The organism is Pseudoflavonifractor gallinarum (genome assembly GCF_014982855.1).
GTDB lineage: Bacteria > Bacillota > Clostridia > Oscillospirales > Oscillospiraceae > Pseudoflavonifractor_A > Pseudoflavonifractor_A gallinarum.
This window is the reverse complement of sequence record NZ_JADCKF010000009.1, coordinates 113,185-168,792: the sequence shown is the minus strand read 5'-3', so window position 1 is coordinate 168,792 and position 55,608 is coordinate 113,185. Positions and strand designations below refer to the sequence as shown.

General features: G+C 61.3%; 49 protein-coding genes and 1 pseudogene. 16 read left to right on the top strand and 34 right to left on the bottom strand.

Going from position 1 to position 55,608, the window contains the following annotated elements; all coding sequences use genetic code 11:
• Together INF37_RS11095 and INF37_RS11090 are read left to right on the top strand one after the other, a co-directional pair.
• A pseudogene (locus INF37_RS11095) lies at nt 1-581 on the top strand (UxaA family hydrolase); the annotation flags it as partial.
• Between the two features lie 38 nt (nt 582-619).
• Nucleotides 620-1,492, top strand: coding sequence for a fumarylacetoacetate hydrolase family protein (locus INF37_RS11090; protein ID WP_193538324.1), 873 nt, complete (start codon nt 620-622; stop codon nt 1,490-1,492).
• A 56-nt stretch (nt 1,493-1,548) separates the two neighbouring features.
• Here INF37_RS11090 and INF37_RS11085 read toward each other — a convergent pair whose 3' ends face one another.
• The 17 genes from INF37_RS11085 to INF37_RS11005 form a co-directional block, all read right to left on the bottom strand.
• Nucleotides 1,549-2,256: a class I SAM-dependent methyltransferase gene (locus INF37_RS11085; protein ID WP_193538322.1), complete on the bottom strand. Its 708-nt coding sequence runs from the start codon at nt 2,254-2,256 to the stop codon at nt 1,549-1,551.
• Between the two features lie 84 nt (nt 2,257-2,340).
• Nucleotides 2,341-3,750 carry a serine dehydratase alpha family protein gene (locus INF37_RS11080; RefSeq protein ID WP_193538320.1) on the bottom strand — a complete coding sequence of 470 codons (1,410 nt, stop codon included), beginning with the start codon at nt 3,748-3,750 and terminating at the stop codon, nt 2,341-2,343.
• 40 nt (nt 3,751-3,790) lie between these two features.
• The gene (locus INF37_RS11075; protein ID WP_101691443.1) at nt 3,791-4,672 is read right to left on the bottom strand and encodes an isocitrate lyase/PEP mutase family protein; all 882 of its coding nucleotides are present in this window, start codon (nt 4,670-4,672) and stop codon (nt 3,791-3,793) included.
• A 34-nt stretch (nt 4,673-4,706) separates the two neighbouring features.
• On the bottom strand, nt 4,707-6,143 hold the full coding sequence (locus INF37_RS11070; protein WP_193538318.1) for a glutamate mutase L: 1,437 nt from the start codon (nt 6,141-6,143) through the stop codon (nt 4,707-4,709).
• A gap of 21 nt (nt 6,144-6,164) precedes the next feature.
• Nucleotides 6,165-7,301: a 2-methylaconitate cis-trans isomerase PrpF family protein gene (locus tag INF37_RS11065; protein WP_193538316.1), complete on the bottom strand. Its 1,137-nt coding sequence runs from the start codon at nt 7,299-7,301 to the stop codon at nt 6,165-6,167.
• Between the two features lie 36 nt (nt 7,302-7,337).
• On the bottom strand, nt 7,338-9,200 hold the full coding sequence (locus INF37_RS11060) for a cobalamin-dependent protein (RefSeq protein WP_235964307.1): 1,863 nt from the start codon (nt 9,198-9,200) through the stop codon (nt 7,338-7,340).
• Nucleotides 9,201-9,206: 6 nt separating this feature from the next.
• Nucleotides 9,207-9,698 (bottom strand): LeuD/DmdB family oxidoreductase small subunit, encoded by a 492-nt coding sequence (locus INF37_RS11055; RefSeq protein ID WP_101691447.1) that lies wholly within the window; start codon nt 9,696-9,698, stop codon nt 9,207-9,209.
• Nucleotide 9,699: 1 nt separating this feature from the next.
• Nucleotides 9,700-10,890, bottom strand: coding sequence for a 3-isopropylmalate dehydratase large subunit (locus tag INF37_RS11050; RefSeq protein WP_101691448.1), 1,191 nt, complete (start codon nt 10,888-10,890; stop codon nt 9,700-9,702).
• A 78-nt stretch (nt 10,891-10,968) separates the two neighbouring features.
• The gene (locus tag INF37_RS11045; RefSeq protein ID WP_193538314.1) at nt 10,969-13,284 is read right to left on the bottom strand and encodes a xanthine dehydrogenase family protein molybdopterin-binding subunit; all 2,316 of its coding nucleotides are present in this window, start codon (nt 13,282-13,284) and stop codon (nt 10,969-10,971) included.
• Nucleotides 13,281-13,766: a (2Fe-2S)-binding protein gene (locus tag INF37_RS11040; protein ID WP_101691450.1), complete on the bottom strand. Its 486-nt coding sequence runs from the start codon at nt 13,764-13,766 to the stop codon at nt 13,281-13,283. The genes INF37_RS11045 and INF37_RS11040 overlap by 4 nt, the downstream gene beginning before the upstream one ends.
• 18 nt (nt 13,767-13,784) lie before the next feature.
• Nucleotides 13,785-14,654: an FAD binding domain-containing protein gene (locus INF37_RS11035; protein WP_193538312.1), complete on the bottom strand. Its 870-nt coding sequence runs from the start codon at nt 14,652-14,654 to the stop codon at nt 13,785-13,787.
• A 33-nt stretch (nt 14,655-14,687) separates the two neighbouring features.
• The gene (locus INF37_RS11030; RefSeq protein WP_186963996.1) at nt 14,688-15,584 is read right to left on the bottom strand and encodes an NAD(P)-dependent oxidoreductase; all 897 of its coding nucleotides are present in this window, start codon (nt 15,582-15,584) and stop codon (nt 14,688-14,690) included.
• A gap of 216 nt (nt 15,585-15,800) precedes the next feature.
• Nucleotides 15,801-16,418 (bottom strand): amino acid synthesis family protein, encoded by a 618-nt coding sequence (locus INF37_RS11025; protein ID WP_101691453.1) that lies wholly within the window; start codon nt 16,416-16,418, stop codon nt 15,801-15,803.
• Nucleotides 16,419-16,443: 25 nt separating this feature from the next.
• Complete coding sequence (locus INF37_RS11020; protein WP_193538310.1) at nt 16,444-17,298, bottom strand: hypothetical protein; 855 nt, start codon at nt 17,296-17,298, stop codon at nt 16,444-16,446.
• Nucleotides 17,299-17,302: 4 nt separating this feature from the next.
• Entirely contained in the window at nt 17,303-18,814 is a 1,512-nt protein-coding gene (locus INF37_RS11015; RefSeq protein WP_101691454.1) for a DUF362 domain-containing protein, read from the bottom strand.
• Between the two features lie 75 nt (nt 18,815-18,889).
• Nucleotides 18,890-20,050 carry an amidohydrolase family protein gene (locus tag INF37_RS11010; protein WP_101691455.1) on the bottom strand — a complete coding sequence of 387 codons (1,161 nt, stop codon included), beginning with the start codon at nt 20,048-20,050 and terminating at the stop codon, nt 18,890-18,892.
• A gap of 206 nt (nt 20,051-20,256) precedes the next feature.
• On the bottom strand, nt 20,257-21,366 hold the full coding sequence (locus INF37_RS11005) for a PTS transporter subunit IIC (protein ID WP_193538308.1): 1,110 nt from the start codon (nt 21,364-21,366) through the stop codon (nt 20,257-20,259).
• A 441-nt stretch (nt 21,367-21,807) separates the two neighbouring features.
• Here INF37_RS11005 and INF37_RS11000 point away from each other — a divergent pair, with 441 nt between their 5' ends.
• Both INF37_RS11000 and gdhA read left to right on the top strand, forming a co-directional pair.
• On the top strand, nt 21,808-22,704 hold the full coding sequence (locus tag INF37_RS11000; protein ID WP_101691457.1) for a LysR family transcriptional regulator: 897 nt from the start codon (nt 21,808-21,810) through the stop codon (nt 22,702-22,704).
• A 294-nt stretch (nt 22,705-22,998) separates the two neighbouring features.
• Nucleotides 22,999-24,336 (top strand): NADP-specific glutamate dehydrogenase, encoded by a 1,338-nt coding sequence (gene gdhA, locus INF37_RS10995; protein ID WP_193538306.1) that lies wholly within the window; start codon nt 22,999-23,001, stop codon nt 24,334-24,336.
• 514 nt (nt 24,337-24,850) lie between these two features.
• Here the strand turns inward: gdhA and INF37_RS15750 are convergent.
• The 6 genes from INF37_RS15750 to INF37_RS10970 all read right to left on the bottom strand — a co-directional run bounded on the left by INF37_RS15750 (nt 24,851) and on the right by INF37_RS10970 (nt 31,487).
• Complete coding sequence (locus INF37_RS15750) at nt 24,851-25,552, bottom strand: MSCRAMM family protein (protein ID WP_193538304.1); 702 nt, start codon at nt 25,550-25,552, stop codon at nt 24,851-24,853.
• An 11-nt stretch (nt 25,553-25,563) separates the two neighbouring features.
• Nucleotides 25,564-25,698 carry a hypothetical protein gene (locus INF37_RS15885; RefSeq protein ID WP_268960709.1) on the bottom strand — a complete coding sequence of 45 codons (135 nt, stop codon included), beginning with the start codon at nt 25,696-25,698 and terminating at the stop codon, nt 25,564-25,566.
• Nucleotides 25,699-25,924: 226 nt separating this feature from the next.
• Nucleotides 25,925-27,622 (bottom strand): [FeFe] hydrogenase, group A, encoded by a 1,698-nt coding sequence (locus tag INF37_RS10985; RefSeq protein ID WP_193538302.1) that lies wholly within the window; start codon nt 27,620-27,622, stop codon nt 25,925-25,927.
• 11 nt (nt 27,623-27,633) lie between these two features.
• Complete coding sequence (locus INF37_RS10980) at nt 27,634-29,526, bottom strand: NADH-quinone oxidoreductase subunit NuoF (RefSeq protein ID WP_193538300.1); 1,893 nt, start codon at nt 29,524-29,526, stop codon at nt 27,634-27,636.
• Entirely contained in the window at nt 29,510-30,004 is a 495-nt protein-coding gene (locus INF37_RS10975) for an NADH-quinone oxidoreductase subunit NuoE family protein (RefSeq protein WP_193538335.1), read from the bottom strand. The genes INF37_RS10980 and INF37_RS10975 overlap by 17 nt, the downstream gene beginning before the upstream one ends.
• Before the next feature lie 322 nt (nt 30,005-30,326).
• On the bottom strand, nt 30,327-31,487 hold the full coding sequence (locus INF37_RS10970) for a MalY/PatB family protein (protein WP_193538298.1): 1,161 nt from the start codon (nt 31,485-31,487) through the stop codon (nt 30,327-30,329).
• A gap of 325 nt (nt 31,488-31,812) precedes the next feature.
• On the opposite strand from INF37_RS10970, the gene INF37_RS10965 reads away from it, so the two are divergent.
• The 5 genes from INF37_RS10965 to INF37_RS10945 are packed head-to-tail and all read left to right on the top strand — an operon-like array spanning nt 31,813 to nt 38,055.
• On the top strand, nt 31,813-32,436 hold the full coding sequence (locus INF37_RS10965) for a TetR/AcrR family transcriptional regulator (RefSeq protein WP_101691463.1): 624 nt from the start codon (nt 31,813-31,815) through the stop codon (nt 32,434-32,436).
• Nucleotides 32,437-32,460: 24 nt separating this feature from the next.
• Nucleotides 32,461-34,140, top strand: a complete 1,680-nt coding sequence (locus INF37_RS10960) for an HlyD family efflux transporter periplasmic adaptor subunit (protein WP_193538296.1) — start codon at nt 32,461-32,463, stop codon at nt 34,138-34,140.
• Between the two features lie 3 nt (nt 34,141-34,143).
• Nucleotides 34,144-34,920 (top strand): ABC transporter ATP-binding protein, encoded by a 777-nt coding sequence (locus INF37_RS10955; protein ID WP_101691465.1) that lies wholly within the window; start codon nt 34,144-34,146, stop codon nt 34,918-34,920.
• Nucleotides 34,917-36,140: an ABC transporter permease gene (locus tag INF37_RS10950; protein WP_193538294.1), complete on the top strand. Its 1,224-nt coding sequence runs from the start codon at nt 34,917-34,919 to the stop codon at nt 36,138-36,140. Before INF37_RS10955 ends, INF37_RS10950 begins: the two co-directional genes overlap by 4 nt.
• A gap of 37 nt (nt 36,141-36,177) precedes the next feature.
• Nucleotides 36,178-38,055, top strand: coding sequence for an S-layer homology domain-containing protein (locus INF37_RS10945; protein ID WP_193538292.1), 1,878 nt, complete (start codon nt 36,178-36,180; stop codon nt 38,053-38,055).
• Nucleotides 38,056-38,130: 75 nt separating this feature from the next.
• On the opposite strand, the gene INF37_RS10940 is transcribed toward INF37_RS10945, so the two are convergent.
• The 8 genes from INF37_RS10940 to thyA form a co-directional block, all read right to left on the bottom strand.
• Nucleotides 38,131-39,240, bottom strand: coding sequence for a PepSY domain-containing protein (locus INF37_RS10940; RefSeq protein WP_193538291.1), 1,110 nt, complete (start codon nt 39,238-39,240; stop codon nt 38,131-38,133).
• Between the two features lie 2 nt (nt 39,241-39,242).
• Nucleotides 39,243-39,809: an RNA polymerase sigma factor gene (locus INF37_RS10935; protein WP_101691591.1), complete on the bottom strand. Its 567-nt coding sequence runs from the start codon at nt 39,807-39,809 to the stop codon at nt 39,243-39,245.
• Nucleotides 39,810-39,927: 118 nt separating this feature from the next.
• Nucleotides 39,928-40,920 (bottom strand): PepSY domain-containing protein, encoded by a 993-nt coding sequence (locus tag INF37_RS10930; RefSeq protein WP_193538290.1) that lies wholly within the window; start codon nt 40,918-40,920, stop codon nt 39,928-39,930.
• A gap of 192 nt (nt 40,921-41,112) precedes the next feature.
• Nucleotides 41,113-41,526 carry a hypothetical protein gene (locus INF37_RS10925; protein ID WP_101691470.1) on the bottom strand — a complete coding sequence of 138 codons (414 nt, stop codon included), beginning with the start codon at nt 41,524-41,526 and terminating at the stop codon, nt 41,113-41,115.
• Between the two features lie 172 nt (nt 41,527-41,698).
• Complete coding sequence (locus tag INF37_RS10920; protein ID WP_193538289.1) at nt 41,699-43,033, bottom strand: glucose-6-phosphate isomerase; 1,335 nt, start codon at nt 43,031-43,033, stop codon at nt 41,699-41,701.
• A 106-nt stretch (nt 43,034-43,139) separates the two neighbouring features.
• A complete protein-coding gene (locus INF37_RS10915; RefSeq protein ID WP_193538288.1) occupies nt 43,140-43,706 on the bottom strand; it encodes an NUDIX hydrolase in 567 nt (188 codons plus the stop codon).
• 2 nt (nt 43,707-43,708) lie between these two features.
• Nucleotides 43,709-44,185, bottom strand: a complete 477-nt coding sequence (locus tag INF37_RS10910; RefSeq protein ID WP_193538287.1) for a dihydrofolate reductase — start codon at nt 44,183-44,185, stop codon at nt 43,709-43,711.
• Nucleotides 44,186-44,215: 30 nt separating this feature from the next.
• Complete coding sequence (thyA, locus tag INF37_RS10905) at nt 44,216-45,046, bottom strand: thymidylate synthase (RefSeq protein WP_186963985.1); 831 nt, start codon at nt 45,044-45,046, stop codon at nt 44,216-44,218.
• A gap of 195 nt (nt 45,047-45,241) precedes the next feature.
• On the opposite strand from thyA, the gene INF37_RS10900 reads away from it, so the two are divergent.
• Nucleotides 45,242-45,787, top strand: a complete 546-nt coding sequence (locus tag INF37_RS10900; RefSeq protein ID WP_193538286.1) for an FUSC family protein — start codon at nt 45,242-45,244, stop codon at nt 45,785-45,787.
• Between the two features lie 47 nt (nt 45,788-45,834).
• Here the strand turns inward: INF37_RS10900 and INF37_RS10895 are convergent, their stop codons facing one another.
• The gene (locus INF37_RS10895) at nt 45,835-47,259 is read right to left on the bottom strand and encodes a S41 family peptidase (RefSeq protein WP_193538285.1); all 1,425 of its coding nucleotides are present in this window, start codon (nt 47,257-47,259) and stop codon (nt 45,835-45,837) included.
• Nucleotides 47,260-48,570: a tRNA (N(6)-L-threonylcarbamoyladenosine(37)-C(2))-methylthiotransferase MtaB gene (gene mtaB / locus INF37_RS10890; protein ID WP_193538284.1), complete on the bottom strand. Its 1,311-nt coding sequence runs from the start codon at nt 48,568-48,570 to the stop codon at nt 47,260-47,262.
• Nucleotides 48,571-48,771: 201 nt separating this feature from the next.
• On the opposite strand from mtaB, the gene INF37_RS10885 reads away from it, so the two are divergent.
• The 3 genes from INF37_RS10885 (at nt 48,772) to INF37_RS10875 (ending at nt 50,959) form a co-directional block, all read left to right on the top strand.
• Complete coding sequence (locus INF37_RS10885; protein WP_101691478.1) at nt 48,772-49,014, top strand: HPr family phosphocarrier protein; 243 nt, start codon at nt 48,772-48,774, stop codon at nt 49,012-49,014.
• 300 nt (nt 49,015-49,314) lie between these two features.
• Nucleotides 49,315-49,584 (top strand): ACT domain-containing protein, encoded by a 270-nt coding sequence (locus tag INF37_RS10880; protein WP_101691479.1) that lies wholly within the window; start codon nt 49,315-49,317, stop codon nt 49,582-49,584.
• A gap of 16 nt (nt 49,585-49,600) precedes the next feature.
• A complete protein-coding gene (locus tag INF37_RS10875; RefSeq protein ID WP_193538283.1) occupies nt 49,601-50,959 on the top strand; it encodes a PFL family protein in 1,359 nt (452 codons plus the stop codon).
• A 60-nt stretch (nt 50,960-51,019) separates the two neighbouring features.
• Here INF37_RS10875 and INF37_RS10870 read toward each other — a convergent pair whose 3' ends face one another.
• Nucleotides 51,020-52,282 (bottom strand): hemolysin family protein, encoded by a 1,263-nt coding sequence (locus INF37_RS10870; protein ID WP_193538282.1) that lies wholly within the window; start codon nt 52,280-52,282, stop codon nt 51,020-51,022.
• A gap of 383 nt (nt 52,283-52,665) precedes the next feature.
• On the opposite strand from INF37_RS10870, the gene INF37_RS10865 reads away from it, so the two are divergent.
• The 3 genes from INF37_RS10865 (at nt 52,666) to sdaAA (ending at nt 55,567) form a co-directional block, all read left to right on the top strand.
• A complete protein-coding gene (locus INF37_RS10865; protein WP_193538280.1) occupies nt 52,666-53,961 on the top strand; it encodes a chloride channel protein in 1,296 nt (431 codons plus the stop codon).
• A 62-nt stretch (nt 53,962-54,023) separates the two neighbouring features.
• On the top strand, nt 54,024-54,695 hold the full coding sequence (gene sdaAB / locus INF37_RS10860; RefSeq protein ID WP_101691483.1) for an L-serine ammonia-lyase, iron-sulfur-dependent subunit beta: 672 nt from the start codon (nt 54,024-54,026) through the stop codon (nt 54,693-54,695).
• Nucleotides 54,696-54,697: 2 nt separating this feature from the next.
• Nucleotides 54,698-55,567: an L-serine ammonia-lyase, iron-sulfur-dependent, subunit alpha gene (gene sdaAA / locus INF37_RS10855; RefSeq protein WP_101691484.1), complete on the top strand. Its 870-nt coding sequence runs from the start codon at nt 54,698-54,700 to the stop codon at nt 55,565-55,567.
• Nucleotides 55,568-55,608: the final 41 nt, after the last annotated feature.

Below are 55,608 nucleotides of genomic sequence, written 5' to 3'. Positions count from 1 at the left end.
ACATCCTGGCCCGCCGCGCCGCCACTCCCGAGGTCCGGGACCGCATCTTTGAGATCGTCCACCGCTATGAGGAGGCCCTGCGCCTGGTGGGCGAGGAGGTCCGTGAGGGCAACCCCTCCCCCGGCAATAAGACCGGCGGTATCACCACCCTGGAGGAGAAGTCCCTGGGCTGCATCCACAAGGGCGGCCACTCCCCCGTCAACGCCGTGTACGACTACGCCAAGCAGGTTGCCCCCAAAAGCGGCCTCGTGATCATGGACACCCCGGGCAACGACCCCTCCTCCGTGGCTGCCATGGTGGCCGGCGGCGCCCAGGTGGTGGTCTTCTCCACCGGCCGCGGCACCCCCACCGGCAACCCCATCGCCCCCGTCATCAAGATCACCGGCAACCGCATCACCTTCGCCAACATGGAGGATAACATCGATGTGGATGCCTCCCCCATCATCTACGGCGGAGATCTCACCCAGATGGGCGACGAGCTCCTGCAGCTGGTGGCCGACGTGGCCAGCGGCAAGCAGACCAAGGCTGAGTCTCTCGGCTACATGGAAATGGCCATTGCCCGCGTGTGCAACTACGTGTAATTTATTTACTCTCATCTGAATAAGAGGTGTACCATCCCATGGAATTCGTGACCTTTCTGCGGGACGGCATCCAGCTGCCCGGTCTGCTCACCGCGGACCGGCAGTGGGTGCTCTCCCTGGAGGAAGCGGGTCTGGGCGCGTGGTCCACTCTGACCGCCTTCATCGCCGACGCCGGTCCGGACCTGCTGGCCCGGGCTGCGTCGGCGTCGGCGCAGTCGGAGGGAACGCCCCTCTCCTCCGTGCAGCTGCTCGCGCCCATCCCAAAGCCCTGCCATGACATTCTGTGCGTGGGCGTCAACTACCGGGACCACCTGGAGGAGAGTGAGGCCGCAATGGGCAAGATCGCCCATCAGGACAGCGTCTATTTCTCCAAGCGCGCCCACATCATGACGCCCCATGACGCCACGATTGACGGTCATCTGGATCTGGACCCCTGTCTGGACTACGAGGTGGAGCTGGCCGTTGTCATCGGCCGGGAATGCCGCAATGTGGCTCCGGAGGAAGCGGAGGACTATATCTTTGGCTACTCCGTTTTCAATGACATGTCGGCCCGGGGCATCCAGATGCGGCACAACCAGTGGTACCGGGGCAAGAGCCTGGACGGCTTTGCCATCATGGGTCCCACACTGGTCCACAAGAGCGCCCTTCCCTTCCCCATCGAGGTGGACGTGTGCAGCCGAGTCAACGGCGAACTGCGTCAGAGCAGCAATACCCGGCTGTTTCTCGCGGACATCCCCCATCTCATCTCTGAGCTCTCCCATGGCATCACACTGGAGCCCGGCGACATCATTGCCACCGGCACCCCCGCCGGGGTGGGCATGGGCTTTGACCCGCCCCGCTGGCTCAAGAGCGGCGACACCGTGGAGTGCGAGATCCAGGGCGTGGGTCTCCTGCGGACCCACATCCGATAACATCTCCCCACCAAACATGCAGGCGGGAGGATCTGACCGATCCTCCCGCCTGTTTTTTATTTCTTTTTTCCCAGATAGAGCAGCTGGGTACAGCGCTGGATGCCGTATGCGGCGCAGTCCTTCTGGATCTGCCGCGCCTCTTCCAGAAGCGCCTCATACTCCGGCTTCCCGGCCGCTTTCTTTTCCACCAGCTCTACCAGCTTGGCATTTTTGGTCTCCAGCTTCCGGTCCATCTCGGGCTCTTCCAGAAGCTCTGCCGTGCGCACCTCCTGGAGCGGAAGGCGGCTCAGGATGGCAAGGATCTCCTCCTTCTTCCAGGTGGGACGCTGAAAGCCCCCCGAGAGCATATCCAGCTTAGCCTCCAGCGTATGCTGGGCAAAGTGGACCTGCTGAGGGCGGTTCTGACCGTCGGAGAACATCTCATTGATGACCAGCCACCCGCCCGGCCGCAGCACCCGGAGCATCTCATGGAGCACTGCGTCATAGTCCTCGATGTGGTGCAGGGTGTTGGAGAGGGCCACCACCTCAAAGGTACCGTCGGCAAACTCCATATGGGCCCCCTCTCCCACCTGGAACTCGATCCCCTTGTCCCCGTTTTTCTCCCGGGCCTGCTCCACGGTCCGGGTATCGCTGTCCAGGCCGATGATCCGGGAGCCCTCCGGCATGACCTCCGCCAGGCTGAAGGCAAATTCTCCAAACCGGGTCCCCACATCCAGGGCCAGGCCCTGGTTCAGTTCGGGCAGATATTCCTTTAAATGCAGCATATGCCGCGCCTCCTATTCTGATTTGGCAAACTGCGCCCCCGGTCCTCTTCCCAGGTCCGGGGGCGCAGTGCATATCGCCGTGTCTTACGGCTGTACCAGGACGATCCCCAGCCGCTTTGCCGCTTCCTCCGCCTGTGCCAGGGACGGGGAGGCATCCCGCAGCACCAGGCGGCCGCCGCCGCGGTTGAGGGTATCCACCATACAGGTCATCTCATCGGTGGTAATGGTGATCTTCTGGAGGGAGGGCTCATGCCCCTCTACGATCTCCACTTCAATCCCGTCGTCCTTCACCATCTGCACGGCCTTGTTGTACATGGCATAGTCCGAGGTGGATGCCCCGTACACCGCGCCCATCAGAACGCCCGGGATGTTGATGGAACGGCGGGCAAACAGCTCGGGATAGAGCTCCACCCGTACCTTGCGGATGGTCCCCTTGACCAGCTCATGGCAGATGCGGGCCGCGTTGGTGGGGCTGCCCACCGCCTGGCTGCTTCCGCCCACCACAGCGTCTCCCAGGGTGTGGAGAATGCTCTCGGTCCCCTGGGCCAGCTGCTTGGCCTTGGCCTTGGCCTTTTCCAGCGTCTCGGCCATCTTCTTGGCCTCGGCATCCCGGACGGCCTGGCTCACCAGGGATTCCACCGCGGGCTTGCGCTTGAAGAAGGGCTCCATATACTCCACCACGGTGGGCACCAGGTGGCGGCCCGACTCCACATGGACCTCTGCGGCCATGGCCAGCATTACGTCAAATGGGACGTTGACCGTCATATCCACCTTCATGCACAGCCGACCGGCATACATACCCATCAGGATGGCGCCGCCCACGTGGGTGGTGCACAGGGCGGGCACCAGCACCCGGGGGGTGCAGGGCACGCCGATGGTGGGCGAGAGGGCCAGCACCATGGCCTTCTCCATCTGCTCGGGGGTGCCGCCCCCGATGGAGACGGTGGCCGCCGCAATGCAGGCGGAACCGGCGCCGAAGCCCTCCATATTACACCCGGTGGTCACCTTGCCCACCCGGAACAGGCTTCCGATCTTGATGACCAGCGCGGCGGTCTCGGCCACCGTCTTGTCATCATAGCCGTGAACCATCATGGCCTTGATGAATCCAGAGTAGGGACAGGAATCGCCCGTTCCGGCGCAGGGGCGCAGACCCACGCAGTGGTTGCCCACCTGGGCGCCCAGGGTGTAGAGCAGGGCGTCGTCCAGGAAGGAGTCCTCAAAGCATTTGCTTCCCTCCTGCGCGGCCAGCTGGGAGGCTACCGTGCCCAACAGGATGCTCTCGCCGTCCTTGACACCGATCTCCACCGCCTTGAGGTTGTGGGCATATTCTTCCATGATCCCCGTGAGGATCTCCTCCCGGGACTTGCCGGTGCGCAGCTCGGTCTCCACCAGGACCACGTCCACCACTCGCACGCCGTATTCCTGAGCGACGGCCACCATCTCACTGACGGTCAGGGGCAGTTTTTCCTGGATCGCAGCTCTCATGTCAGGCATTGGTTCTCCTCCTTTTTCCGTATATGACGAATGGGTCGTCTTACTTTACCACGCGGCCGGTGGCGTAGTTGGCCTCGATGGCCCGGATCTCCGGCAGTCCCATGATCTCATTGAACTGGGCGAAGGGGATCATGGTGTCGATGAGGGTCTCGGTGGTGTCGTCCCGGCGCATGCCCTCCCACAGGTCCACCATGGCCTTGGTAGTCACATAGACCGACGCGGTGGGGTAGATGATGAGGTTGTAGCCAAACTCGGAGAGCTGAGCGTTCTTGAACATGGGGGTACGGCCGCCCTCCACCATGTTGGCGAGGGTCAGGCAGCCGGGCAGCTCCTCATTGATGCGGCGCATCTCCTCCTCGGACTCGGGAGACTCCACAAAGAGGATGTCGGCGCCGGCCTCCTTGTAGGCATGGGCGCGCTCCAGCGCGGCGTCGATGCCGTGGACCGTGCGGGCGTCAGTGCGGGCCATGATCATGAAGTTGGGATCCACGCGGGCGTCCACCGCGGCCTTGATCTTGCCCACCATCTCCTCCATGGGGATGACCTCACGGCCCACCATGTGGCCGCACTTCTTGGGCATGACCTGGTCCTCCAGCTGAATGACGGCCACGCCGGCCTTCTCATACTCCCGAACGGTGCGCATCACATTGACGGCGTTGCCGAAACCGGTGTCCGCATCGGCGATCACGGGGACGCCGGCGCACTCCACCATGTTGGCAGCCCGGGCCACCATCTCGCTCATGGTCATGAGGCCCACGTCGGGCTTGCCCAGATGACTGGCGGACTGGCCATAGCCGGTCATGTACACCGCGTCAAAGCCCAGGCGGCCGATGATCTTAGCGGTAAGCATATCATGGGCTCCGGGTGCCACAATGGTCTTCTTGGAAGCAAAGAGCTCCCGGATCTTCTTCGGTCCGTTCATGAAAATCACTCCTAAATTTGATGTTTTAGATCATTTATTCTTCCGTTGCGGCTCCCACATACTCCTTGAGGAAGGAGCAGGCCGCGTCGGGATAGTGTTTGCCCAGAACGCCCATGGCGTAGAGGAGATAATTCCGGTCCAGGATCACATCGGGCTCCTCCAGCGGGAGGAGGGAGATCCCCGGCTCTTCAAAGCTCCGCAGGACCATGGTCCGTCCCGCCGCCTCCTCGGTGTGGACGAAGATGCCGCCCACACAGAGCACCCGGTGCACATGGCGCAGATCGCGTCCCATGGCGGTTCCCGCCATGATGCCCATGACCGGGTCCTCCACCTCGGCGTAGTGGCCCGCATGGCGGCGCAGAGCCGTGCGGATGGCGCAGGTGGCCATGGCTCGCTCCAGCATCCGCTCCTCCTCGGTCTGGGGGATGTAGTCGGGCTGGTCCTCCAGCTTCTGTGCAAAGGCCAGCACCCCCTCCGGGGTCGTCCCGTCCGGGTCGTCCATGGCCCGGAGGATGGCGTTGGGTCCCACTGCCTCGGGGATGCCGGTGGCACTCACCCGCAGGCCCAGGTTGCCCTCCACCGTGCGGTAGGCAAACTGCTTTTCGTTGTTGATGACCAGGCCCCGCTCCTCAATGGTGAGCTTTTCCAGCTCCGGCAGGATGGAGTGGATGTCGGTGGTGGCGCCGCCGATATCCACCAGGATGAGGGAGCCCGCCCCCTCCTGCTCATAGGTGCCCCGGGCCAGCAGCTCGCTGGCCAGCAGCACTGCGCCGGGGGTGGGGACCACTGTATGGTCGGCCAGACTGTCCCGGAACTCCATCAGGCCCTTGGCCCGGGTGATCTGTTTGATGAACTGCTCGTGGATGGCCTCCCGGGCGGGCTTTACGTTGAGCTCGTGGATGGTGGGCATGATGTTGGGCACCCGTACATAGGACACCCCCGCCCGGGCCAGCTTTTCGGCCACCTCCCGCTGGGCATATTTGTTGCAGGCGATGATGACGGTGGCCCGGCTGTGGAGCTCGCAGATCATCTCCGCGTTTTCCAGGGCACAGCTCTCGTCCCCCCCGTCCGTCCCGCCCGAGAGCAGGATGATGTCGGGGTTGATCTCCAGGAGCACCTCTTTCCGGTAGGCGAGTGGCTCCTCGGCCGAGACCACCTGCATGACCCGGGCTCCGGCAGTCATGGAGACCTCTTTGGCCGCCTTGGCGGTGACCCGGGGCATATACCCCAGGGCCACCATCCGCAGGCCGCCGGCGGCGCTGCAGGAGCTGTACCGCTGTACCGCCTCGTCAAAGTCCACGCCCTGCTCCCGGATGCTCTGTTCGGCCCGGGCCGCCCCGTCCATAATGTTGTCCAGTGTGGTCAGGGACTGACCCCGGCCCAGAAAGGTGAATTTACCCCGCTCCAGCCGGAAGGCAGCCGCTTTCGTATAGGTACTGCCTACGTCGTAGACCAGCGTATTGGCACGCATGTGGCACTCCTCCCGTTTTGCTCAGTCCTCGTCGGGCACCAGGGCATAGCCCTCCATGAGACGGCGGGCGGTGCGCACCAGCGCCGACTTCTTCACCTCGTTGCCCTCCACGGCGGCCACCACGGGGATGACGCCGGCGGGATGGCCGATCCGGATGGTGTCGATCGCATCGATGTGGGGGATGACCTGATTGACGATGGTGCCCTTGATCTTGGCCGCCGCGCCGGTGCAGGCGGTGGCGGTGCCGGCATAGGTCTTGTGGAGCACCTGCATGAACATCAGGCGGGAGACAAAGTCCACATCCTCCTTATGGATGGTCTTGCCGCTGGTGAAGTCCACATAGTCGGCCGCCTCGGTGACAAAGGCCACCATGGGGAAGGCGGGAGAATGCTTGGTGGCGTCGGCGGGGTCCTTGGCCATGCCGATCATGGCGCAGCACTTGGAGCGGATCTCTTCCAGATAGGCCAGCAGCTCCTTGTTGCCGTCGATGACGTCGGGGGTCTCGGTCCCCTTCATGCCCACATCCTTCGCGCGGACAAAGACGCAGGGATTGGCCACGTCCACAATGGAGACCTCAATGGGACCACGGCTGGTCTCCAGGGTGTCCACCGGGTGGCCGGTGGGCAGGACATTGCCGGTGGCCGCGCCCGCGGTGGAGGCAAAGTCCAGCAGGATGGGGGCGCTGGTACCGGGCACGCCAGCGATGGCGCAGTCTCCCTTGACCCGGGCCTTGCCGTCCTTCACCTGGACCTCGGCATAGAGCATCTTGCCCGTGTTGGTATTGTGGATGCGCACCCGGGTCACCGGCTCCACCGCCTTGACCAGGGACTCGTCGATGGCAAAGGGACCCACGCCGGAGGAGATGTTGCCGCAGTTGCCCTTGTAGTCCACCACCCGGTCGGTGATGGAGACCTGAGCGAAGGTGTAGTCCACATCGGCGTCCGGCCGGGAGGGAGGCCCGATGATGGCCAGCTTGCTGGTCAGGGGGTCCGCCCCCGCCAGGCCGTCGATCTGGCGCACATCGGGGCTGCCGAACAGCCGCAGGATCAGCTCATCCCGCTCCTTGGGATCGGTGGGCAGGTCGTTTTCCTTGATATAGATACCCTTGCTGGTGCCGCCGCGCATGATGACAAGGGGAATTCGTTTTTGCTCGCTCATGGCTCTCACAGCCTCCTGTCTGAAAAATGGAGTCTCTTATTTCTTAGCTTTCTTCTCCTGGATGAGCCGGGTGATGGTCTCCAGGCACTGCTCGGGGGTGGAGTCCGGTCCAAAGAAGGCGTCTACGCCCAGGAAGCTCACGCCCTCCTTCTTGATCTTCTCCTCGTAATACTGGTGCTCCTCTTCCTTCTCGGCGATGCGTCCGCCGGCCCAGACCACCATCTTGTCCCGCAGGCCCAGCTCCTTGAGCCGCTGCTCCACACGGGGGAAGAGGGTGCCGCCCAGGCCCAGCAGGTTGCTCACGCCCACGGCGTCGGCGTTGGCCTCGGCCGCCACCTCGGCCACAGTCTCGGGCAGGTTCATGCCCCGGAGGAAGACCACCTCATAGCCCGCGTGCTGGAAGGTCTCCCGGATGAGATTGATGCCGTTGACGTGGGCGTCGGCGCCCACCGTGGCCAGTACGATCTTCTCAGGACGGGTGGGCTCCTTCTCGGGCTCCACCTGGATGTCCTCCTTGGTGACGGCCACCCGGCTGGGATCGATCCCCAGAGGTGTGTAGCCGGGCACGTAGCGCTTGATCCCGTCGGGGTCCCGGTTGACCTTGACGAACCGCTTCAGGTCCCAGCCGCCGGCACGGGGGCAGTCCATCCGGCCGCTCTTGCCGCCCTCCACGATGAGGTCGATGAGCTCGGTGTCCTTCCACTGCATCCAGAAGGCGGGAGTGATGTCCTTGGGCTTCAGGCTGCGCTCGGGCAGGTGGAGCACCGCCTCCAGCACCGCCATGGCCTCCTCCAGGATCTCCGCCTTGCGCTCGGTGATGCGGCTGTCCTCGATGTCCACGGCATAGGTGTTGGTGAATACGTTCTCAGTGCCCCAAATGGCACGGCCCATGGAGTCGCCGGTGGGGATGCCCACGCTCTCGGCCGCCTTGGGCCGGTAGAAGTCGGCGCCGCCCAGCTTGGCGTTGACCGCCATGCGGGCGAAGTGGGCCGCCTCGGCGATCAGGTCGCCCGGAGGGCTCTGGAAGGTCTCAGGCACCACGATGAGTCCGTCGCTCCACAGGGTCTCCCGGAAGGCCCGCATCAGGGCCAGGTCGGCAAAGATATTGATGCCAGCAATGTTCATCTGAATGGCGGAGAGCTCCCGGGGCAGTCCGGCGTGGATGGCCAGACCCTCGGCCAGCAGGCACATGGCCAGGGCCATGCCGTCGGTACCGCCGATGTTGTTCAGGTGCTTGTGGGAATCCAGCTGCACATAGATCTTGTTCTCGGCGCAGATCTGGAGGGCCTTATAGCCGTTGACCACCTTGGTGCGGTAGTCGTGGATGCCGCGTCCGCCGAAGTGGACGTGGATGACGGGGCCGATGTCGGTGCCGTCAAAGCCCGCGATGAGAGCGTTCAGAATGGAGAGATGGGGGGTATCGCCCGTGGCGTTGATGCGCACCGGATGGCGGGAACCGCCGCCCATCTGAATGAACTCCCGCTCACCCTTGGGGGTGATGCCGCCCTTGCCCCGGGACTGCTCAATGAGCTCCCGGCCCTTCAGAGGGTCGATGTGGCGGGTAGCCTCCGAGTGGACAAAGTGGAAGATGGTCTCGTCCAACTTCTCGGCAAAGGCGTACATCTCCTTGGACTCCTTGAGGGTCTCCTCGGCGGTGTTGCGTCCCAGGATGGGGTTCTGGACCGGCCAGCCCCGCTCTCTGGCCTTCAGGGCCAGCTCATGGATGCGGTAGCCGCTGCGGACCACGCCCGCCACCTCTCTGGGATAGGGGGCGGGAAGGCCCACCACTTCTCCGTTCTCGTCCAGATCGGGCATCTCCACGCCGAAGCAGTCGGCATAGGCGCGGACCGCCTCAATATCTTCCCGGATGATCCGTTTGGTTTTTTCCTGCATATCCATATTCACTCACTCCATTCCCAGCTCGGCGCGGACCCGGGGGATCAGGCCGCCATAGGCCAGTGTCTTCAATACATTTTCCGCCAGAGGCGGGAAGGTGTACTCCACTCCGTTCACCGTCACTTTGCCCTGCTCCAGGTCCACCTCGGCCAGGTCGCCGGTCTTGACCTGTCCGGCCAGATCGGCCGCCCACACCGGAAGTCCGATGTTGATGGAGTTGCGGCGGAAGATCCGAGCAAAGCCCTTGGCCATGATGAGGGACACGCCCCGCTGCTTGAGGGCGATGGGGGCCTGCTCCCGGGAGGAGCCGCAGCCGAAGTTGCGCCCAGCCACCAGGATGCTGCCCGGCTCATAGACGGCGTTGAAATCCAGTCCGGCCAGTCCCGCCATGGCAAAGCCGCCCAGCTTGTCATAGGGCTCGGCCATCGCATAGCCGGGGAGGATCTGGTCGGTGTCCACATCGTCCCCCAGGACGATGATCTTTCCCTTGATGATTTCCATGTCAGTCCTCCTTCTCCGGCACGGTGATGACCCCCGCCAGAGCGGTGGCCGCGGCGGTGGCCGGCGAGGCCAGATAGATATTGGCCTTCATGCTGCCCATGCGCCCGGGGAAATTGCGGTTGGTGGTGGAGACCACCACGTCCCGCTCGCTGGTCAGGCCCTCATGGGCGCCGAAGCAGGGGCCGCATCCGGGGTTGAGGACGGTGGCGCCCGCGTCCCGGATGATCTTGCACCAGCCCCGCTCCTCCATCTGGTCCAGCACCTCCCGGGAGGCGGGGACGATGAGGGTATTCACATCGGGGTGGACATGCTTTCCACGGAAGGCCTTGGCCACCTGCTCCATGTCGTTGAGGCGTCCATTGGTGCAGGAACCCACCACCACCTGGGTGACCTTGGTGCCTGCCACTTCCTTCACCGGCACCACATTGGCCGGAGAGAAGGGCCGGGCGATCTGTGGCTCCATGGCGGAGAGGTCCAGCTCGCGGGTCTCCACGGTGTCCGGCTCTTTTTCCTCGGTGCCGAAGAGGGTGATCATGGCGCCCAGCTCAATGCCCATGTTGCACACGGTCATCCGCTCCTCCACCGGGAAGTCGGCAATGCCGGGGCCGGTAAAGAGGAGGGCCCGGTCCACCAGGTAATCAGTGCCGAAGAGGCTGCCCAGATAGAGGATCAGGTCCTTGCCGAACACATTGGCGGGCCGTTTTCCGCTCAGGTGGATCTGGACCACCTCGGGGACTTCCAGGTCCAGTTTTCCGGTGGCCATGGCAGCGGCCAGCTCGGTGGAGCCCACGCCCACGCCGATGGCGCCGTAGCCGCCGCAGGTCCCGGTGTGGGAGTCGGCGATGACCACCAGTTCTCCGGGCTTGGCCCGGTGCTTCTCATACATGAGCTGATGGATCACGCCCTCGCCCCGCTGGTAGAGGTGGACCCCAAACTCCCGGGCAAAATCGTCCATGGCCCACACGCTGTTGCGGGCCTTCTCGCTGGCGGCGGGATAGATGTGATCCACAATCAAGATCACCCGGTCGGGATCAAAGACCTTCTTCACGCCGATCTGGCGAAACATATTGATGGCAATGGGGGCGGTCACATCATGGGCCGCCACATAGCTGACCCGGCAGGACAGATCCTGTCCCGGTCTGGCCTCGGCCACACCGGCGGCCTGGGCCAGGTACCGCTCGATACAGTTCATAGCCGTTCACTCCAATTCGTTCCGGTTTGTATCACAGGGAAACAGGCGGAGAGACCCACGGGTCTCTCCGCCTATGGGTCATTTCTTGTTCAGCTCCCGCATGATGTCCAGGTGCTGGATGGGAAGCTTGCCGAAGCGGATGTTCAGCGCATTTTCCACCGCGTCGGCGGTCGCCGGGATGGTGGGGATCAGGGCGGGCTCGCCCACGCCCTTGGCGCCGAAGGGTCCGGCCTCTCCGTTGCCGCTCTCCACCACGATGGGGTAGATGGTGGGGGCGTCCATGGAGGTGGCCAGCAGATACTTGGAGAACACCGGGTTGGTGATGCGTCCGTCCTTGGTCTCGATCTTCTCCAGCAGGGCAAAGCCGGTACCCATGACCACGCCGCCCTCGATCTGTCCTTCCACCGCCTGGTGGTTGACCGCGGTGCCCACATCGTGGGCCGAGATCACGTTGAGCACATCCACCAGACCGGTCTCGGTGTCCACCTCCAGGTCCACCAGAGTGGCGGCGTAGGAGTACACCTCGAAGGGAATACCGAACATATCCGCAGGGTTGAGTCCGGTGGTCTTGGGGTTATAGGAGCCGCAGCCCAGCGCCAGCTTGCCCAGACGCTTCATCTCACCCATCAGCTCCGGATAGGTCATCTTGACCGTGGGGTCGGCGGCGGAGAAGATCTCCCGATGCCGGAACACAAGCCCCTCCACCGGGACCTTCAGATAAGCCGATGCCACTTCGGCCAGGGTTGCCTTGGCCATGCGGGCCGCCAGCATGGTGGCGCTGCCCGAAATAAAGGTCTGGCGGCTGGCGGAGGTAGCGCCGCCCTCGGGGGTGACCTGGGTATTGGCGGCGGTGACCCGGATGTCCTCATATTCGAGGCCCAGCTCCTCCGCAGCGATCTGTGCCATGGCGGAGGTGGAGCCCTGGCCGATGTCGGCACAGCCAACCATCAGGTTGACGCTGGCATCGGGGAGCACTTCCACGAAAGCGCCCGCCGGGTTGGGAAGGCCGGTGTTGCCGATGCCGTAGTACATAGCGCCATATCCTCTGCCGCGACGCTTATGGGGCGCGGTGGGCACACAGGGAGGCAGGACTTCCGCCGCCTTTTTCTTCACCGCTTCCAGGCACTGCACAAATCCCACGCCGTCGTCCAGCACCTGGCCGGTGGCCGTCATGGAGCCCGGACGGTGGGCATTGAGGATGCGGATGTCGATGGGGTCCATGTTGAGCGCCTTGGCCAGTGCGTTCATCTGACCCTCATGAGCCACGGCCACCTGAGGCACGCCGAAGCCGCGGAAGGCGCCCGCCATGGGATTGTTGGTATAGTAGAAGGTGGCGTCCACCCGGACGTTGGGGATCTCATAGGGGCCGGCCGCATGGACGGCGGCGCGGGTGATGACCGCGGGGCCATAGGAGGCATAGGCGCCGGTATCGCCCAGCAGCGTGGCCTCCACGGCCAGGATCTTGCCGTCCTTGGTGGCGCCGGTCTTATAGTGCATCTTCATGGGGTGGCGCTTGGAGGAGACCATGGTGGACTCCTTCCGGCTGCGCACCATCTTGACCGGGCGGTTGGTATAGTAGGAGAGCAGGGCCGCATGGCACTGGACCGAGATATCCAGCTTGCCGCCGAAGCCGCCGCCGGTGGTCACCTGCACCGAGCTGACCCGGTTGTTGGGGAAGTTCAGCATGGCCGCCACCTCACCCCGGTCATAGTGGGGGTTCTGCGTGGAGGCGTACACCGTCATGATGCCGTTTTCATAGCTGGCCAGGCCGCTGTCCGGCTCAATGAACATATGGGAGAGCATGGGGGTCTCATAGTCGTTCTCGATGATGATGTCGCACTTGGCAAAGACCTCGTCCACATTTCCGTGCTCCAGGTGCTTGCTCTGGTGGACATTGGTGTCCCCGTGGATCTTGGGGGCATCTGCCTGGGCGGCCCGCTCCACCGAGAGGACCGGCTCGATCTCCTCATACTCCACCCGGATGGCCGCCAGCGCGTCCTCCAGCAGGTCGGGCGTTTCGGCTGCCACCACGGCAATGGCGTCGCCATAGCGGCGGATCTTGTCGTCCACCAGGATGGGCTCATCCTTGAGGATGATGCCGATACGGTTCTTGCCCGGAATGTCCTTGGAGGTCAGCACACAGGCCACCCCCGGAATGGCAAGCGCCGCGGAGGGATCAAAGGACTTGATGTATCCGGCCGTGATCGTGCTGCGGAACACCCCGCCGTAGAGCATGTTGGGCATCTCCAGATCGGCGGCAAAGCGGGCGGTCCCCCGGACCTTCTCCATGGTGTCCTTCTTGACCACGCTCTTGCCCAGAACCGCGTGACTGGCCTGGACCGCGCTGGTCACCTCCAGCTTTTCCTGCTCTAAAACCTTGGTCTCCGGCTTCATACGGCAGCCCCTCCCTTCGCGTCCCGGGCCATCTCCACGGCCTGGATGATCTTGCTGTAACCGGTGCAGCGGCAGAGATTGCCGGACATGGCCCGGCGGATCTCCTCATGGGTGGCCTTGGGATTGCGGTCCAGAAGGGCCTTGGCCGAGAGGATCATGCCCGGCGTGCAGTAGCCGCACTGTACCGCGCCCGCCTCCACAAAGGCCTGCTGGATCTCGTCCAGCTCGCCGTTTTCCTTGCCCACACCCTCCAGGGTGATGACGCTTCCGCCCTCCACCTGGCCGGCCAGCATCAGGCAGGAGGTGACCGCCTCGCCGTTGTAGATAACGGTGCAGGCGCCGCACTCGCCCTCGCCGCAGCCTTCCTTGACGCTGAGCATGCCCATGTCCTCCCGCAGGAAGTCCACCAGGCGCTTATTGGGATCGGCCTGAACCGAGACGTCCCGGCCGTTGAGGTTGAATCGAATCGTGATCTGTTCCATCTCTGCTTCCTCCTCGCCTCACATCAGGCCAAACTGGGTGAGGATCTGATCAAAGCACCGGCGGGCGGCGCCCCGGACACCCTCCCGCTTGTAGACGACCGAGGGCCGGTTGGCGATGGCCGCCTGTACCGCGTCGGTAAAGAGCGGCAGGGTTCCCTCCAGAGCCTCCTTCGTCAGAGGAAGTCCCTTCAGGGCCTCCTCCAGCGCGGGCACCCGCATGGGGTGCTTGCTCACGGCACCCAGGATTACCCGGGCATCCTCCACCCGGTTGTCCGCGGTGCGCTTGATGTACACGCTCACCGCCAGCACCACAATGGCCAGGGACTTGCGCTTGCCGATCTTGAAGTATCCCACCGCCTCGTCCTTGCCGGGGGCGGGGAAGCGCACCTCGGTGAGCAGCTCGTCGGGCCGGATCTGGCAGTTGCCCGGGCCCTGGTTAAACTCCTCAATGGTCATGATCCGCTCGCCGCGGGTGCTCTTGAGCACCACTTCGGCCCCGTAGGTGAGGAAGACCGTGGGCGAGTCGCCGGCGACGGAGGCGTTGACCACGTTGCCGCCGATGGTGCCCAGGTTCCGGATCTGGGGGGAGCCCACATGGATGACCGTCTCATAGAGGGCGGGCAGATGCTCCTGCACGTAGGGGTGGCGCTCCAGGGAAGTGAAGGTATCCAGCGCGCCCAGCTTGACCAGGCCGTCCTCTTCCTTCACATAGCGCAGCTCGGAAATCTTGCTGATATCAATGACATGCTCGGGGCGCTTGACCCCTTCGTTGATCTCGATGACCACGTCGGTGCCGCCGGCCACCACGGCGCAGCTGGCCTGATGCTGTTCCAGCAGGGAGAGGGCCTCCTCCACAGAGCGGGGGGCATGATAAGTAAATGGCTTCATCACCACATAACTCCTTTCTGTGCGCAGGCCGCCTTATTTCCCGGTCCCGCGGATCTTGGCGCCGGTCAGGTCCTCCCAGACCTTGACCACGGAGGACATATCCTCCCGGCCCTGGCCCTTGGCCCGGGCCGCCTCATAGACCTGCACCGCAGCGGCGGTCATGGGCAGAGGCACCTTCTCATCCCGGGAGGCCTCCAGGGCAAGGCCCAAGTCTTTGTACTGGAGATCCACGGCAAAGCCGCCGGTGAACTGGTCGGCCATGATGAACTTCTCCAGCTTGGCGTCCAGAGCATAGCTCCGGCCCGAGCTGACCGAGATGACCTCCTTCATGGTCTCCACCGACAATCCGCACTTGACGCCCAGGGTCAGGGCCTCGGCCAGAGCCGCCATATTGCAGCCCAGCAGGAGGTTGTTGACCATCTTGATGGCGTCGCCGCCGCCCACCTCGCCGATGTGGTAGATGTTCTTGCCCAGCACATCGAACACGGGCTTGACCTTCTGGAAGGTCTCGTCGTCGGCACCCACCATGATGGTGAGGGTACCGGCGGTGGCGCCGGACACGCCGCCGCTGACCGGGGCGTCGATGTAGGAGATCCCCTTCTGGGCCGCCTTCTGGGCCATGGCCTTGGTGCTGTTGGGGGCCACGGAGCTCATGTCGATGATGACGGTACCCTTCTTGCAGTTGTCAAAGACGCTTCCCTTGCCGGTCATCACGCCCTCTACGATCTTGGCGTTGGGGAGGGAGCAGATGATGACGTCCACCCGGGCGGCCAGTTCTCCGGCGGTGGCGGCGCCGATGGCGCCCTTGCCCTCCATCTCTTTTACCGCAGCCTCCACCACATCGAAGGCGTGCACTTCATAGCCGGCGGCGATCAGATTGCAGGCCATAGGCTTACCCATGGCGCCCAGACCGATAAATCCAATTTTCATCTTTAACCACTCCACTTCTCAAATTTCCATCCTTCGGGCCGTTGCGGACCACGACTGCGCGTTCTCTCTGCTCTGTCTCAGTCGGGATCCGCAACGACCCGCGCATATCCTTACGTTACATCGGTGTGTCATGCGGTGATTTTGAAAAAGCCCCCTCCGAGCGCCGGATCGGACGGACGGAGGGGGCACCTCAGTCATGCATTGGCTTGGTACGGATCAGCGCAGGCCATCCTCGCACTTGGCTTCGGACTTCTGGAGGCCGCCGATCCGGCCAGCGCCGTTGACGGTGGCATGGGGACGGCCGCCGTCGGAGAGGACCACGGCCATGATGATCTCATCGGCCTTGGGGGCGTCGGGCACACGGACCTCGAAGGAGCCGTAGTGGGTGCGCACGAAGGCGGCATCCTTGTAGTGCAGGGAGATGTCCAGGGAGGCGCCCACGCCGGCCACCTTCTCGTTGGAGGGGATGATGGACTTGCCGCCGCCGATGGCGTCACGGATGGGCTTGCCGGCCTTGGGATGCAGCATGGCGGAGGAGTGCTCCAGCTCGCCGTCCACGCCGACCAGGCAGCCCTTGCCGTAGGTCTCCACGTTCTCGGCGCCCAGCAGCTCCGCACCCTTGCGGGCCAGCAGGTCGCCCAGATACTCGCCGTACTCGGTCAGCTCGCTCAGATCCTCCTGCCACTTGCCGGCATAGGGATTCTTGATGACCGCCGCCACGGAGACCGTCTTGATGGACTTCTTCTCGCCGTTCTCTACGGGCATGTCCGCGCCGCCCTCGTAAAAGACTTCTTCCAGGTTGGTGACGATCTTGCGAATCTTAGGCTCTTTCATGGAAAAACACTCCTTTTATTCAAAACTAGGTTATATTCTCTTCCAAAATTCCATTTGGGTCATAGGTGACGGTCACACCCTGCACCGTGGCGATGCAGACCAGAAGGTTTCCTCTGCGGTACTGTTCCTCCGCCTCCCGCAGCACCTGTTCCAGCGCCCGTTCCTTCTCCTCCCGGCTCAGGGGCTCTACGGACACCACCACAGGGAGGTCGGCAATGTCGCTGTCCGGGTCCAGCTCGCCCGCCAGGCGGGTATGGACGGCCGGGGAGTCGATGCAGGAGCGGTCGGCCAGCAGGGTGGCCAGGGCGTCGGCCTGTGCGCAGCGGCGGGAGAAAACCGTCACTCCACTGGCGATTCCAGTGGTCAGGCTCCGTCCGCCCAGCCCGCTGGTGGCGACTCCGCCCACGCCCTTTTCGGCGGTCAGGTGGACCACCCGGTCCACTCCGCCCCGCTCCAGATCATAGAGTACGCCAAGCCCCAGGCTCTGGCCGGGCGCCAGGCGGAGGGCGATGTCTCCGCCGTTGTTGGCGGTGACTTTCTCGGCCCCCTGCGCAAAGAGGAAATCGGCTACCGCGTCAGCCACCGTTCCGGCCACCGCCGCCATGGGGGTGAGCCAGGGGTCTCCGGTCCGGAGTACCGCACGGGCCATGGTCTCACCCGCTCCGGTGAGCTGTTCCAGCTCCACCTGGGGGGGATACCGGCGGAGCATCTCCAGGGATGGACGCAGATCCTCCAGACAGGCGGCAATGACCGGGAATGCCGCGCGGCACAGCTGCGTATCCCCTTCCCCGTTCCGGCTGGCGGTGATCACCATGGAAACGGGTCCAAAATCCACGAACACCTGTCCCGGTTTCAGGTTCTGCATCACATCCGCTGTCATAGGCTTACCCCTGCTCCACTTCCTTGCGGAGTTCCTCCGCGGGGCGGATGCAGTCCATGTGGCCGCCGATGGCCTCATAGTCGGCTCTGGTCATGGTGTATTCCACCGGAGCCACCGTGGCTGGGGTGGGCACCCAGGTAAAGCCGTGGTCCACCACCTTGCCGGCATCCACGATAAAGTTGATGCCGCCGCCGGGGAGCACGTAGGCGGGGGCGCCGCCCACGGTCAGCACTGCCTTGCCCTCATGGACCGCCTTGGTGATGGCCACCGGCTTGGAGCACACGCCGCCTCGGGCGCTGCCGCCGGTTCCGCCTACGTACATGACAGAGGCCAGAGAGGACTCACAGTTGTTGGTAATGTCGTCGGCCAGGGCCGCGGCCTTTTCGGTCAGGGGGATCTCCTTCACATCGCCGTCAGCCTGGACCTCAAAGAGAGCGCGGATCTCGCCGGTGGTGTTGGTCACCAGGATCTGCATTCCGGCCTTGGCCCGGGTCATGTCCACGCTCTTGATGGCATCCCGGGGGGTGGCAATGGTGGTGCCGCCAATCCCGGTGCCATGCTCTCCGAAGTAACGGCCCCGGGAGGACTTAGTGGCGTTGGGCACCACGCCGCTCCACTCCATGCCCACCTCAGCGCCGGCCAGATGCTCGGTGAAGAGGCCCACCACATGGTGGTCGATGACGATGACCTCGTCCACCGCTTCCTTCATCTTCTTGGCAAAGAGTCCCACGGTGGCGCTGCCGCAGCCGATGCGCATCTTGGACTCCTCCACGCCGTTGATGACGGGGGCCTTCCCGGCCTGGACGCGGATCTTGATCTTCTTGTTGACCGAGAGCTCCACCTCTTCGCCGTTGGCCAGCTCCACGATGGTGCGGGCCACGGTAAAGCCGTCGGGGCCGGTCAGCTTATTAGCGCCGCCCACAGCGATCATCTTGGAGCCATACTCCTCCGTGTTGACCATGCCAACCAGCTTGCCGTCCCGGTAGACGGGATCGCCCTCTTCTCCGATGTAGGTATTGGTATCCAGCTTGACCGTGACGCCCGAATAGCTCAGAGGCGCCTCGGTGACCACCGTGACGACCTCCACCCCGTCCCGGACCTCCGAGACGATGTGGGGAGCGGGCCGGATACAGGGATAGTTGGTTCCCGCGCCCACGGCGGTAATGACGGGCCCGTTCAGGCGGGAATCCGGATAATGTACGGCGTCGTTCTGGAGCACCAGCTTCCGGTTGCGCACCAGCTTGCCGTTCTCATTGGTATAGCGCTTACAGGCACCGGTATGTCCCACGGGCACATGGCACTGCACCGGGCAGGAGGAGCATACCACGCTCCCATCCGTGGACTTCTCCGGACGGGAAATGGCGCCGAACTTACAAACGCGGGTACAGATGCCGCACTCGGCACACTTCTCTTCATCGACCACCGCTTTGCGCTCCACAATGTGGACCGCATCCAGCGGACAGTTCTTTTCACACAGGGTACAGCCCTTACAGGCCTCCTGATTCACCACGACCATGGCGGTCTCGCCTCCTTCTATACCTGGGTCCGCTCCGGCGTCTCCAATCCCCGGAGCGGACCGGGTCTTCTGTTTTTATACCACCTTGGCCGCGCGCTTGCAGGGCGGGGTGTTGCGGCTCTTGGTCACCTTGACCTCGCCGTCGATGAGCACGATGCTGATGCCGGGGATGTCGCCGCACTCAAAGGCCTCGGCGGCGGTGTTGGCCACGGAGCCCATGGGGGCATCCATGCACACCAGATCGGCCTCGCGGCCCACGGCGATGACGCCGGTGTTCAGGCCGTACACCTTGGCGCTGTTGCCGGTGGCCATGCAGACCGCCTGGGCGCCGGGGATGCCGGAAACGGAGGACACCTGGCAGATGTTGCGCAGGATGCCCAGGGGGATGATGCCGGTGCCGGAGGGGGCGTCGTTGCCGAAGATGATCCGGCCCAGCTGTCCCTTCTCCTGCGCGCGGCGGGCCACATAGTCGGTGACCTTGGGGTTGCCGCACTGGACGATCTCCATGGCGAACTCGGTCTCGTCCATCAGCTTATCCACCTCGTGCAGGGGAACTGCGGTGGGGCCGCCGTTGATGTGGGAAATGACGTCGGGCTTGGTGGCCATGACCTGCTCAGCGGTGACGGTGGAGCTGCCGGGGATGGAGGTGCCGCCGGTGTGCATCTGCACCTTGAAGCCGTGCTTGTGGGCCCACTCCACCATGGGAGCGGCATCGGCGGGATCCTTCACGCTGCCCAGGCCGATCTCGCCCACGGTCCAGACGCCCTGCTCCTTCAGGTCGATGAAGTCCTGCTCGGTCATGCCCTTCTCCAGGATGACGCTGCCGCCATGGACCTTGACGCCGGCGGGGCGGAGGGCTGCGAAGGACTTGTGGGCCAGGATGGCCAGAGCCTTGGTGCCGGCGGGGTCCTTGGGACGGCCGGGCATATGGCACTCACCAGCGGAGATGATGGTGGTCACGCCGCCGTGGAGCTCGCCCTCGATGAAGTTGCTGGCAAACTGACGGTGGGCATAATCCCCGATGGTGGTATGTACATGGGTATCGAAGAAACCGGGGGCCACGGTGGCGCCTGCGGCGTCGATGACCTTGTCCGCCTCCACACCGTCGGCCACGCTGCTGTTGCCGACGGCTGCGATCTTCTTATCCGTGATGACAATGGTATCTCCGTCCAGGACGGGATGCTCGATGTCTCCGCTGAGGATCATACCGATATTTTTGATGATCGTGGAACCCATAATGACAATCTCCTTTCAACCTTTGGGCGGTTTCTGCCGTCCACTGCTTGTCTGTTGCAACGTGATACCAGTGCCGCCCAACTGGATGGGTGGGTACCGGCAAATCATTTCGCCGGAAGGAACCGGGGCATCCATTTTTCAACGGAAGCCCCGGCGCCAGCGTTTGAAACTAAGTCCGGGTCCTGTCCTTGTACCCTTCGTCTCTCTTATACCAGTTTGTAGTCGCCAAACTCGATCCAGCCCTTCTTGCGCATGAACTCCGAGATGACCCAGGAGAGAATGGCGGGCAGGACGAAGCAGATCAGGATCATGCCGATCCAATCCATCGCGCCGGGAGTGAGGGCGACCTCGCCCATCTTCACGGCAGCCTCAGAGGGATTCAGCCAGCCGGTCACCACACCGATGGGGCCCACGATACCGGAGGTGCCCATACCGGAGGAGATGGGCGCGCCGTTCATACGCAGGCTGAACAGGCAGGTGGCAATGGGGCCGGTGATGGCGGCGGTCAGCGTGGGGGGGATCCAGAGGATGGGCTTCTTCAGCAGGTTGGGTACCAGCAGCATCGAGGTGCCCAGGCCGATGGAGGCCAGACCGTTGAGCTTGTTCTCACGGTAGGAGCAGACTGCAAAGCCAACCATCTGAGCACAGCAGCCGGCAACCGCCGCGCCTCCGGCCAGGCCTACCAGACCCAGGCCGGCGCAGATGGCCGCAGAGCTGATGGGAAGGGTCAGAATGATACCCACAATGACCGACACCAGGATACCCATCAGGAAGGGCTGCTGGTTGGTGGCCCACATGATGATGGTGCCCAGCCACACGGCAAAGGAGCCGATGGGCGGTGCGATCAGATTGGCAACCAGAACACCCACACAGATGGTGACGGTGGGGGTAATGATCAGGTCGATCGGTGTGCGCTTGGAGACCAGCTTACCGGCCAGGATGGCCACCAGGCTGACGAAATACACCGCCAGCGGTCCGCCGGCCGCGCCCAGCTTATTGGCCACCAGGCCAACGGTCGCCAGGGAATAGAGGACATAGGGATCGGCCTTCATGGCGTAAGCGATGGCCATTGCCATGGCCGCACCCTGGATCTCCTTGGTGTAGGCCGATACCTCCGCCAGGAAGGTTCCGACCGCTCCAGGGGTGAACTGACCGATCGTACCCAGGATGGTACCGATCAGCAGCGAGGCGAACAGACCGTGCGCCATGCCGCCCAGGCCCTGGATGAAGATGCGGTTGAACGAGAACTCGATGTTCTGTTCCTTCATGTACTTGCGGAATCCTGTCAGTTCTTGCTTGTTTGCTTGCTCAGACATAGACGTTCCTCCCTCTCTGAAACTTACACTCAACTGTGCTTTTTTGGGGGTGGGGAATGCGATGCCGGCTTCTGGCGCCTTCCAATTGCCAGCGTTTATACCACGTTCCACACGGGGAACGCAATATACTCAACAGACGTAAGGGCCCCTGCGGACCCCTGCTTTCCTTTTCCATATCAAATGCTTTTGCGCTCTCTTGAACCAACGAAAATTATATATTATAATTTATATGACACAAAGCCGTTGATATGTCTACATTTTTTCTTTTCTGTTCTTTTTACTTTTACATATTGACTAATTTTGTTCTTTCTTTTATGCTGAAATTATATCATTTCACCTCTCTCTTTTCAAATACTTTTACAATCTGCAACTTTGTTCATATATATTTTAAATATATAATTCGCTCCTAAAACGTCAAAAAGAACGGAGGTATTTTGTGCAATGACTCTAAAACAGCTGGAATACTTTCTGGAGATTACTCGAATGGGCAGCGTGACCAAAGCAGCACAGAATCTAAATATCTCTCAGCCTCCCCTAAGTCTACAGTTAAAATCCCTGGAGGAGGAGCTGGGTACCCCGCTCTTTATCCGCAATAAGCGCCATCTGGAAATCACGTCGGAAGGACGCCTGCTGCGAGAGCGGGCGGAGGCCATCCTCGCCCTTCTGGAAGAGACGGCCCACGATATTCAGGTCGCCGCGCAAAACAAAGAGTCCGTGATCCGGATCGGGTCCATCGGCTCGGTCAACAATCGTCTGCTTCCTCAGATCATAGCGCGCTTCTGCCGCGAATATCCTTATGTACACTTCCAGGTGCGCGAGGGCCGCACCGACACGGTGCTCCGGGATCTGGAGGGCGGAAATGTGGACTTTGGCTTTGTCCGTGAGCCCTTCAATGTGGCGGGCTTTCGTTCCCTCCCCATTCAGGACCCGGTTCTGAGCCTGGGGGAAAACGACTACTTTGTGGCCATTGCCCTGCCTCAATTCTTTGATTTCTACTACGAGGGGGGACATCTGGCTTCCACTCCTCTGGAGGCCCTCCAGGGAAAGCCCCTGGTGATCCATCAACGCTACCGGGAAATGCTGCTCAGCGCCTGCCGCAAGCGTGGCTTCAGTCCCCACATCATCTGTGAAAACGGCGAAATCCAGTCCTCCCTCAGCTGGGCCAGCGCCGGGATCGGCATCGCCATCGCCCCCTACACCTCCGCCGCGATCAACAGTGACCCCAATCTGGTCATTCGCCGGCTGGAATCCTTCTCCCTCTGCCCCCGTGTCTGTCTGATCTGGGACCCGCTGGTCAATCTCTCTCCCGAGGCAATGGCCTTTATGGCCATGATCTGACAACTCATCCGTCATCTGATGTCATTTTTGCAAGTATTAATTCATACTCATGCAAATTTTATCTCTTTTTTTGAAAAATCTATTGACAGCACCCCTACTTCTGGTTTTATAATAGGCCATGCTTTCAGTTGGAGTATAAGTCAGTTTTGGATGCGAGGCCCGTTCCGCGCTCCATTCCGCCGATTGCAACGTATCTCTCAATACCTTGCAGTTTGATTCCGAGTGAATGCAGCCGAGCCGCCGCAATACCCCTAATCGCGGGGACTGCGCAACCAAAACAGGAGGTCTTTTGTTATGGAGTATGTTGATCAGGTACTAGCCGCCGTCAAAGAAAAGAACGCCTATGAGCCGGAGTTCCTTCAGACCGCTACCGAGGTTCTGGGTTCTCTGCGCCGTGTGGTGGAGCAGCACCCCGAATACCGCGACGCCAAGCTGCTGGAGCGCCTGGTGGAGCCTGAGCGCATCATCACCTTCCGGGTACCCTGGGTCGATGACAAGGGCGAATATCAGATCAACCGCGGCTTCCGGGTGCAGTTCAACAGCGCCATCGGTCCCTACAAGGGCGGCCTGCGCTTCCATCCCAGCGTCAACCAGAGCATCATGAAGTTCCTGGGCTTTGAGCAGATCTTCAAGAACTCCCTCACCGGCCTGCCCATCGGCGGCGGCAAGGGCGGCAGTGACTTTGACCCCAAGGGCAAGAGCGATAACGAGGTCATGCGTTTCTGCCAGAGCTTTATGACCGAGCTCTATCGTCACATCGGCCCCGACTGCGATGTGCCCGCCGGCGACATCGGCGTGGGCGGCCGTGAGATCGGCTATCTCTACGGCCAGTACAAGCGTATCACCGGTCAGTACTGCGGCGTGCTCACCGGCAAGGGCCTGACCTACGGCGGTTCTCTGGCCCGGACCGAGGCCACCGGCTTCGGCGTCATCTATCTGGCTAACCAGGTCCTCACCCATCGCGGCAAGAGCCTGGAGGGCAAGAAGGTCATCGTCTCCGGTTCCGGCAACGTGGCCATCTATGCCGCCAAGAAGGCTCAGGAGCTGGGCGCCACGGTCATCGCCATGTGCGACTCTAACGGCTACATCTATGATAAGGACGGCGTGGACATCGCCGTGATTCAGGACCTCAAGGAGGTCCGCCGTGCCCGGATCAAGGAGTATGTCTCCGCTCGCCCCAGCGCCGAGTACCACGAGGGCTTCCGCGGCATCTGGAACATCCCCTGCGACATCGCCTTCCCCTGCGCCACCCAGAACGAGATCGATCTGGACGCCGCCAAAGCGCTCATTCAGAACGGCTGCTGGATGGTCTGTGAGGGCTCCAACATGCCCTCCACGCTGGAGGCCATGGAGGCCTTTGAGCAGGCCGGCATCCTCTTTGTCCCCAGCAAGGCCGCCAATGCCGGCGGTGTGGCCGTCTCCGCGCTCGAGATGAGCCAGAACAGCCTGCGACTCTCCTGGACCTTCGAGGAAGTGGACCAGCGCCTCCAGGGCATCATGGCCAACATCTATCAGAACATGTCCTCCGCCGCTGCCGAGTACGGCAAGAGCGCCGACGACTTTGTCTCCGGCGCCAACGTGGCCGCCTTCCTCAAGGTGTCCAACGCCATGATGGCCCAGGGTCTGGTATAACCCTTCGCCGCAATCAGTCTGTAGACATACCATTTCGAAAGAAGTGCCATATTTTTAAGGTGCTTCTCCATACCCTTCCACATATTGAGACGCCGGGGTCCGTTTTGGACCCCGGCGTCTTGTGCTGTACGCCTCTATCCCATACCCCACTCCAGGCCGGGACAGCGTTCCATATTCCATTCATAAGAAGCGGCATCCTCCGAGGCACGCAGAACCAGTCCCTGCCCCGGGGCAAGCCGCAGAAAAAGCCAAGCCCCATGACCTCTCTCCCACAGGCGAAGCACATAGGCGCCTGCCCGCAGATGGTCAAATACCGCCATCCCGCTGCTCCGGGGTTCGTGGCTGGAGTACGTGCAGCTCCCACAGCGCTGGAGGGTGATCTGAAGGGCTCCGGCCGCTCCCAGCGGCGCACTCACCCGCAGCCAGCTTTGTTTCAGCGCGGGGCGAAGGCATCCGTTCTCCGACCGTTCCTCTTCCCCACACAGACAAAAAGAATGCCCTGTCCAGCTCCAGGTTACTGGCTCTTTTTCGCTTTTACCATATACTGCCCGCTGCCAACGCCGCCAAAGAGATACTTCCCCTCTGTATTCGTCTTGGTCGTGGCAACGAGCCGCTCTTCCCCGGCACTTACCGCAAACAGACCCACAAAGCACCCGGCCACCGCGTTTCCGCTCTGATCCCGGATCACCCCGCTTACCGTGCCGTTATAGGTGCGGGTATCCACCACCATGGTCATGATGATGTTGGCAATAGATCCTCCGGTAATGGTCGCGATCATCGGGGCAGAGGGAAGATAGCCGTCGGCCGTGGCCAGCAGCGTATACACGCCGTCCGCCACGTCATAGAAGGCAAACTCCCCGTCCTTTGCCGTGTAGGTGGAGGCAATCACCGTATCGCCGCTGTTTTTCAGCGTGACCTTTGCGCCGCTCAGCGGGACAGCCGCACTCTCCTCCATCACTTGGACCACGCCCGCAATGGCGCCCAGCGCCAGCGTGGCATCCAGCGCACAGATCAGTGCGACCTCCGTGGTGTCTCCCACGGCAAGCGTTACCCCGGCTGCAGGACTGAGGCGGTAGCCCTGCTTGACCGCCGCCACCGTGTAGGTCCCCGCGGGGATCCCGTCCATCGTGTACTCACCGTTGTCGTCGGTCATGGTGTGCTTGAAGGGAACCCCTTTATCATCAAAGATCTTTACCGTAGCACCGGGGATGGGCACCGTCCCGTCAGTTACCTGGCCGTAGAGGGTGGCAAAGGAACCGGCCGCGGGGACAGACTCAGATTGATGTCCGCCTCCTGCATTCCCTCCACGGCAAAGGGCTGACTATATTGCAATCCCAGCAGATCCTGCTTGATTTCGGGCATAAACGTGACCTCCTGAAGAAATCAGGCATACAGATGCCTGCGGTGCCCAATCTGGCGGGCACCCATGTTCAGGGTATGCTCCCCCCTTCTCCGGCGTTCCTGTCCGCCCCAGAGAGAAAAAACATGGTGCGCCAAACGGCGCACCATGTCAAAAAACGAATTCGCAGAGCGTTTTCTGCCGCATACAGACTTATCCACAAAATGGTGGAATACGGTTCACCCAGCCTCAGTTCTGTCCCCGGTGGACGTGGAGCATCTGGTGGACCCGATTTTTAAGGATATCGTCGTAGAGGGAGCGGATCAGGGGATTTTCCTCACTGCGTTTCATCACCGAGGCCTTGTCCGCCTTGTAGAGTCCCTGGGAGCGCAGGTCCACCTGGCCCCGGTGTCCAAAGGGCTGACCGGCACCGGCCACACAGCCGCCGGGGCAGGCCATGACCTCCACGAAGTCAAAATGCTCCTCCCCTGCCTCGATCCGCTCGATGAGCTGGTCGGCATTGCCCAGTCCGCTGACCACGGCAATGCGCAGCGTCCGCTCGCCATAGGGGACCTCACAGGTCTTGACGCCCTGCATGCCGCGCACGCCTGCGTACTCAAATTCCCGCAGGGCACGGGGGCTCTTGTCCTCGGAGAGACGGCGCAGAGCCGCCTCAGTCACACCGCCGGTGGCGCCGAAGATGACGCCGGCTCCGGAAGAGAGGAAGAAGGGCATGTCAGGAGCCTCAATGTCCAGCTCGTCAAATTCGATTCCCGCCTCTTCGATCATCTGCACCAGCTCGGTGGTGGTGAGGACATAATCCACGTCGGGGCGTCCATCCCGGATGTACTCCTCCCGGGCCGCCTCCGCCTTTTTGGCGGTACAGGGCATGATGGCCACCGAGACCGTCTTTTTCCCGTCCCTCTCATCCTCCAGGCGGTAGTGCTCCCGGAGGACCGCACCGAACATCTCCATGGGAGACTTACAGGTGGAGAGATGGGGAACCAGCTCCGGATGGGCCGTCTCGGCATACCGGACCCAGGCAGGGCAGCAGGAGGTAAAGAGCGGATACTCCTTTTCCCCCTCCTCCAGGCGCTTTTTGAGTTCACCAGCCTCTTCCATAATGGTCAGATCGGCGCCTACGGCGGTATCAAAGACCTGATCGAAGCCCATGCGGTGGAGGGCCGCGATGATCCGGCCCATCACATCTACTCCGGCGCCCAGCCGGAACTCCTCGCCCAGCGCCACACGGACGGCGGGGGCGATCTGGACTACGGTGCGCACACCGGAATCGTGGATGGCGCTCCACACCCCGTCGGCGCTGCTCTTGACGGTGATCGCGCCAGTGGGGCAGACCGCGGCGCACTGACCGCAGTCCACGCAGTTGGTCTCGGCCAGCGGGCGCTCAAAGGCGGTGGAGACCGTCATCCGGGCACCCCGGTGGGCAAAATCAATGGCGCCCACATGCTGGGTCTCATTGCACATCCGGACACAGTCGCCGCACAGGATACACTTGGAGGGGTCCCGCACAATGGCCCGGGAGGAGTTGTCCAGGGGCTTCTGCTCCTCCAGGGGGCGGAACCGAATGTCCCGCAGACCAAAGCGGCGGGCCAGCTTCTGAAGGCTGCACTTGCCGCTCTTTTCACACAGGGTGCAGTCCCGGCAGTGGGCGGAGAGCAGCAGCTCCAGGATCATGCGGCGGTGCTTGTAGAGCTTAGGGGTATGGGTGCGGATGCTCATACCCTGCTTGGGCGGGGTGGAGCAGGCGGCCACCATGCCGCCCCGCTCGTCCTCCACCATGCACATCCGGCACGCGCCGTAGATGGAGAGGTCGGAATAATAGCAGAAGGTGGGCAGCTCGATTCCCGCCTTGCGCACCAGAGTGAGAATATTGGGTTCCTGGTCAAATTCCACCCGGATCCCGTCAATAAACATATACTTAGACATCTGCATCCTCCTCAACCCCGGGATATGGCATGGAAGCTGCAGTTTTCCATGCACGCGCCGCACTTGATACACTTGCTCTGGTCGATGACATGGGGCTTCTTCACCGTACCGGAGATGGCGCCCACCGGGCAGTTGCGGCTGCACTTGGTACAGCCCTTACACAGCTCCGGGTCGATCGTGTAGGAGAGCAGCGCCTTGCACTGACCGGCCGGGCAGGTATGATCCACCACATGGGCCATGTACTCGTCCCGGAAGTATTTGAGCGTGCTCACCACCGGGCCGGCCGCCGTCTTGCCCAGACCGCACAGGGCGGTGGCAGAGATGGTATCCGCCAGCTGTTCCAGCAGATGGATGTGCTCCTCCGTGCCTCTTCCCTCCACAATGTCGTTGAGCAGCTCCAGCATCCGCTTGGTGCCCTCACGGCAGGGGACGCACTTACCGCAGGATTCGTTCTGGGTAAAGTTCATAAAGAAGCGGGCCACTTCCACCATGCAGCTCTTGTCGTTCATGACCACCAGGCCGCCGGAGCCGATCATGGCGCCCACCTTTTTCAGGGAGTCAAAGTCCAGAGGCATATCCAGGTGCTCTTCCGCGCTGTTGAAGCACAGGCAGCCGCCGGAGGGGCCGCCGATCTGCACCGCCTTGAAATTGCCGTCCTTTACACCGCCGCCGATATCAAAGATGATCTGGCGCAGGGTGGTGCCCATGGGGACCTCGATGAGTCCGGTGTTGCACACATTTCCGGTCAGGGCAAAGGCCTTGGTGCCGTGGTTCTTCTCCGGTCCGATGTTCTGATACCAGGCCGCGCCCCGGTTGAGGATGGGAGGAACGTTGCAGAAGGTCTCTACATTGTTGAGGACAGTGGGCTTTTCAAAGAGTCCCTTCTCCACCGTGCGGGGAGGCTTGACTCGGGGCATGCCGCGCTTGCCCTCAATGGACGCGGTCAGGGCACTGCCCTCGCCGCAGACAAAGGCGCCCGCGCCCTGGCTGATCTTCAGGTCAAAGGAGAAATCCGAGCCCAGAATGTGCTCACCCAGCAGGCCCAGCTCCTCCGCCTGGGCAATGGCCTTCTGAAGACGTGCCACCGCCAGCGGATATTCCGCCCGGACATAGATATAGCCGTGGTGCGCTCCGGTGGCAATACCGGCCACGATCATACCCTCAATGACCCGGTGGGGATCGCCCTCCATCATGGAGCGGTCCATGAAGGCGCCCGGGTCGCCCTCGTCGCCGTTGCAGACCACATACTTGATGTCGGACTTCTGCTCCAGCACCTGCCGCCACTTCTTTCCGGTGGGGAAGCCGCCGCCGCCCCGGCCCCGCAGGCTGGACGCGCTGATCTCTTCCACGATCTGCTCGGGCGTCATCTCAAAGAGGGCCTTCTCCAGCGCGCAGTAGCCCCCTACGGCGATGTACTCCTGGATGGACTCGGCATTGATGTGTCCGCAGTGCTCCAGCGCCACGCGGGTCTGCTGGCGGTAGAAGGGAATGTCATCCTGCCGCGCAAAGGCGTTGCCCTCAGCGTCATGGTAGATCAGCCGGTCGATGACCTCGTCCCGGAGGATGCTCTTCTCCAGGATCTCCTCACAGTCTTCCACCTTGACCTTGATGTACAAAAGACCCATGGGCTCGATGCGCAGCAGCGGGCCGCACTCACAAAAGCCGTGACAGCCGCTCTTCTTCATACCCACGGGATGCTCATGGGGACCATGGTCCAGCGTGACGGTGCAGGGGATCTCCCGCTCCTCCATGAGGGTCTTCAGGCGTTCAAACACCTGGAGGGAGCCGCCGGCCACACATCCGGTACCCGCGCAGATGAGCACCTGCTTGCGCTGGCTGCGCAGAAGGCCGGCGCAGCGCTCCCGCAGGGCAATGAGCTGTTTGCGGTTACTGATCCGTTCCATTCTGCTCCTCCTCTCTCAGCTGGGCAATGAGGGCCCGGGCCTTGTCCGGCGTCATGGCCGGATGGACCTGATCGTTGACCGTACAGGCCGGTGCCAGTCCGCAGGCCCCCAGGCAGGACACGGTCTCCACCGTGAAGAGCATGTCCGGGGTGGTGCGCCGCTCGGCGCTCAGCCCCAGCTCCTCCCGGAAGGCCTCCAGCACCGGGACCGAGTGGCGCACATGGCAGGCCGTGCCGTCACACACCTTGATGACATACTTTCCCTTGGGCTCCAGGGAAAAATTCTCATAGAAGGTCGCTACGCCATATACCCGGGCCTCGCTGAGCTTCAGGCCCCGGGCCACATAGGTGAGGGCCTCCTCGGGTAGATAGTGGTACTCCTGCTGGACCTGCTGGAGCACTCCGATCACCTGATCCTTCCGATATCCATGCGACTGCAGGATGCGGTCCAGAATCTGCTTATCTTCGGGCTTAATGATCTCCACCTGCTTTCTTCCGTTATCGTCTATCGCCTGTCTTCCTCTCGAATCCAAACGCTAAAGTTCACAAACTTCTCAACTTAAAAGATTGTAGATTATTTTACCAAGAAAGTCAATCGCAGACCGGCCCTATTTGAAAAATTCCACATAATTATGCGTTTTGAACAATTTAATTTCCAAAACGGCGAGTTTAATATTTGTTCTTTGCGCGCATGATAGTCCATCTCTCGCAGACATTTGCTGTTTTTGGTCCTTGCAGCCACAAAAAAACAGTCCGGGCGGCACAGCCAGAACTGTACCGCCCGGGTCTCAAAGCAATGATTCAACAGCCGCCTGTCCGCAGCCGATGCAGACACTCCTCCACGGTAGAGCGGGGACAGGCCAGATTGACACGCACAAAGTCTGCGCCTTCCGGTCCGAAGCTGCTCCCGTCGTTAAACGCCACTTTACACTTCTCTACCAAAAAGCGCTGCCGCTCCTCCGGCGAAAGGCCCAGGCCGGAGCAGTCCACCCAGGCCAGATAGGTCCCCTCCGGAGGCAGCACCCGCAGCTTCGGCAAACTGCGGGCCACCTCGGCGCAAAAATAATCCACATTTCCTTTCAGATAGACCAGCAGCTCATCCAGCCATGCCTCCGAGTCCCGATAGGCACCCACGACCGCCGCCTCTGCAAAGGCGTTGGGCGAGAGGGCGTGATGGCGCTCCGCCACCGAGCGATATCTCCGCCGCAGTTCCTCATTGGGGATGATGATATTGGAGGTCTGGATCCCCGCCAGATTGAAGGTCTTGCTGGGTGCTGTGCAGAGGATGGTCCTCTGGGCCATTTCGGGCAGCGCATTCCAGAACACGGTATGGGGCTGGAATACCAGGTCGCTGTGGATCTCATCGGCAATGACCATCAGATCGTGCCGCAGGCAGAACCGGCCCAGCGCTTCCAGTTCCTCCCGTGTCCAGACCCGGCCCACCGGATTGTGAGGAGAGCAGAGCATCAGCACCCGGGTCCGGGGGGTGATGCGCCGCTCCATCTCCTCAAAGTCAAAGGTATACCGCCCGTCTGAGCGCTTGAGCGGGCACCGGTTTACCACCCGTCCCCACTCCTCCACCGCCCGGTAGAAGGGGGCATATACCGGCGTGGAGATCATCACCTCGTCCCCCGGCTCCGTCACAGCCTGTACGGCGAAATTCAATGCGGAGACCACACCCGGTGCGAACACGATCCACTCCCGCTTTACCTCGCACTGGTGACGGCGGGCCATCCAGTCGATCACCGCCTCATAGTACGCTCCCGTCAGTACACTGTATCCAAAAATCCCCTGTTCCACCCGCTGCCGGAGTGCCACGAGCACCCCCGGGGGCGACGGAAAGTCCATGTCGGCAATCCACATGGGCAGGAGATCCGTTCCTCCAAAATTCTTGTCTGCCCGGTCCCATTTGACACTCCCGCTCCCTCTTCGGTCTACTGCCCGGTCAAAGATCGACTGCATAGTACACACTCCGTTTCTCCTGTGAATGTTGGTAAGGCCATTGTAGCCGCATTTTCCCCGTCCGTCAATCATCCTGCCCCGCCCGATATACCTGCCATTTTTTAATAAAATCTTCATCCTTTTTTAGTCGGGACTTAGCTTTTTCTGCGGTATCATACCACTGTCCCTTTTCTCTTGACTTTTCACCGGGTGAAAGGTGTATTCTTGTTCCGGTGAATGTTAAGATTCTTTAAACTCCGCCGCCCTTTGATTGACAGATGTCATACGGTCCTCTATGATGATATATGACAAGTTGTCATATCATGCAGGAAGGAGTGGTCGATGATTGCCCAGCAGCACCTTTTTCCGCCTGCCGCCGGAAAAGCAGGAGAAACTGCTTTGCGCCGCCCGAAAGGAGTTTGCACGGGTCCCTTTTGCCGATGCCTCCATTAACCGGATCATTCAGGAGGCCGACATCTCCCGCGGAAGCTTTTACATGTATTTTCGCGACAAGGGGGAGTTATTTTTTTATCTTCTGGATCTCTATGCCCATCAACTGGAGGCGCCCGCCCTTTCCGCGCTGCGCAGCCGGGGCGGAAACCCCTTTCCCGCCCTGCTGGATCTTTTTGACCAGCTGCAGGCCTATTACCGCCTGCCACAGCGGGACCGCGCGTTTGAAGAGGTGGTGCGCATCCTGCAGCTCAACCATCCCATGAATCCCGATCTCATTCTCCGCTCCGATCTTCCGGAGCCGCCGCTGCTCCGTCTTCTGGACCAGATCGATCCGACCTGTTTGGATTTGCGGCATGAAGAAGATCTGCGTGAGAGCTTTCATCTGCTGTGTGCCGTCACCGGTTCAGCCATCCTCTCCGGGATTCAGATGGAGGACCCCGCCCCTGCCCGGGCGCGTCTGGTCCGCATTTTTGATATTCTTCAGCGCGGCATGGTCTCCAAACCGGAGCTGCCGTAGCCACTTTAGGAAAAGGAGATACGTATGAAACAAACCCAACTCACCCAGGGCACGGCTGTGGCGGAACCCGCCGCACCCGCCAAAAAGGAACATGCCCCCAAGTTCAAACCGCCCAAGAAAAAGCGCAAATGGGTCAAGCGGCTCATTGTGCTGGTGGTCATCGTGGCCATTGTGGCTTTTCTCTTGAAAAGCTGCATGGGCGGCACACAGATGGCCATGGCCGGCAGCTATCTTCCCGAAACAGTCTCTATGCAGGACCTGACGGTCACCGTGTCGGGTACCGGTACCATCTCCCCCATCCACTCCTATAAAGTAACTACGCTGGTCCGGGGCGAGATCCTGGAGGCTCCCTTCGAAGAGGGCGACACCGTCCACAAGGGGGATGTCCTCTTCCGCATCGATGCCAGCGATGTGGAGACCTCCATTGAACAGGCCCGACTGGCCGTTCAGCAGGCCCAGCTTACGTACGACAATCTGAAAAGCAGTGCCAAGGATGCCAAGCTCACCGCAAATGCCAGCGGCATCATCTCCAAGCTCTACGTGGACGAGGGCGACAATGTGACCGCCGGACAGCAGGTGGCCGACATTCTGGACCGCTCCACCATGAAGCTCAAGGTCCCCTTCCACTCCGCGGATGCCGCCTCTCTCTCCCTGGGCCAGAGCGCCACGGTGGTCGTGGACGGCACGGCCCAGCCCATCACCGGCACGGTCACCGACATCTCTCCGCTGGAGGAGGTGGGTACCGGCGGCACCCTGACCCGCACGGTCACTATCTCGGTGACCAACCCCGGCATCATCACCGATTCCTCCACGGGAACCGCCACCGTGGGCACCCTCTCCTGTGCCGCCTCCGGTCCCTTTGAGTATGCCGCCAAAAAGACCGTGGTCGCCAAGACCAGCGGTGAACTGGCCTCTCTCCCCGTCAAAGAGGGGGACTCGGTCACCGACGGTCAGACCATCGGCTCCTTCGATGCCGACTCCATCACCACCCAGATCGAAAATGCCCGCCTGAATGTGGAGAATGCCAAGCTGACCCTGCAAAGCGCCCAGGACAGCCTGGAGAATTACACCATCACCTCCACCATCGACGGCACGGTCATCGAAAAGAATCTGGATGTAGGGGACAACATCGACGGCACCTCCACCACCTCCGGTGGAAATACGGGAACCACCGGTGTCAGCTATCCGGCTGTCATCTATGACCTGAGCGCCCTCACCTTCGACCTGCCCATCGACGAGCTGGATATCAGCAAGATCCAGGTGGGCCAGGAGGTGGAGATCACCTCCGAGGCTCTGGACGGCAAGACCTTTACCGGGCGTGTCGACAAAATCAACATCAACGGCACCACCGCCAACGGAGTCACCACCTATCCGGTCACGGTCCAGGTGGATAATCCGGAGGGGCTCTACCCCGGCATGAATGTCTCGGCCAAGATCATCGTGGAGCGCTCGGGCCAGGCCCTGTGCGTTCCCATCGACACCGTAGACCGCGCAGACGGCGGCTCCGTCAAGCTCCCCGGTCCCGACGCCGTGTACGACGAAAACGGCACCATGATCTCTCCCGGCACCATTGAGACCCGAAAGGTCACCCTGGGCCGGAACAACGACGAGTACATCGAGATCCTGGACGGCCTGCAGGAGGGCGATATTGTCCTGAAAAAGAACGAGTCCTCCAGCGCCATGGCAATGATGATGGGAGGCTAAGCCTTGGAACATCTCATCGAACTCAAGGATGTCTATAAAATCTATCAGATGGGTACCGAGACCGTCCACGCACTGGACGGCATCAACCTCACCATCGACGAGGGAGAGTTCGTGGCCATCGTCGGTCAGTCCGGTTCCGGCAAATCCACGGCCATGAATATCATCGGCTGTCTGGATGTGCCAACCTCCGGGACCTATCATCTGGGCGGCGTGGACGTATCGACCATGGACGACGACCAGCAGGCTGAGATCCGCAACAAGATGCTTGGCTTCATCTTTCAGCAGTACAATCTGATCCCCAAGCTCAATGTGCAGGAAAACGTGGAGCTCCCCCTGCTCTACGCCGGTATCCCGGCCGACGAGCGGCATGAGCGGGCCATCCGCTCCCTGGAGCGGGTTGGGCTGGCCGACAAGCGCAAAAACCTCCCCAATCAGCTCTCCGGCGGACAGCAGCAGCGTGTCTCCATCGCCCGGGCTCTGGCGGGGAATCCCTCGGTGATCCTGGCCGACGAGCCCACCGGCGCCCTGGATTCCCGTACCGGCCGGGAGGTCCTGGGGTTTCTCCGCAAGCTCAATGAAGAGGGGGACACGGTGGTCCTCATCACCCACGATAACTCCATCGCCGTCAAGGCAAAGCGCATCGTCCGCCTTCAGGACGGACAGATCATCTACGATGGAGATGCCAGCGATCCCCGCGCGGTCGTCCAGCCCACCCTCTCCGGTGAAGAGGAGGAGGACATCCCCCCCGGTGTGTTCCACAGTGAGGAGGGGCAGGCATGAACATTTCCCAATCCTTCCGTCTGGCGGTCAAATCCCTGGCTACCAGCAAAATGCGGGCCCTGCTCACCATGCTGGGCATTATCATCGGCGTAGCCGCCGTGATCATCATTACCAGCCTGGGCAACGGCATGCAGAACTATATGAATGATCAGTTTGAGAGCATGGGCTCCAACCTGGTCCAGGTCCAGATTTACGGCCGCGGCATGGGCTCTTCCCGTACCATCGAGCCGGAAGACATGTATGCTCTGGCCGAAAAGTATCCCGATTATATCTCCGGCGTCACCCCCTACGTCACCGCCCAGGCCAAGGTGCGCCAGGGCACGGAAGAGTATGAGCGCACCAGCCTCTATGGCGTGGGCGAGTCCTTCCTGGGCGAGCAGGGCTCCACCATGCGCGGTGAGACCCTCGCCACCGGCCGCTTTCTCAAATTCGTGGATGTGGACCGGTTTCAAAACGTCTGTGTGATTGGCGCCTATCTGGCGCAAAACGCCTTCTCCGGCGATCCGCTGGGGCAGACCATCTCCATCGGCGGCATGCCCTATACGGTGGTCGGTGTGCTGGACACCGTGGCCGATCTGAGTGAGGGCAGCGGAGACGATATTATCTACATCCCCTATACCAGCGCGCTCCGGCTCAACGGCATGGCGGACGCCAACTTCTATATGTTTACCAGCACCACCCGCGACACCGCCTCCGCGGCCAAGGGCATCATCGAAAACCGCCTCTATCAGACCTTCCAGAGCTCGGACTACTATTTTGTCATGACCTCGGCCGAGATGATGGACGCCATGGACTCCATGGTCAATACCCTCATGATGATCCTGATCCTCATCGCCGCCATTTCTCTGCTGGTGGGCGGCATCGGCATTATGAACATCATGCTGGTCTCGGTCACGGAGCGCACCCGGGAGATCGGCATCCGCAAATCCCTGGGCGCCAAGGGCAAGGACATCCGCAGCCAGTTTATCATTGAAGCGGGTACCACCTCCGCCATCGGCGGGGCCATCGGTATCGTCCTGGGCATTATCATGGCCAACGTCCTGACAAACGTCATCGCGTTTGCCCTCAACACCACCAACAACGGCTTTGTTGCAGTCCCCACCATCGGCGGTATCGCCGTATCCTTTGGCGTCTCGGTGGGCATCGGTATTCTGTTTGGCTACCTCCCCGCCAACAAGGCCGCCCGCCTCAATCCCATCGACGCGCTGCGGTATGAGTAATCCCATACCCTCCCGTCGGAGAAAAAGGAGTTTTTATATGAAAAAACCGCTTCTCGCCGGACTTGTGTCCGCTGCGCTTGTGGCGGGTCTGATGCCCGCCTCCCTGGCCGCCATCCCCTCTGAGGAGGAGGCGGGCCAGGTCCTCTCCGCCCTGGACATTCTGGTGGGGGATGAAAACGGCGACCTTCACCTGGACCGCTATGTCACCCGGGCGGAGTTCACCAAAATGGTGATCGCCGCCTCTCCCTACCGGGACAGCGCCGGAGAGGCTGCCAGTGTCTCTCCCTATCCCGACGTGCCCCGAACTCACTGGGCCGCCCCCTATGTACAGGCCGCCGCATCGGCCGGGTATGTCTCGGGCTATCTGGACGGTACCTTCCACCCCTCGGCCAACATCACCCTGGCCGAGGGTGTGACCATGGTCCTGCCCCTGCTGGGCTACACCACAGAGGACTTTACCGGCGCCTATCCCGCCGGCCAGATGGCCGCCTATCACAATCTGGGCCTGGATGAGGGGGTCACCGCCACCCAAAACAGCCCCATGACCCGGGAAGACGCCCTCTATCTCTTCTACAATCTCATGACTGCCAAGACCAAACAGGGGAGCTACTATCTCAATACGCTGGAGCCCGGCCTCAACCTGGTAGATCAGAACGGTACGCTGGACCGGGTCGCTCTGGTCAACTCGGCCATGGAAGGCCCCGTGGTGGCAGAGGGCAGCTGGACCTCCAAGCTTCCCTTCTCTCTCTCCTCCGTCACCGTGTACCGGGACGGAAAGCTCGCCTCCTCTCAGGCCATCCAGCCTCTGGATGTGGTCTACTGGTCTGACTCCATGAACCAGCTCTGGGCATACAGCAAGAAGGTAACCGGTACGCTGGAGCGGGTCTCTCCCTCTGCTTCCCGTCCCATCTCGGTCACGGTAGCCGGAACTGAGTATCCTCTGGAGAGCAGCGACGCGGTCTACTCCGTCAGCGACCTGGGCCAGTTCCGTACCGGCGATGCCGTTACCCTGCTGCTGGGCCGGGACGGCGGCGTTGCCGCCATCCGTTCCTCCGGCGTTTTGGGCGAATCTTCCGATGTGGTCGGCATGGTCACCGCGGTACAGAACAGCTCCTACGTGGACGAAAACGGCGACTCCTATACCAGCTACTCCATCACTCTGGTCACCACCTCCGGCGCCACCGCTACCTATCCCACCCGGGATAAATACTGGGACGAGGGTGACCTGGTGCGGGTGACCGGAAGCGGAGACTCCATCCAGGTCAAGCGTCTCTCCAGCTCCAGTCTCTCCGGCTCCTTTAATTCCGACGCCACCAAGCTGGGGGACTATACTCTGGCCGACAATGTGGAGATCCTGGATACCTACGACGATACCACCGCCATCCGGGTCTATCCCAACCGTCTGAGCGGCGTGAAGCTCAAGAGCGACGCGGTACGCTTCTACTCCACCAATGAACAGGGCGAGATTGACCGTCTTATCCTGGAAGATGTCACCGGAGATATGCATTCCTACGGCGTACTTACCTCCGCCAAGGAGATCAACGCCGGTATGACCCTGATGGGCAACTACACCCTGGACCTGGCCGGAACCTCCATTCCTCTTGTCACCACCAATACGGTCTACGGTGTACACAAGGGAGCCTGCCAGGTCATCGGTTCCGTTCAGTCCCCCGAACGTGTCCGGAACCTGAGCGAGGTCGCGCTGGACTCGGTCTCCTCTACCACCGCCATCTCCTCTGACAATCAGAAATACCCGGTCTCTGAGCAGGTGGCCGTCTACGAGATCCGCAATGACAGCTATTACTACTCCAGCCTCTCCCGGGTGAACAACGGGGATTATACCCTCACCGGCTACTATGATAAACCGGCCGTTGATGGCGGTCAGATCCGTGTGATCCTGGCCAAGGCGAAATAATCCCTTCTCAAAAACAGACGGAGGCCCCCGGCACGATTACGTGCCGGGGGCCTCTTTTTCTCTTCCAACAGGCGGTCAGCTCTCCTGTTCATAGGACAGCACCGCTCCGCTCTGTGCGTCAATGTGATATTTATACTCTACGGCGCCGCACTGAAATTCCACCTCATAATAGACTACGCCGTTGTCTTCCTCCCGCTCGCTGCTCCAGTCCTCCACCTGGGCGGCGCTGACGCCCGCATGGGCCAATGCCGCCTCGGCCGCCTGGCGGGCATTGATGGAAGCGCTCTGTCCGTTGCGCTCCATAGCACCGCCCCCGCCGTGCAGCGGCTCCTGTTCACACTGGACCACCTGGCCGGCAGCGTTCACGACACACTCATACGCGGTGTCGGCGCTGTGGAATTCCAGCTCATAGTACATTTGCCCATCGTCCCAGTCCTGCTGTTCCTTCTCTATGACGACGTCCGCCTCGCTCAGGCCCACATAGGCCAGTGCCGCAGCCCGGGCCTGGGCCATGGTAACAGTCGTCGGAGAGGTGCTGGGCACCGCCGTCACAGCCGTCCCTGGGGAAGATGGCTGCGCAGCGGAGGGCACAGGCTGTGTGGGTTCGGGAGAGGGCAGATCCGGCTCCATATCATCCCCACTCGGAGCGGGCGGCTGTATTCCGCCGTACTCCTCCCACGCCTCCTGAAGCTCTTCCTGGGCCAGATCCAGCAGCTCCCGGTTGTAACGCCAGCTCCCGCCGTCTACCGATACCGGGGTCTCCAGTCCACCGGTCAACAGTCCCTGTCGGGCCAGCGCAGTAAACACGCTCTCCAGCGCGTCTTCCACCTCCGCGCCCTCCAGGGTCATCTGGCCCAGGACTGCGTCATCCGCTATTCCGTCCACCCGGAGGACCCGCTGAAACCGGTTGACTGCCATCTCGATCTCCGGCTCTTCTCCAATCGAGATGATGGCCGCCGTACTCATCCACAGATAAAATGCCCCTGCAAGGAACAGCAGCAGACAGGCCGCCGCAAAAATGGGCCACCGCCTGCGGCGGCGCACCGGCGAGGGGACGATGTGGTCCTCATTCAGCAGCGGAGGGACCTCCTCAGAAGAGACCTGCTCAAACACATCGGGGACGCTTCGGTCCACGGCGCGGCGCAGCAACTGTTCTACCTCACGGTCGTTCCATTCTCTTCTCATCCTCACACCTCCTCGCATTCCAGCAGCGCGGCGCGCAGCTTTCCCAGCGCCCGGTGATACCTGGACAGGACCGTGGAAAGGGGTCGCTCCAGCATTCCGGCAATCTCCCGGTGCTTGAGTCCGGATACCGCGTGGAGAAGTACGATCTCCCGCTCCTCTGCACTCAGCACACGCATGGCCTGGCGCAGGACCATGGCCTCATCGCTCCGGTCGCTCTCCGGAATGGCCAGCTCCCCTTCGGGGCAGTCCCCCATCAGCTCTTCCCGGCCGGTACGCCGCTGCTGATCCCGCACCAGATTTTTGACAATGGTAAAGACCCAGGCCATGGGTTTTCCGCCCGGCCGGTAGAGATGGGCGGCCGAACGCACTTTGAGATAGGCCTCCATCATAATATCCTGCGCATCATGGTGGTTTCGGGTCAGAGAGAGAGCGTAGGCATAGATCGCCCGATCTGTGGCGCGGTAAAAGTGCTCAAAGGCCTCCGCGTCGCCCTGCCCGATCCGCCGGAGCAGAGCCTCACAGTCGGTAGCGGCCAATCGGCGCCCCGCCTCCCACGCGCCCTCCATCATCAGAAACACGCTTCATTCCCCCTTTGCCCTAACAAAAAGGGGATGGCCGCCGGCCATCCCCCCGTTACAGCTTATGGGCTCAGTATAGCAGAGTTTCCCGATCATTTCCACATGGGATTCAATCCCGGTCCACATCCCGGCTCAGGATCGCGCCGGAATAGGCGTCGATCTCGTACTCATACTCGATACCGCCGCTGCGGAACTCCACATCATACTCCATCCGGCCGTCATCCCAGTCGGTCTGCGCCTTGGTAAAGGTGACCTGGCTGGCGCTCAGTCCCGCGTCGTTCAGCGCAATGGTCTTGGCCTTCTCCACGCCAATGGCCGTGCTGCTGCTGGTTCCGCCGCTCCAGCTCTCATGCTCCCGCTTCAGGACCGTGCCGGTGGCTGCGGCGATCTCATACTCATACTTGGTGCTGCCGGAGACAAATTCGATGTCATAGACCTTCCGGCCATCATCCCAGTCCCCCTGAGTCTTGGTAAAGGTGACCTTGCTGGCGCTCAGCCCCACATCCTCCAGAGCGATGGTCTTGGCCCGGGCCATGCCGATATAGTTGCCGTTGCCGTTCCCGTTGCCCCAGTTATCATCCCAATTATCGTTCCAGTACTGGCCGTCGCGGGAGATGATATTGCCGGTCCAGGCGCAGATCTCATAGTCATAGCTCTTCCCGTTATAGGTAAACTCCACATCGTAGACCGGGCGTCCGTCATCCCATCCGCTCTCCGCCTTGGTGAAGGTGACCTTGCTGGCGCTCAGTCCCGCATCCTCCAGGGCGATGGTCTTGGCGTTTGCCAGGGTGATGTAGGCGTCCACGTCGTCCCAGTTGCTGGCCCCATCCAGAGAAACCGTCTGGGTGCTGCTGTCCCAGTTCACATCCATGCCGACCGCCTCACCGATGGCACGCACCGGCAGATAGGTGCTGCCATTGTAGCTGATGGCGTCCTTGTCCAGATCCTGCACCTTTCCGTTGACCTTGACCGTGATGTCGGGCCGGAGCTCCGCCGTGATCTTCTGTCGGACCACCGCGGCCCCCGCCGCCATACCCAGAGCCAAAACACCTGCCATCGTCAGAGCGGCGACACTCTTCTTCCAGCGATTCTGCTTCATCATAACTGATCCTTCCCTTCTAATATAAAATCAAGTTTGTATGTGGATCTCTTTTGGTCTCTTCACCCATATAACGCACAGCTCCCTATTTTTATCGCACACTCTGAAAAAATTTTTTTATCTTTTTTTGTGAGCCCCGAAAAGATGCAAAACGGCGGGGCCGCACATGCGGTCCCGCCGTCCATATCATCCAAATTAGAAGTACTTCTGTACGCCCTCGCTGGCCAGCTCGCGGTCAGCGCTGATGGTCACGGTGAACTTGATGTTGTTCTTCTCGGAGAAGGAATTGAGCCAATCCAGGAACTCCTCCAGAGTATGATCGGTGACATCGGCATTGACGATCTTGGTCAGGCTGTCGATGAACACATGGGTAATGTCATAGTTACCGGCATACAGGCCGCTGATGAAGCCCTTCATAAACTCGAAGGTACCCATGTCGTAGTTGCTGGACTCCACCAGACGAATCTTGGAATGGATGTCATATGTCAGTTTACCGCCGCGCTCAATGCATACCACATTGCCGTGCTCGCTGTGAACGGCAGAATTAATGAGGTCGATCATCTGCTTGGTCTTACCGGTGCCCTTGACACCCATGATCACTCTCACCATAATTATCACTCCTTATTTGTCCACCGGGACTCCCCCGGTCTTTGTATCATGTTACCATATCAAAGCTTAGATTGCAACTGATTTACAGAAGTTTGCTTAAATTTCAAAGAAAGGTTCCGCCTGCTTTGGGTACTTATCACCACAACAGTCCCTTTTCACTCTAAGAACACGCTTAATGGCCCAGCCGCGCCTCCAGCTCTGCCTTTTGGGCCTCATAACCCGGTTTCCCCAGGAGAGCGTACATATTCTTCTTATAGGCCTCCACGCCCGGCTGGTCAAAGGGATTGACCTCCAGCAGATAGCCGGACAGTCCGCAGGAATACTCAAAGAAGTAGATCAGCTCGCCCACGGTGTGCTCATCCCGGCGGGCGGCCTGGATGACCAGGTTGGGCACGCCGCCGTCCACATGGGCCAGGAGGGTTCCCCGCATGGCCTGTTCCGCCACAAAGGACAGGGGCTTGCCCGAGAGGAAGTTCAGGCCGTCCACATTGTCCGGATCATGGGGGATCGTGAAGCTCCCCAGCGACTCGGCAAACCGGACCACGCTCTCAAACATCAGCCGCTCGCCCTGCTGGATATACTGTCCCATGGAGTGGAGGTCGGCGGTGAACTCCACGCTGGCGGGGAAGAGTCCCTTGCCGTCCTTGCCCTCGCTCTCGCCGTAGAGCTGCTTCCACCACTCGGCAAAGAAGCGGAAGGCGGGCTCATAGCCCACCAGGATCTCGGTGCGCTTGCCCAGGGTGTACAGAGCGTGGCGGGCGGCGGCATACTGCCAAGCAGGGTTGTCCATCCCCGGCACGGAGAGGGCCTCCATCGCCTGGGCCGCGCCCTCCATCAGCTTCTCCAGATCGATACCGGCCACCGCGATGGGCAGAAGGCCCACAGCCGTGAGGACCGAGTAGCGTCCGCCCACCGCGTCGGGTACCACAAAGGTCTCATACCCCTCCGAGTCAGCCAGTCCCTTGAGGGCTCCCTTGTGGGCGTCGGTGGTGGCATAGATGCGCCGGCGGGCCTCTTCCTTCCCGTACTTCTCCTCCAGCAGATTCTTAAAGATCCGGAAGGCCACGGCGGGCTCAGTGGTCGTGCCCGACTTGGAGATCACATTGACAGAAAAATCCCGGTCCTTGACCAGGTCGATGATCTCCAGCAGCGCGTCGGTGGACAGCCCGTTTCCGGCAAAAAAGATGTCGGGCGTGTCTTTTTTCTTCAGGTTATAGTTGGGCGATTTGAGCAGTTCGATCACCGCGCGGGCGCCCAGATAGGAGCCGCCGATTCCCACGACCACCAGGGCCTGGGAGTCGGACTGGATTTTTTTCGCCACGCAGCGGATGCGGGCAAACTCCTCTTTATCATAATCCCGGGGCAGGTGGACCCATCCGGTAAACGAGCCGCCGGCTCCGCTGCCGTTCTCCAGCCAGCCGCGGGCCTGCTCCAGCCGCTCGGTACGGGATGTCAGCCAGTCCTCCGGAAGAAAACCGGTGGCGTTGGACACATCAAGTTGAATCATATCAGATTGCCTCCTTTGCAGACATGGGTGCTGTCCATATTATACACCACCACCCGGTCTATTCCTAGCCTATTTTGTGGAAAAAGGCAATCCATTTTTCCGCGCCTTACCGTGCCAACAGGGCCTGGGCCCGGCGGAGGAGCTTGGTATACACCCCGTCCATCTGCCACTCATTGGTATAGGAGAGCAGGTCGTCCGCCGGAAGCCAGCCCACCCGGGTGTTTTCTCCCTCCCGGACGGTGAGGGCATCCCCCTCGTCGGCCACCAGCAGATAGGTCACGTTGAGGTGCTGATGGGCCGGCACATACCGGCCTCGCTTCACATGTCCCCACACCGGCAGGATGTCCAGCGACATGATGTCGGAGGAGAGGGGGAGCACATGGGTTACACCGGTCTCCTCCCGGGCCTCCCGCAGGGCCACGGAGAGCAGATCCTCCTCCCCGTCCGCATGGCCGCCGGTCCAGGCCCAGACCCGATAGATATTGTGGTGGGCCATCAGGACCTTGGAGCCGTCGGCATTGACCACAAAGCCGGAGCTGGTGATATGGGCCACCTCATTTTCCCGGGTCAGAAGCCGCCCTGGGAAGAGCCTGGCATACTCCAGCATCATGCGCTGGTCGGCCTCCTCCTGGGCATTTTCCGGACGGTAGGCCCGGATGTCGTCCAGATACATGCTTATCGCCTCCGGTAGGTCACATAGTGGTAGCGGATGCCGTCCTGCTCCAGCATCTCCCCCTCTTCGGACACATACCACTCCGGCAGACGGTCCAGGTTCGGGAAAAAGGTATCCGCAGGAAAAGCCGCCTGGATCTTGGTCACATAGACGGTGTCGCACTTCTCCAGGAGGGCTTGGTACACGCTCCCCCCGCCGATCACAAAGGCATCCTCCGGCGCGGCGGCGCACAGGTCCTCCAGACTGGAAAAGACCTCCGCCCCCTCACAGCAAAATGCCTTGTTTCGGGAGAGGATCAGATTCCGCCGCTTGGGCAGGGGCCTCCCTCCTGGAAAGGTGGCCAGGGTCTTGCGGCCCAGGATCACCGCATGCCCCATGGTCAGGGCCTTAAAGCGTTTCAGGTCCTCCGAGAGGTAGACCAGCTGGTCCCCGTCCCGGCCGATCCCCCAGTTTTCATCCACTGCTACGATGGCGTACATGGCTCTCCCCGCTTTCTTCTTTCGGATTGGTTATACCGCCACCGGGATCTTCCCGGCCAGCGGATGGGCCTGATATCCCTCCAGGCGCAGGCTCTCCGGTGTGAAGGCATAAAAATCCTCCACTGCCGGGTCGATCCACAGCTTGGGGGCGTCATAGGGCTTTCGTTCCAGCAGCTCCTCCACAATGGGCACATGGCGGTCGTAGATGTGGGCGTCCGCGATGACATGGATGAGCTCCCCGGCCTCCAGGCCGGACACCTGGGCCAGCATGTGGACCAGGGCGGCATACTGCATCACATTCCAGCCGTTGGCGGTGAGCATGTCCTGGCTGCGCTGGTTCAAAATAGCGTTGAGGGTGCGCCCGCTCACATTGAAGGTCATGGACCAGGCGCAGGGATACAGGTGCATCTCATGCAGGTCCGCATGGTTATAAAGGTTGGTCAGAATGCGCCGGGAGGCCGGGTTGTGCTTCAGGTCATAGAGCACCCGGTCCACCTGGTCAAACTCCCCCTCAGGATAGCGGTGCTTTACGCCCAGCTGATAGCCGTAGGCTTTTCCGATCGAACCGCTCTCATCGGCCCAGGCATCCCAGATGTGGCTGTTCAGGTCCTGAATCTGATTGGATTTCTTCTGCCAGATCCAGAGCAGCTCATCCAGCGCATTGCGGAAGGCCATCTTCCGGATGGTCTGGACGGGAAATTCCTCCCGCAGATCATAGCGGTTGACGATCCCGAATGCTTTGATGGTATGGGCAGGCGTTCCGTCCTCCCAGCGGGGCCGGACATTCTGATCGGTGTCCCAGACTCCGTGGGCCAGAATCTCTTTGCAATTTTGGATAAACAGTTCGTCGGCTCGGCTCATAGTGTTCCTCCTCACTCTCATTTCCCGCTATTATAGCACAGTCCACGATATCCTACTAGCTCTCTTGTCTATACAACTTTATGCAAAAAACTGCATAGTTTTCTCCTGCAATATGGAATCCTATTCCGTTCTATGGTATTCTTGTCTTGTCAACAAAATATGAGAACCACCGTGTTCTCCACAGGAGTGTCTGTCATGAACAAGCCCCCCGTCCCACTTCCCCACGTGGGTCTGCGCAATCTCAAGACCGCCCTCTCTGCCTCGCTTTGTGCCCTGATCTACTATTTCATCAACCGGAACCCCACCTTTGCCTGCATCGGTGCCATCTTCGGTATGGGCGCCAACATGGACCATTCCAAGCTGCACGGCGGCAACCGCCTCTTCGGCACCATCATCGGCGGCTTTCTGGGAATGGGACTCTTTCGGATCTACATTATCTTTGTCCCGGATGGAAGCAACCGCCTCCTGCTGGTACCTCTCCTCTTTGTGGGCGTCGTGATCCTGATTATTCTGGCACAGGTCTTCTGGGTGGGGGCTGTTCAGCCCGGCGGCGTGGTGCTGTGCATTGTACTCTTCAACACCCCGGTGGATACCTATGTGAGCTATGCCCTGAACCGTATGATCGACACCGGCGCAGGGGTGGCCATGTCCCTGCTCATCAACTATCTGCTCCCCCGGGAGCGCCTGGTGAACTGGATCAATGTGTGCTGCCGGGCGCTGGGTTGGCCGGAACGCTATTGAATCAAGCAAAAGATCCCGCGGAGCTGATCAGCTCCGCGGGATCTGTTTTATTGTGGGTTCAAGCCGTAATAGGCGCACAGGCGGGCTACCGCCGCCGGGGCCTCCGTGGGGTTCACCCACAGGTCGGGCAGAAACCCCACGCCGTCCCGGTTCTCCATCGCTTCACAGAAGCTCAGCCCGGTGCCGAAATACACCTCGATCCCGGTATTGGGGAGATAGAAATGCCAGTTGCTTGATACCAACGAGCATCCTGACGATGGGACCCCTACCACCAGTACATTCTCCACGGAGTGCAGAAATTCCACCACCGTCTCACCGGAGGAGGCCGTTCCCTTATCTGTGAGCAGGAAGGTGACCCCCTCCCGGGGTACCCAGGTCCCCTCCTCCTGAGCGACACGCCAATTCCCCATCTGTTCTTCCGGATAGGAGAACGCCTTACAGGAGAGCTGGCTGTACCGGTGTCCAAAAACCCATCTGGAAGCGCACGGCTGGCCGGTCCACCCCTCAAACCAATCCATGATCCACCGGTCGCTTCCGCCGGAATTCCGCCGCACATCAAAGAGCAGCACCGGCGCGTCGGCATACTCCCCGCCGCAGGACGCAAACCGCTCCAGCTCCGCTTCGCTCTCTGGCAGCATTTCATAAGGGCTCATCTTCCGAGACACCAGCATGGGCAGGCCCTCATACGCCCGCTCAGCAAACACAAAAGGCTCCGGCTCCTCCAGATCGGCCATGCCGCAGGGCTGCCAGTCCAGGGTATACCCACCCAGCGTCTCGGGCAGATCGCTCCCGTCATGGCTCAGGGCAAAAAAGCCGTAGGTGATGGCGCCGTCCGGTCCAATGGTGGGCTTCACATAGGCCGGGTCCAATCCCTCCGCCTCCGGGTCAGCAATGTACTGGTCCGGCACATAGTAGGGCTCCTGCCGGACCTCTTCGATGAGGTGCTTTCTACCAATCGTAAAGTGTCCGTCCCGGATGACCGGACTCACCGCGTCATAGAGGATGTCCCGGATCTCCTTGGAATACAGGATGTCCCCCTCTTCTTTCCCGCTCTCCAGCGCCGCGATGGCCTGCTCCTCCAACGGGCCGAACACCTCGTCCCCGCCGAAATAGTCATATGCGCCGTATGTGGTGCGCAGGAGGGTGAAAAAGGTCTCGATGTCCTCCCGGGCCGTCTCCAGTGTGAGGGGCTTCTCCAGATTGTGAGGGGTGAGCAGCCGTTCCATCTCGGCCTCGGTAAAGGTGTTATTCTGTTCCCGGAAGTCCGATGTCCAGGCCGAGATGTCCATGGGTTCCCCGCTCTCCTGGGCGGAGCGCCGTGCCTCATTCACCCCGGCTAAAAACGTATCAAAGGAGACCGGCTCCGGACTTTGGCTGGCCGTGGGCGCAGCGGTCGGGGATGGCTCCGGGGCAGGAGCACATCCGGCCAGCAGCAGAAGGGACAGGCTGAGAGAGAGGGCGCGCCGTTTCATTTATACCACTCCAATCAGATGATTTTCACTCCAATCCGTAATTTTAACCTCTTTTTCTACATTATGGAGTCCCTCTCCCGGGGCAAGGACCTCCACATAGTTGGGAGCGTGGCCCCGCCAGAGGCCGTCCCGCTCCTCCTCAAAGAGCACAGGGAGGGACTTCCCCACCCACTGCTCCAGATAGGCCGCCTCCAGACGGCGGGCCAGCTCCCCGGCCCGGTGAGCCCGCTCCTCCTTGACCGCATTGGGTACCTGGTCGGGCATGGCGGCCGCCGGCGTCCCGGAGCGGCGGGAGTAGGGGAAGATGTGCATGGCGGAAAAGGCGCACTTCTCCACAAAGGCCAGGGTCTGCGCAAACTCTTCCTCGGTCTCCCCGGGGAAGCCTACAATGAGATCAGTGGTAATGCCGGGGCGGTCAAAGTATTCCCGGAGTAATTGTACGCTCTCATAATACCGTGCGGTATCATATTTCCGGTTCATCCGCCGGAGCACACTGTCGCAGCCGCTCTGCATGGACAGGTGGAAATGGGGACACAGATTGGGCAGGACAGAGGCCCGGCGGCAGAATTCTTCCGTAATGGTGCGGGGCTCCAGACTGCCCAGACGCACCCGTGTGCCCTCGGGCAGCGCACGGCAGACCGCCTCCACCAGATCAATGAGGGTGGGACCGTCCTTCCACTCGGCACCCCAGGAGGAGATCTCAATGCCGGTGAGGACCACCTCCCGGTATCCCTCCGCCCCCAGACGGCGGCACTGCTCCTCCGCCTCCGGGATGGAGAGGGAGCGGATGGGTCCACGGGCATAGGGAATGATACAGTAGGTGCAGAAGTTGACGCAGCCGTCCTCCACCTTCAGCATGGCGCGGGTGCGCCCCTCCAGCCCGCCGGCGGGCAGGACCTCAAAGGCGCGCCGGCGCAAGGCATTGTCCACCGTCACCCGGGGCTCTTCCCCTGCCATCCGGGCGGCCCGGCGGTCCTCCAGCAGTTCCTCCAGATCGTCCAGAAAAGCCATGCGTCCGGCGGTACCCGAGATCAGGTCCACCTCCAGCGCACGGACCGCCTCGGGATTGGTCTGGGCATAACAGCCGCAGACCCCAATCACGGCATCCGGATTTTCCTTCCGGGCCCGGCGGATGATCTGGCGGGACTTTTTGTCGCTCACCGCCGTGACGGAACAGGTATTGATGATATAGGCGTCCGCATGTCCCTCAAACGGGACCAGGGTATGCCCTCTGCCGGAGAGCTCAGCCTCCATCGCCTGGGTCTCATATTGATTGACCTTGCAGCCCAAGGTATAAATGGCGATCTTCATGGTATCTCCTTCGCTTTATCTTTTCATATTTTATCTTGTCATTTGGGCGTAAAGTACGTATAATATCCTAATATCAGCTCGACAGCACACGCGGGGATTCCCGTATCCTTTTATTATACGGCATGGATGCCCCAGCGTAAAGAAAAAAGGCGCGGGAGTCTGCATCCGCGCCGCCGTAATTTTATTGGGGAGATGAGACAAGTGAGTCGTTTTCAGATCAACCTGCCCTCACTGGACGACGTAAAGCGTTTCTGTAATCTGGCCAATCAGCATGAGTGTGAGATCGATGTCTGTTCCGGCCGCTATGTGGTCAATGCCAAGTCCATTATGGGCCTGTTTTCCATCGACCGGGACCAGCCCGCCACGGTGGAGTTTCATGGCAGCGACGCCCAGTGCGCCGATTTCCGCAGAGAGCTGGGCTCCCTGGTCATTTCCGAAATGTAATCCATAGAAAGACACATGAGCGGTGCGCATGGATTTCTCCCGTGCGCACCATTTTTTTCTTTATTTTTTCATGTTTTTCGTAGAAAATGCAGTTTACAAGCAAAATTATGCTATGCTATAATAATCCCGCTGTAAGCCTTTTTTCGGAAAGTGACCGCCACAGCCGAACACTTTTCCATCAAACCCTTTCCCTGTTTTCCTTACTTGGAGAAGCCGGAAAGAGAGCGTAGTTCACATGGGCTTATGATCCGACATAGAGTAAAGCGCAGACCGCGTGAGATATTGAGGAGGAAACAAATTATGCGCGCAATTGTAACTGTTTTGGGAAAAGATGACGTGGGCATCCTGTCTTTTGTCACCGCTCTCCTGGCGGAGCACAAGGTCAGCGTTCTGGATATCAGCCAGACCATCATGCGGGAGTACTTCACCATGGTCATGCTGGTGGACTGCGCCCAGATCGACCTTCCCTTTGCGGAGCTGGTTGCTCTGATGGAGGGCCAGGGCAAGGAGCACAACCTGTCCATCCACATCCAGCGCGAGGACATCTTCAACGCCATGCACCGCATTTAAGAAGGGAGCCGGGCACATGATCAATACCAACGAAATCCTGGATACCATCCACATGATCGACCAGCAGCACCTGGATGTGCGCACCATCACCATGGGAATCTCCCTCCTGGACTGCGCCGACTCCGATCCCAAGATCGCCTGCCGGAAGATCTATGATAAAATCACCCGCTATGCCGACCGCCTGGTCTCCACCGGCGAGGACATCGAGCGGGAATATGGCATCCCCATTGTAAACAAGCGCATCTCGGTCACGCCCATGGCCCTGGTGGCCGGGGCCTCCGAGGCCAAGGACTATGTCCCCTTCGCGGTGGCCATGGATGACGCGGCCAAGGCCACCGGCGTCAACTTCATCGGCGGCTTCTCCGCCCTGGTTCAGAAGGGCGCTACCCCCGCCGACCGGAAGCTCATCGCCTCCATCCCCGAGGCTCTGGCCCGCACGCAGTATGTCTGCTCCTCGGTCAACGTGGGCTCCACCAAGGCCGGCATCAACATGAACGCCGTGGGCGTCATGGGCCGGATCATCAAGGAGTGCGCCGAGCTCACCGCCGACCAGGCCGGTTTCGGCTGCGCCAAGCTGGTGGTCTTCTGCAACGCGGTGGAGGATAACCCCTTTATGGCCGGCGCCTTCCACGGCGTGGGCGAGGGCGACTGTGTCATCAACGTGGGCGTCTCCGGCCCCGGCGTGGTCCATCACGCCCTTCAGTCGGTCAAGGGTATGCCCTTTGATGAGGTGGCCGAGACCATCAAAAAGACCGCCTTCCGCATCACCCGTATGGGCCAGCTGGTGGCCCAGGAGGCCAGCCGCCGTCTGGGGGTCCCCTTCGGTATCGTGGACCTCTCCCTGGCTCCCACCCCTGCCATCGGCGACAGCGTGGCCCGTATTCTGGAGGAGATGGGCCTGGAAGCCTGCGGCACTCACGGCACCACCGCCGCTCTGGCCCTCCTCAACGACGCGGTGAAGAAGGGCGGCGTCATGGCCTCCTCCCACGTGGGCGGCCTGTCCGGCGCCTTCATCCCCGTATCCGAGGACGAGGGTATGATCGCGGCCGCCCAGAGCGGCGCGCTCACCCTCGATAAGCTGGAGGCCATGACCTGCGTCTGCTCGGTGGGTCTGGACATGATCGCCGTACCCGGCGACACCAGCTCCGACACCATTTCCGCCATCATCGCCGACGAGGCCGCCATCGGCATGGTCAACTCCAAGACCACTGCGGTGCGCATCATCCCCGCCCCCGGCAAGAAGGTGGGCGACATGGTGGAGTTCGGCGGACTGTTGGGCTCCGCTCCGGTCATGCCGGTGCACCCCTTCTCCAGCCATGCCTTTGTGGCGCGCGGCGGCCGTATCCCCGCCCCCATGCAGAGCCTGAAGAACTAAAGTTTTGCACAAAAAAGGCCCCGGATGTGGAAAACATCCGGGGCCCTCTTTTTTGCAATCCTATTTTTCCTCTTCCTCGGTATCCTCCGGGGGCAGTTTGGAGACCAATGCCCACTCCACCCGGCGCTCCGAGAGCCGTTCCACCTGAATGTGCAGTCCCACGGTATCCACCACGGGGCAGCCGCCGTCCTCCGGAATGACCGACAGCTGGGCAAAGACCAGGCCGCCCAGCGTCTCCGCCTCCTCATCCGGCGGAAATTCCACATCCAGCGCCTCCGCCAGGTCATCCAGCTCGGCCGAACCGGCCACCCGCCACAGATTTTCCTCCAAGCGGATGATCTCCTGCTCGTCCTGGGGGTCGAATTCGTCATAGATCTTGCCCACGATCTCCTCCAGGAGGTCTTCCATGGTGATGAGGCCGGAGGTACCGCCGTATTCATCCACCACCATGGCCATATGGATCTTCTTGCTCTGCATATCCCGGAAGAGATTGCCTGCCGCCACGGACCCGGGCACAAAATAGGCCTTGCGCAGCAGCTCCCGCAGGGGGAGGGGGTGCTCCTTCCGGCTGTTGAGGAAATAGTCCCGGCTGTACAGAATGCCGATCACATCGTCCAGGTCCTCGTCATAGACCGGGAAGCGGGAGAGTCCGCTCTCCTCGATGGTATGCAGGATCTCCTCGTCCGTGTCCTCCACCCAGAGGCTCACGATCTCGGTGCGGTGGATCATCACGTCCTCCGCGGTGAGGTCGTTGAAATCGAAGACGTTTTCGATCATTTCCTTTTCGGTGGAGTCAATGGCTCCCCGTTCCTCTCCAATGTCCATCAGGAGGCGGATATTCTCCTCCGAGATGGCTCCGCCCTCCGCCGCCGGGTCGATGCCGAAGCGGCGCAGGATCTGCCGCACCACCCAGGCCAGCCCTCCGGTAATGGGACGCACCGCCGTCACGAAGGGCAGCAGACAGGGGCAGAGCGTGCGCAATACCCCCAGCGGATCGTGCAGCGCGACCCGTCTCGGCGTCAGCCAGGTCAGTACATAAAAGCCCAGCAGCACCACCAGCAAAACGGCTGCCCGTTTGGCCTGTGCCGCCCACATGGTCTCTCCTGTACAGAAGATTGCGCTCAGATTCCAGGCCGCGGCCCCTGCCGTTCCCATACACAGCATCCGCCACAGCGCCACGCCCCGCAGAAAAACGGTGGGGTGGGTCAGGCACCGCAGCACCCGGACCGCCCGCGGCTCTCCCTCCTCCGCCTGACGGCGAAGGCTCTCTGAACTGACTTCATCCAGTGCGGCGGAACAGGCCGATAAGGGTATTTCCGCCAAAAGAGTTCCCAGCAACAAACTGATCCATATAGGCGGCTGCAAGGATGATTCCTCCTCTTTCTCTCAAATCAGACCGGCGCAGCATCTCCCCCTCGAATCGGAAACGCTGCGCTCTGCACAGACTGCGGTCCTCCCCCTTTCGGAAAGGACATCTCTTTATCGAATCATAGGCCCTTTCACACATGGGCAACCTATGCTGCAGTCTATTCAATCGGTACCATTATAGCACAATAGAGGAATATTTCCACGAAAAACCGCAAAAAACTTTTTCTTCCTCCCGCTCCTATGTTATAATGAGGGCAACTGACAGACTGTGCGGTATAGCATCACATTCCGGCAAATTTGAAGCCTCCCTGCACCCGCGCAGGAAAGGAGTCTGTTTCATGGAAGACTGGAAGAACCGGCTCTCCGCTCTGGTGGCGGAACCGGCAAGTGTGCTGAAATGGCTGATCTTTTCCGGCCTGATCGGACTGATCGTAGGCTGTGTGAGCGCCGCTTTCTACCATGCCTTTTTCTGGGCGACGTCTGCCCGCACCACCCACCTATGGCTGATCGGATTGCTGCCGCTGGGGGGCGTTTGTATTGTGGCCCTCTACCGCCTGTGCGGCCTGGAAAAGGACCAGGGCACCAACTTTGTGCTGGTGGCGGTACGGGAAAATGTCCCCCTTCGTCTGCGTACCGCGCCGCTGGTCTTTTTCTCCACCATCCTCACCCACCTGGTGGGCGGCTCCTCTGGCCGGGAGGGCGCCATCCTCCAGATCGGCGGCTCCATCTCCTCCAAGGTGGGCCAGTGGATGAAGCTGGATGACAAGGACAGCCGTATCATCACCATGTGCGGCATGGCTGCGGCTTTCTCCGCCCTGTTCGGCACCCCCATCACAGCGGCCATGTTTGCCATGGAGGTGGTCAGCGTGGGGGTGCTCTATTACGCGGCCATCGTCCCCTGTGCTATCTCTTCCATCATGGGTCTGTGGGTGGCCAAGCTCTTTCACGTTCCGGCCACCGCCTTCCCACTGACCGGCATCCCCGACCTGAGTCCGGTGGCACTTCTCCAGGTAATCGTCCTGGGCGTACTGTTTGCCCTGCTCTCCATTCTCTTTTGCCGCATCATGCATACGGTTCCCCACCTCTACCAGCGGTTTTTCCCAAATTCCTTTTTGCGGGCGGCGGTGGGCGGCTTTCTGGTCATTGCCCTCACGCTGCTGGTCTGGCTGTGGAACCCCTTCACCTTCGACTATAACGGCGCGGGCGAGAGCATCATCCATGCCGCTGTGGAGGGCCACGCCCGCCCGGAGGCCTTTCTGCTGAAAATGCTCTTCACCGCGCTGACCCTGGGAGCCGGCTTCAAGGGCGGAGAAATCGTACCGGTCTTCTTCACCGGCGCCACCTTCGGCTGTACGGTGGCGCCGCTGCTGGGCCTCTCCCCCTCCTTTGGCGCGGGACTGGGTATGGTCTGTGTGTTCTGCGGCGTGACCAACTGCCCCATCACCTCTCTGCTCATAGCCCTGGAGCTCTTCGGCGAGGGGAGCAGCGCCATGTTTACCGGCCAGAGCATGGGGCTCTTTGCCGTTTGCATCGCGATCTCCTACACTCTCTCCGGTTATTACGGCCTGTATAAGGAACAAAAAATCGTGTATAGTAAGTTCCGGCCGGAATTTATCAATAAAAAAGCGGACTGACCCAGCCCGCATGAAGTCGGGCGGCACGCTCCGTCCCAAAATTAAGGAGGCACTTTGACGGTATGACGATCTTTGACATCATGGGACCCATCATGGTGGGGCCCTCCAGTTCTCACACAGCGGGCGCCGTGCGGATCGGCCTGATCGCCCGCAAGCTGCTGGGCAGCGCGCCCATCGGCGCGGAGCTGACCCTTCACGGCTCCTTTGCCGCCACCGGCAGCGGCCACGGTACCGACCGCGCCCTGATCGCCGGCCTGCTGGGGATGGAGCCCGACGATCCCCGCATTCCCCAGAGCTTTGAGCTGGCGGAAGAGGCGGGTCTTTCCTTCCATTTCCGGCACGGGGTGCTCAAGGACGCCCACCCCAATTCCGTACAGATCCGTGCCATGGACCAGGATCTGCACCGCATCGCGGTGGTGGCCGCCTCTCTGGGGGGCGGGCGCATTCAGGTCTCCTCCGTGGACGGCATCCGCACCGTCTTTTCCGGCGAAAAAAACACCCTCATTATCCGCAATGAGGACCGCGTAGGCGAGGTGGCCGCTGTGAGCAATACCCTCTCGGCCTACAACGTCAATATTGCCTCCATGCAGCTCTACCGCAATGCCCGGGGGAGCGACGCCATTATTACCATCGAGAGCGATGAACCCATCACACCCGCCACCGTGGAGCGCATCCGTGCCTACCCCGGCATTAAGAGCGTGACCTACCTGGATGTGGGCGGAGGAGGAGAATAAGTATGTTTACTTCCGTGGATTCCATGCTTCTGATCGCCATGAAGGAGGAGAAGCCCCTCTGGCAGGTCATTCTGGAGGACGATGTGGCCGACCGCAGCGTCAAGGCCTGGTCCTCCAAGGCAAAGATGGCCTCCCTTTGGAAGGCCATGCAGGCCGCCGAGCAGGACTATGACCCCGAGCGCCGCTCCGCCAGCGGACTGGTGGGCGGCGAGGGCGCCCGGCTGGACGGGGATGGCCCGGGCCTGTGCAGCCCCTTCCTGCGCGATATCATCGCCACCGCCCTCAAGATGGGGGAGTGCAACGCCTGTATGCGCCGCATCGTGGCCGCCCCCACCGCCGGCTCCTGCGGCGTGCTCCCGGCCGTCCTTCTGCCCATGAAGCGGCGCTATGACCTGCCCGACGACCGGTTTATCGAGGCGCTGTATGTGGCCGCCGGCTTTGGACAGGTTATCGCCAGCCGCGCCTCCATCTCCGGCGCGGAGGGCGGGTGTCAGGCCGAGGTGGGCTCCGCCTCCGGCATGGCCGCCGCCGCCATCGTCTATCTGATGGGCGGTTCTCCCGAGCAGATGGCCCACGCCTGTGCCATGGCACTGGCCAACACCCTGGGGCTGGCCTGTGATCCCGTGGCCGGTCTGGTGGAGGTCCCCTGTGTCAAGCGCAATGTGATGGGCGCGGTCAACGCCCTCTCCTGCGCGGAGATGGCCCTCTCCGGTCTGGTCAGCCAGATCCCCTGCGATGAGGTCATCGACGCCATGGGCGCCGTGGGCGCCAGTCTCCCCTCCTCCCTGCGGGAGACCGGCGAGGGCGGCCTGGCCGCCACCCCCACGGGACGCCGGGTGGCCGAATTCATGCGCAGTCGGGACCGGGCATAACCCCCCTTCCCTTGCGCGGAAGCGTCCCATATGATATGATA

What these genes read in the sequence shown, in the direction of transcription:
- INF37_RS11090 (WP_193538324.1), top strand. Translation starts at nt 620, where the DNA reads ATGGAATTCGTGACCTTTCTGCGGGACGGCATCCAGCTGCCCGGTCTG.
- INF37_RS11085 (WP_193538322.1), bottom strand. Translation starts at nt 2,256, where the DNA reads ATGCTGCATTTAAAGGAATATCTGCCCGAACTGAACCAGGGCCTGGCC.
- INF37_RS11080 (WP_193538320.1), bottom strand. Translation starts at nt 3,750, where the DNA reads ATGCCTGACATGAGAGCTGCGATCCAGGAAAAACTGCCCCTGACCGTC.
- INF37_RS11075 (WP_101691443.1), bottom strand. Translation starts at nt 4,672, where the DNA reads ATGAACGGACCGAAGAAGATCCGGGAGCTCTTTGCTTCCAAGAAGACC.
- INF37_RS11070 (WP_193538318.1), bottom strand. Translation starts at nt 6,143, where the DNA reads ATGCGTGCCAATACGCTGGTCTACGACGTAGGCAGTACCTATACGAAA.
- INF37_RS11065 (WP_193538316.1), bottom strand. Translation starts at nt 7,301, where the DNA reads ATGAGCGAGCAAAAACGAATTCCCCTTGTCATCATGCGCGGCGGCACC.
- INF37_RS11060 (WP_235964307.1), bottom strand. Translation starts at nt 9,200, where the DNA reads ATGGATATGCAGGAAAAAACCAAACGGATCATCCGGGAAGATATTGAG.
- INF37_RS11055 (WP_101691447.1), bottom strand. Translation starts at nt 9,698, where the DNA reads ATGGAAATCATCAAGGGAAAGATCATCGTCCTGGGGGACGATGTGGAC.
- INF37_RS11050 (WP_101691448.1), bottom strand. Translation starts at nt 10,890, where the DNA reads ATGAACTGTATCGAGCGGTACCTGGCCCAGGCCGCCGGTGTGGCCGAG.
- INF37_RS11045 (WP_193538314.1), bottom strand. Translation starts at nt 13,284, where the DNA reads ATGAAGCCGGAGACCAAGGTTTTAGAGCAGGAAAAGCTGGAGGTGACC.
- INF37_RS11040 (WP_101691450.1), bottom strand. Translation starts at nt 13,766, where the DNA reads ATGGAACAGATCACGATTCGATTCAACCTCAACGGCCGGGACGTCTCG.
- INF37_RS11035 (WP_193538312.1), bottom strand. Translation starts at nt 14,654, where the DNA reads ATGAAGCCATTTACTTATCATGCCCCCCGCTCTGTGGAGGAGGCCCTC.
- INF37_RS11030 (WP_186963996.1), bottom strand. Translation starts at nt 15,584, where the DNA reads ATGAAAATTGGATTTATCGGTCTGGGCGCCATGGGTAAGCCTATGGCC.
- INF37_RS11025 (WP_101691453.1), bottom strand. Translation starts at nt 16,418, where the DNA reads ATGAAAGAGCCTAAGATTCGCAAGATCGTCACCAACCTGGAAGAAGTC.
- INF37_RS11020 (WP_193538310.1), bottom strand. Translation starts at nt 17,298, where the DNA reads ATGACAGCGGATGTGATGCAGAACCTGAAACCGGGACAGGTGTTCGTG.
- INF37_RS11015 (WP_101691454.1), bottom strand. Translation starts at nt 18,814, where the DNA reads ATGGTCGTGGTGAATCAGGAGGCCTGTAAGGGCTGTACCCTGTGTGAA.
- INF37_RS11010 (WP_101691455.1), bottom strand. Translation starts at nt 20,050, where the DNA reads ATGGGTTCCACGATCATCAAAAATATCGGTATGATCCTCAGCGGAGAC.
- INF37_RS11005 (WP_193538308.1), bottom strand. Translation starts at nt 21,366, where the DNA reads ATGTCTGAGCAAGCAAACAAGCAAGAACTGACAGGATTCCGCAAGTAC.
- INF37_RS11000 (WP_101691457.1), top strand. Translation starts at nt 21,808, where the DNA reads ATGACTCTAAAACAGCTGGAATACTTTCTGGAGATTACTCGAATGGGC.
- gdhA (WP_193538306.1), top strand. Translation starts at nt 22,999, where the DNA reads ATGGAGTATGTTGATCAGGTACTAGCCGCCGTCAAAGAAAAGAACGCC.
- INF37_RS15885 (WP_268960709.1), bottom strand. Translation starts at nt 25,698, where the DNA reads ATGCCCGAAATCAAGCAGGATCTGCTGGGATTGCAATATAGTCAGCCC.
- INF37_RS10985 (WP_193538302.1), bottom strand. Translation starts at nt 27,622, where the DNA reads ATGTCTAAGTATATGTTTATTGACGGGATCCGGGTGGAATTTGACCAG.
- INF37_RS10980 (WP_193538300.1), bottom strand. Translation starts at nt 29,526, where the DNA reads ATGGAACGGATCAGTAACCGCAAACAGCTCATTGCCCTGCGGGAGCGC.
- INF37_RS10970 (WP_193538298.1), bottom strand. Translation starts at nt 31,487, where the DNA reads ATGCAGTCGATCTTTGACCGGGCAGTAGACCGAAGAGGGAGCGGGAGT.
- INF37_RS10960 (WP_193538296.1), top strand. Translation starts at nt 32,461, where the DNA reads ATGAAACAAACCCAACTCACCCAGGGCACGGCTGTGGCGGAACCCGCC.
- INF37_RS10950 (WP_193538294.1), top strand. Translation starts at nt 34,917, where the DNA reads ATGAACATTTCCCAATCCTTCCGTCTGGCGGTCAAATCCCTGGCTACC.
- INF37_RS10945 (WP_193538292.1), top strand. Translation starts at nt 36,178, where the DNA reads ATGAAAAAACCGCTTCTCGCCGGACTTGTGTCCGCTGCGCTTGTGGCG.
- INF37_RS10940 (WP_193538291.1), bottom strand. Translation starts at nt 39,240, where the DNA reads ATGAGAAGAGAATGGAACGACCGTGAGGTAGAACAGTTGCTGCGCCGC.
- INF37_RS10935 (WP_101691591.1), bottom strand. Translation starts at nt 39,809, where the DNA reads ATGATGGAGGGCGCGTGGGAGGCGGGGCGCCGATTGGCCGCTACCGAC.
- INF37_RS10930 (WP_193538290.1), bottom strand. Translation starts at nt 40,920, where the DNA reads ATGATGAAGCAGAATCGCTGGAAGAAGAGTGTCGCCGCTCTGACGATG.
- INF37_RS10925 (WP_101691470.1), bottom strand. Translation starts at nt 41,526, where the DNA reads ATGGTGAGAGTGATCATGGGTGTCAAGGGCACCGGTAAGACCAAGCAG.
- INF37_RS10920 (WP_193538289.1), bottom strand. Translation starts at nt 43,033, where the DNA reads ATGATTCAACTTGATGTGTCCAACGCCACCGGTTTTCTTCCGGAGGAC.
- INF37_RS10915 (WP_193538288.1), bottom strand. Translation starts at nt 43,706, where the DNA reads ATGTATCTGGACGACATCCGGGCCTACCGTCCGGAAAATGCCCAGGAG.
- INF37_RS10910 (WP_193538287.1), bottom strand. Translation starts at nt 44,185, where the DNA reads ATGTACGCCATCGTAGCAGTGGATGAAAACTGGGGGATCGGCCGGGAC.
- thyA (WP_186963985.1), bottom strand. Translation starts at nt 45,046, where the DNA reads ATGAGCCGAGCCGACGAACTGTTTATCCAAAATTGCAAAGAGATTCTG.
- INF37_RS10900 (WP_193538286.1), top strand. Translation starts at nt 45,242, where the DNA reads ATGAACAAGCCCCCCGTCCCACTTCCCCACGTGGGTCTGCGCAATCTC.
- INF37_RS10895 (WP_193538285.1), bottom strand. Translation starts at nt 47,259, where the DNA reads ATGAAACGGCGCGCCCTCTCTCTCAGCCTGTCCCTTCTGCTGCTGGCC.
- mtaB (WP_193538284.1), bottom strand. Translation starts at nt 48,570, where the DNA reads ATGAAGATCGCCATTTATACCTTGGGCTGCAAGGTCAATCAATATGAG.
- INF37_RS10880 (WP_101691479.1), top strand. Translation starts at nt 49,315, where the DNA reads ATGCGCGCAATTGTAACTGTTTTGGGAAAAGATGACGTGGGCATCCTG.
- INF37_RS10875 (WP_193538283.1), top strand. Translation starts at nt 49,601, where the DNA reads ATGATCAATACCAACGAAATCCTGGATACCATCCACATGATCGACCAG.
- INF37_RS10865 (WP_193538280.1), top strand. Translation starts at nt 52,666, where the DNA reads ATGGAAGACTGGAAGAACCGGCTCTCCGCTCTGGTGGCGGAACCGGCA.
- sdaAB (WP_101691483.1), top strand. Translation starts at nt 54,024, where the DNA reads ATGACGATCTTTGACATCATGGGACCCATCATGGTGGGGCCCTCCAGT.
- sdaAA (WP_101691484.1), top strand. Translation starts at nt 54,698, where the DNA reads ATGTTTACTTCCGTGGATTCCATGCTTCTGATCGCCATGAAGGAGGAG.